The sequence below is a fragment of the Colwellia sp. MB3u-55 genome, from assembly GCF_014076785.1.
Taxonomy (GTDB): Bacteria; Pseudomonadota; Gammaproteobacteria; order Enterobacterales; family Alteromonadaceae; genus Colwellia_A.
On the sequence record NZ_JACGUS010000122.1, the window covers coordinates 115,343 to 173,013 of the forward strand.

The following is a 57,671-nucleotide window of genomic DNA, read 5'->3' on the forward strand; positions in this document are numbered from 1 at the left end:
AGTACAGATCCTGAAACGAGTTCAGGATGACGGTGGTGGGTTCTGGCTTATGGTGTCAGGCTGATGGTGGCTGGGTCTGATTGACGGGCTTCATACGTAGAGTTACGTTGCCCTTTTGTCGTCACGCTGAATTTATTTCAGTATCTGGGGTTTGTTGAATAAGTGCAGATCCTGAAACGAGTTCAGGATGACGGGGGTTGTGTGGCTTATAAATCTTTGCTCAGATCTAGCCAATTCGGGTTCATTTGTTCTATTAAATTTTTCTTCCAGGCCCTTCGCCAGTTTTTAAGTTGCTTTTCTCTTGTTATCGCATCGTACATCGTTTCAAATGACTCAAAATATACTAATTTATTCAGGTTATATTTATTGGTGAAGCCTAATGTCAGTTTAGATTTATGTTGATAGACCCTTTGAACTAACTGACTTGTTACACCTATGTATAGTGTCGTGTTTTTTATATTTGTCATTATATAAATATGAGGCTGTTTCATATTGACGACCCGGTTAGTAAATAAATTTTTTCGCTAATTTAGATATTTCAGGCCAATCATTGTTAATAAGAAATTGTTTTTGTTTTTTAGACCACCTTCTAATTTCATTTTCTATCAATCTTGCTTCTTGTTCAGTTTTAAATTTCTGCTGGTGGACAAGTTTGACTGGGGGCTTTATTTCAGTACCTAAAAGAAGTTGGTTATATTTATCGTATTTCGCTAACACAATGCCAAGTTCATCACAGCAGCCAGTGTGGTAGCTACCATCCACCGACTGTAATATATAAATATAAACTAATGTATTCATACCAACTCCTTTTGTTAACATTATTTTCACATGTCATTAATATTGTAGTTGAGCTTTATTGTTTTGTCAGGTTTCTCATATAAAATTAAAAATACTCTTTTGGTATTTGTGTTTTTTGGGTTCTAAGTTCAGATCCTGAAACGAGTTCAGGATGACGGTGTCGTGTTCAGGATGACGGTGTCGTGTTCAATATGACGGGTTACACAATCAGGATGACGGTAGTGGTGTCTGGCTGACAGTGGTTGTGTCTGGATAACGGAACATACACGCAGAATTACGTAGTTCTTTTGTCGTCATGCTGAATTCATTTCAGTATCTGGGTTTTGTAGAGTAAGTACAGATCCTGAAACGAGTTCAGGATGACGGTGGGGATGTCAGGCTGACGCTGATTTTTAAGGGTTACGGTGGTTCTTAAGAGTAACGGGATTGTTCAGGGTTACTGTGCTCGCTTTACACATTTGTCGTCATGCTGAATTCATTTCAGTATCTGGGCTTTGTTAAGTAAGTACAGATCCTGAAACAAGTTCAGGATGACGGGCTACGCAATTAGGATTACGTTTTACTGGCGTTGTGGCTGAGGGCTTGTTCTTATTGGTCGATCTGGTTTATGTTCGGGAGTTTCATTTAAAATGTAAAGTCCGATGCAATCGGACTTTACTTATGTATTTTTTAAAAAATTATCTATTTTGTTAAAAAATTAATATACCAAGGCATCGCTTTATCTATGCCTTGTTGTATTTTGAATTCAGGTTCAAAACCTAATAAGTTTTTAGCTTTAGAGATATCGGCTTGAGAATGTAAAACATCCCCTGCTCTGAAATCTTGATAAATTGCTGATTTATCATAATTCACACTGTTCGCTTTTAATGCTATTTTTAAACTATCAAATAAAGTGTTTAAGCTTGTTCTGTCGCCTAAAGCAACGTTGTAAACTTGATTTTTACCTGCATCATCAGCGGTGGCGGCTAATATGTTTGCTTGTACTGCGTTTTCAACAAAACAGAAATCTCGGCTAGTTTCGCCATCTCCATTGATATATAAATCTTCATTGTTGATCATAGCGGCTGTCCATTTAGGAATTACAGCTGCATAAGCGCCATCAGGGTCTTGACGTTTACCAAAAACGTTAAAGTATCGTAACCCTGTAGCGTTCAAACCATAGGTTCTGTTGAACACGTCAGCATATAGCTCGTTTACATATTTTGTTACGGCATAAGGTGATAATGGTTTACCTATGTTTTCTTCTACTTTAGGTAATGCTGGGTGATCGCCATAAGTAGAGCTTGATGCAGCGTAAACAAAAGTACTTACTTTTTCTTCTTTAGCGGCTGTTAACATATTAACAAAACCGGTAATATTTGCAGAATTAGTTAATATTGGATCGGCAATTGAACGTGGTACAGAGCCTAATGCCGCTTGGTGAAGGATGTAATCAACGCCTGAAACTGCTTTTTGACAATCATCAAAATTTCGGATATCTCCTTTAATAAAGGTAAATCTTGCCCATTGCTCAGCCGAAACTTCTGACTGTACTTCATCTAGATTGTGCTGGTGTCCGGTAGCAAAATTGTCTAACCCAGTAACCGTTTGATCAAGCTTTAATAATTTTTCAAGGATGTTTGAACCAATGAATCCAGCTACTCCGGTAACAAGCCATTTTTTAGGCGCTGTTTGCAGCTGTAATTTGATTTCGTTATAGCGAGACATAATTTTCCTTTAATTTATATATTGGTTTGTTTTGATATGCTGAGAAGTGATGCTTAACTTGCCTACCTTGTTGTAGGAACTCATTTTTATGGAAAACTGTCTTTCAATATCTATATTTAGTGTATTGGCGTAATACCACCTGATGCTGAATTTATTTCAGTATCGGGTGGTAAATGCCTAATAACAATAATGGTATTTTCTTGAAAAGAGAGTTAACACTACAAACGCATATCAACACTATCTTTAGGAAGTAAATATTTTAGATCGTAAAGTACATGGTTCTTTTTACCTAGTTTACGAATATTTTCCGCACCTAGTTTTTTAAATTCATCATGAGAAACAGCTAGAATTATTGCATCGTAGCTATCCGCTTCTGGAGTTTGTGTAATAGATAAACCATATTCATGCTCGGCGGCTTCAGTTGAGCACCAAGGATCGGTAATATCGACATTTATGTTGTATTCTTTTAGCTCGCTAACGATATCAACAATTTTGGTGTTACGTAAATCTGGACAGTTTTCTTTAAAGGTTAAGCCCATAACTAATACGTTAGCCCCTTCAACTTGAATTCGATTTTTCAGCATTTTCTTAACAAGTTGCGATACGACGTATGCCCCCATACCATCATTTAAACGACGACCAGCTAAGATCATCTCAGGGTGATATCCGACAGATTGTGCTTTATGTGTTAAGTAGTAAGGATCAACACCAATACAGTGTCCGCCAACCAAACCAGGACGGAATGGTAAGAAGTTCCATTTAGTGCCTGCAGCTTCTAAGACTTCTAAGGTATCAATGCCCAGTTTGTTAAAAATGATTGATAACTCATTAATTAATGCGATATTGACATCACGCTGGGTGTTTTCGATAACCTTTGCCGCTTCTGCCACTTTTATTGAGCTTGCTTTATGTGTACCGGCAATGATGATGGAGCGGTATAACTGGTCAACAAATTCGGCAATTTCAGGCGTTGATCCAGAGGTAACTTTTAAAATGTTAATCACCCGATGTTCTTTATCGCCTGGATTAATTCGTTCAGGGGAGTATCCCGCAAAAAAATCTTTATTGAAGGTTAAACCCGAAAATTTCTCGACAACAGGGATACATGACTCTTCTGTAGCACCTGGATAAACGGTTGATTCATAAATAACAATATCGCCTTTATTAATGACTTTACCCAGCATTTCGCTGGCTTTAATTAACGGCGTTAAGTCAGGTTGTTTATGCTCATCAATGGGTGTTGGCACAGTAACAATATATATATTACACGACTTTAAATCTTCGACAGTACATGAGTATGATAATGCTTTAGTCGCAGCAAGCTCTTCGCTACTTACTTCTAGTGTGCTATCGATGCCACTTTGAAGCTCGGCTATTCTTGGCTTATTGATATCAAAGCCTAATGTTGGATATTTTTTTCCAAATTCAACAGCCAGAGGTAAACCAACATAGCCTAATCCAATTATCGCTAATTTAACTTCATTTAAATCTTTAATCATTATCATTCCATTTTTAATTTATTAAACTTATTAAAAAACAAGTATTAAAGTCCACTAATTGCCGCTATGGCAACCGCTGTGTTATACATAATTGTTGTCGCTGTTGTCCACAGGGTTAAATTGTTCATGTACTCTGAATCAAGTGGTACAACAATTGAATCACCCGGTTTTAAAGCTGAGTCAGCACCGCCGCTAAACCAATTACTTTCTTCAAACATTTGGATACTACCGTTTGACGAAATAATATAAATTCTCTCATCATCAGCACGTTTTTTTAAGCCACCGCTTTGCGTTATATAATCTTCAACACTGCTTGTTGAATCAAACATGTGTGAGCTATTTACTTGCACTTGCCCCATAACATTAATTGAACGATTCTGAGTTGGGATGTACAGTACATCGCCGCCCTCTATCGCAATATCATAATCATTTTTGGCAATAACTTGCGGTAAATTAATGACTAAACGCCCTAGCGGTTCTACCTTAGAGAGGTCTGCTAATAACGATTGAATTTCACTATATGAAGTTACCCCGCTGTTACTTGATAAAGACTTAGTTGCCATTTCAATACGTAAGTCGGCACTTACTTTCATTAAGTTTTGTCTTTCAAGTTGTTTTAACTTTGTTCTTGAAAAAACAGAGCCATTGGGATCTGCAAAAGCGGTTAATCCTCCCGCTTTAAGAATAATACTTGATAAGCTGTCTCCACGACGAACTGTATATTTACCCGGAAAAAGGACTTCGCCGCGTAACTCTATAACATTATTTTCACTCCATGATGGGATACGGTGAATGTTAAGGCGATCTTTACTTTTTAGCAGAATATTATCTTCATCGAAATTATTGAGGGCATTCACTAAATGAATATTTTTAGAGATTTTTACAGAGTTAATACCACTCATTTCATTACGTGTTAACTCAGCTCTTGATAAATAAGCTGACTCTTTAACGCCGCCGGCAGCTAAAATCAAATCGATTACCCGAGCCCCTTTCCCTAATGGATAAACCCCTGGAAATTTAACTTCACCATCAATTTCAATTAACTTTACCGCTTCACCAGATCCTGCTTGGTATCGAAGTTTGTTAACAATAGGCACCAGTAGACGTTGGCGAGAAAACAATGCCATTTCTCGAATTGTCACATTTTCGTGCTCTGCACCACTGTTAATATTATTGATAGAGGTATAAATTTTTTCATCTTTGGTCTCAGCCATAACATCATTTTGCTCATGGGTTTCCCAAAACTCTTTTTTCTTACTCGTTTCAATCGCTAAATTTCTTTCTTTCGCTAATAACTCTTCTTGAGTGTAGGCGAGCTCGTCTAATAAGAATTGTTCTTCAGAGAATTTAAAGGCTTTCGAGAAGATGATAATTTTATCATTACTGCTGAGTTGGATATTGCTCTTAGAATTTTTATCAGCAAAAACATTGGCTAAATTAAACTGTAAAATTTCTATATTACGGGCACTATCAATTTCTCTAACGACAATGCCGTAATTTAAATCGGCGTAAGGTAATAGGTGAGCGTCAGCATTGGTAATAACATCGGATAGCAACATATTTTGTTGCAACTGGTATTTACCTGGACGCGCTACAGCGCCTATTAAAGTAATTGAATCGACATATAAGTCTGAGCTTTTTAACACTCTAATAAAATCGCCCGCTTGAACTTTTTCAGCTTTTTGGGCTTTATCAGATAAATCAATACTTAGGATACTGCGTAAATCGCTTTTGTTATAACGCTCTACGATGGTAGATTTTGGGTAAGCCGCAGGTAAAAGTCCGCCAGCCATTTTAATGACATTAGAAAAGTCGTCTGATTGGCTCAATTCATAAATAGCAGGACGTCTTACTTCACCGGCAATTGACACAGACTTGCCTTGAGGGGGAATAAAAACGACATCACCTGATTGCAACAAAATATCACTTGATGAATCACCTTCAATTAATAAGTCATATAAATCGACTTGTTGAATTAGCTTCCCTGAACGTTTTACTTGAATATTTCTTAATGAGCCAATATCACTGACACCACCTGCAGCAAAAATGGCATGGGTAACTGAAGATAATGAACTTAACGTATAGGGGCCGGGTTTATAAGCTTCACCTAAAACAAATATTCGCATAGAGCGTAATTCGGCTAAGCTAACCACCACATTAACACCAATAATTTTTTGTTGAATTTTATTAACAACAAAAGTCTTTAATTCTGAAAATGTTAATCCTGCAACGCTAATGGGGCCAAGATTAGGAAAAACCAACTCACCTTCACGTGTCACTGTTAATTGCATTTCACGGTTTTCTTTACCAAACACCTGTATTGAAACTGAATCTCCCGTACCTAAGATATACCCTTCTGGAATAGCAATATCCATAACCGGAGAGAATGTTGTTGGCGAATTTGCAAATACATCTAAACCAAACCGTGGCAAGGTCTTAAAAATCGCTTCAGCTTTCTCTGTTTCTTCGGCGTCTTTGTCTTTAAGGTTTTTATTGTTCCGGCTATTTATATCGCGTGGCATTACCTGTGTATTAATAGGAGAGCTTTGTGTATTACTTCCTGATAACTGAGCCTCAATAGCATTTAAATCGACGCCCATACTTTTGGCTAATGCTTGTTGTTGAGATTTAGGTAACTTTTTAAATTGTTCAATTTGCTGAGCAGACACTTGCTGGGCATGTAAATTTAAAGAAAGCGCAAAAAGTAAAAAGGTTGCTATCAGATAGCGAGTAATGTTCATCATTGGGGCAATAAATTTCCTATAAATGCGAGGTATAACATTAGCTCAATACTTATAAACCATAAAAATTAATAATGGCCAAATATATCGACTAAATAAGTTCTAAAATTAACCTTTGGAGTTTATCAGTAACAAGCTATTGAATAAAGTAACTTGCTTACCTTTTTATGACGTCAAATAATTAATTTTGGAGAGTCTGTTTATTATTTTTCTTTCTAAAAGTATCAAAAGTAACTAAAACATTACATCTGCTTAATCAAATCTCGATGCCAAACTATTGCCTTTCATGGCAAGCACAGGTATAACACACGCTGACTTTCGCAAATAAATTTGACAATAATTACAGCGCAAAGAACTTATTTCAATATTTTAAAATGTTTTTAGCGAATTAAAATAATAATATTTATCTGTAATTTACACTTATCTTAGAGGAATTTTTTATGAGCAAACCTGATTCAGGTTCTTTTTTTGGCCATCCGGCAGGGTTACAAACGCTGTTTGTTACAGAAATGTGGGAGCGCATGAGTTATTACGGCATGCGTATGCTACTTGTATTATTTATGACCGCTACTTTACAAGAAGGAGGCTTAGGTTTAACCGTCGCTTCTGCAGCGGCTATATATGGTTTATATACCGGTAGTGTCTATTTTATGGGCTTACCTGGCGGTTGGATAGCTGACAGATTAATTGGTGGTCAAAAAGCAGTTTGGTACGGCGCCATCATTATTATGATTGGCCATATTATCTTAGCTATTCCTAATGACACCACCTTTTTTATTGGTTTAATTGTCGTCATTTTAGGTACGGGTTTATTAAAGCCGAATATTGGCGCTATGGTAGGTCAATTATACTCAGATGAAGATGTTCGCCGTGATAGTGGTTATGCCATTTATTATATGGGCATCAATTTAGGTTCAGTTATTGGCTATGCAGTTTGTGGCTACTTAATGGAAAATGTTGGTTGGCATTGGGCGTTTGGCGCTGCAGCCATTGGTATGGCATTAGGTTTAATTCAATACAAAATGACTACCCCTAAGCTTAACGGTATAGGAGAAAAGCCGGTATATCCATTATCAGTTAAAGCACAAAAAACAAGCTGGACAGTTATTGGTGTCGTTTTAGCGGTTATTGCACTGGTAACGGTTGCTGTATTTCAGGGCATGTTAACCATTAAACCTGTCACTGTTGCCCAATATGTTGCTGTAGCATTTTCTCTAATATTTGTTATTTATTACGCAGTTATTTATTTTGGTAGCTCAATAACACCTAATGAGAAGAAAAAGCTTTGGGCGTTATTACTTATTTGTATTGCTTCAGCTTGTTTTTGGTCTGGCTTTGAACAAGCCGGTTCTTCACTCAACTTATTTGCGCGTGATTATACTGACCGTATAGTGGGATCATTTGAAATACCTACGGGTTGGTTCCAAATGACTAACTCGTTCTTTATCGTTTTACTCTCACCTTTTTTTGCTGCTCTATGGATTAACTTAGGTAAAAGAATGGTCAGCCCTTCTTACGGTATAAAATGTGCTTTTGGTTTAATTATTATGGCCAGTGGTTTTATCGTGATGTTTTTTGCTGCACAATACGCTGCTTCAGGAATGAAAGTTGCCCCTTATTGGTTAGTAGCAACTTACTTCCTACATACAGTTGGTGAGCTTTGTTTAAGCCCTGTAGCATTAAGTGCCGTAAGTAAATTATCTCCTAAGCGTTTCGCTGGACAAATGATGGGTGTTTTTGTATTAACCTATTCAATTGGTAATATTATTTCTGGTTTGTTAGCGGGTAACTATGATCCAAATAACGTTGCACAAATTCCTTCACTTTATCTCCAAGTGAGCTTATTCAGTATTGGTATTGGTATCATTATTTTACTGGTTGGTTTCAAATCTAGATTTTGGGAAAATTTGCCTGATGATTCAGAAGTATCTACAACTAACGCAAATGGTTCAACGGCAACAACTAACGCTTAATTAACTGTTAGTCATCGTTAAAGTGATTTTGAAAAGCCAACATTTATTGTTGGCTTTTTTATAGCTAATTTTTACTGTAACTTACTTGTTGTCGTTAGACTTATTTTATAAGGGGTTAAATATCATGAAAACAAGAGATGTTCTTCGCCAAGAAATTCGCTATCAACGCAGTTTATTAAACGCTGACCAGCAAGCAGAACAATCACTTTTATTATCGAAGAGACTCATTAAAGAAAAAGTAGTCAAAGGCGTTAAACACATCGCTATTTATTTAGCCAATGATGGCGAGTTAAATACTCAGCCTTTTATTGATTGGTGCTGGCAAAATAGCATCACCGTATATTTACCGGTAATACATCCTTTTAGTAAGAATAATTTACTCTTTTTAAAATATACTGAGACGTCTATTCTCGTCAAAAATAAATATGGTATTTTAGAACCTAAGCTTAACGTTCAAGATATAATAACGGTCGCTCAGCTTGATATTATTTTTACTCCCTTAGTCGCCTTTGACCCATATGGTAATCGCTTAGGCATGGGTGGTGGCTTTTATGACCGAACACTTTCGGCTTGGCATGATCAATATCAACAAAACAAACACGCTAAACCCTTACCAGTTGGCTTAGCTCACGATTGCCAAAAAGTTAACACTATTCCCTTTGAAAGTTGGGATATTCCACTGCCTAAAATTATCACTCCTACCACCAGCTATAACTTCGATATTTAATCATCTGCTGATATACTTCTACCTAACTTCTCCTCGCTAATTAGGATTCACATGACACAAGATGAAATGAAGAAGGCAGCAGCCTTTAAAGCACTCGAATTTATTAAAAACGATACCATCGTTGGCGTAGGCACCGGGTCTACTGTTAATCACTTTATTGACGCCCTAGCAACAATCAAAGACGACATTGAAGGTGCAGTTTCTAGCTCTGAAGCGTCGACTCAAAGATTGAAAGCCCATGGTATCGAAGTGTTTGAATTAAATAATGTCGGTAGCATTGATGTTTATGTTGATGGCGCCGATGAAATTACTGAATATCTGTCGATGATAAAAGGTGGTGGTGCTGCACTAACCCGAGAGAAAATTGTCGCGGCCGTAGCAAAAACATTTGTCTGTATTGCCGATGAAAGTAAGCAAGTAAAAGTGCTAGGTAAATTTCCACTACCGGTAGAAGTTATTCCGATGGCACGAAGCTATGTGGCTCGTGAATTAGTTAAGTTAGGTGGCGATCCCGTTTATCGTCAGGGTGTAATTACCGATAACGGTTGTGTAATTCTCGATGTACATAACTTAGAGATACTTGATCCCAAAAAACTTGAAAATGATATTAATGCCATTGTAGGTGTTGTTACTAATGGTTTGTTTGCACTACGTGGCGCTGATGTTTTAATTTTAGGCACTCAAGATGGCGCAAAACTGGTAAAATAAATCTTTAGAGTTTATACACTATATGCTAGTTTAGATATCTAGCCATCTAAATGCTTTATATTTTTTAAGGCAATGACCACTATAGTCCCACATGAGATATTAGAAAATGAGCAATAATTCATTAGCAAAAGAAAAAATTAAAATTTTATTACTTGAAGGTGTCCACCCGAGCGCTGTTGAAGAGTTAAAAATGAAAGGCTACAGCAATATTGAATGTATTAGTACATCGCTTGCTGAAGAAGATTTGATCAAAAAAATTGCTAATGTTCACTTTATTGGTATTCGTTCTCGTACTCAGTTAACTGACCATGTACTAAGCCATGCTAAAAAACTCGCGGCTATTGGTTGTTTCTGTATTGGTACTAACCAAGTTGAAATTAAAGCGGCACAAAAACGTGGCATTCCAGTATTTAATGCCCCGTTTTCAAATACACGCTCGGTTGCCGAACTTGTATTAGGTGAAACTTTATTATTATTACGTGGTATTCCTGAAAAAAGTGCTAAAGCTCATCGCGGTGAATGGCATAAATCTGCAGCTGGCTCGGTAGAAGCTCGTGGCAAAACCTTAGGTATTATTGGTTACGGCCATATTGGTACACAGTTAGGTATTTTAGCTGAAACGTTAGGTATGCGTGTTCGCTTTTATGATATCGAAACTAAACTTTCCTTAGGTAATGCGAGCCAAGCACCTAGTTTAAAAGCTTTATTAAAAGAAGCTGATGTAGTTAGTTTGCATGTGCCTGAAACGGTTCAAACGCAAAACATGATGGCAGCAAAAGAATTTGCAATCATGAAAGACGGTGTTATTTTTATCAATGCTTCTCGTGGTACTGTTGTTGATATTGACGCATTAGCTGAAGCGCTTAAAAGTAAAAAAGTCGCTGGCGCAGCAATCGATGTTTTCCCTGTTGAACCCAAAGGTAATGATGAAGAGTTTATTTCACCACTACGTGCATTCGACAACGTTATTTTGACGCCACATATTGGTGGTAGTACTAAAGAAGCCCAATCTAATATCGGCTTAGAAGTTGCCAGTAAAATGGCAAAATACTCTGACAACGGTTCAACACTTTCGGCAGTAAACTTCCCTGAAGTTTCTTTGCCTGGTCATACGGGAACAAGCCGTTTATTACATATACACCGCAATCAACCGGGCGTGTTAACCCAAATTAACCAAGCATTTGCTAAGCACAATATTAATATTGCAGCACAGTACTTACAAACAGACGATCAAATTGGTTATGTAGTTATTGATATTGAAGCACAAGATAGTGTACTAGCATTACGTGAATTAAAACAAATTGACGGCACAATACGCGTACGTATTCTTCATTAGTTTTTCTAAGTATTTAGCGTAAACAATAATAAACGAGACTTAATAAGTCTCGTTTTTTTTATTGCCACATTAACAATCCATCATTTGACCGTGTAAAAAAACCTATTACAGCCTGATAATACTGAAATGAACGAACTTGTAGTCATACTGAATTTAAAAAACTCAGATCTTTTGTAGTTATTTACTTTCGTCATACTGCATTTATTTCAGTATTCATTCCCGTAATGCTGAATTTATTTCAGTATCCATTCTCATCATACTGAATTTATTTTAGTATCCACTCCCATCATGCTGAATATATTTTAGTATCCACTCCCATCATGCTGAATATATTTTAGTATCCACTCCCGTCATGCTGAATTTATTTCAGTATCTGGGCATTGGGTTGTTAAGGACGAGATCCTGAAACAAGTTCAGGATGACGGCGGTTGGGTTCATGCTGACGGGGGGGTGAGTTCATGCTAATGGTAGATTGGGTTCAAACTAAACTTGTTTCAGTATCCATTCTCGTCTTGCTGAATTTATTTCAGTATCTGGGCTTTGGGTTGTTAAGGACGAGATCCTGAAACAAGTTCAGGATGACGACGGTTGCGTTCATGCTGATGGGTGATGCGTTGATGCTGAATTTATCTCAGTATCCACTCCCGTCATGCTGAATTTATTTCAGTATCTGGGCTTTGGGTTGTCAAGGACGAGATCCTGAAACGAGTTCAGGATCTCGGCGGTTGGGTTCATGCTGACGGAAGTTGGGTTCATACTGAACTTGTTTCAGTTTCCACTCCCATCATACTGCATTTATTTCTGTTCCACTCCCGTCATGCTGAATTTATTTCAGTATCTGGGGTTTGGGTTGTTAAGGACGAGATCCTGAAACGAGTTCAGGATGACGGCGGTTGGCTTCATTCTGATGGGTGTTGCTTTAATGCTGAACTTATTTCAGCTTCCATTCCCGTCATGCTGAATTTATTTCAGCTTCCATTCTCGTCATGCTGAATTTATTTCAGTATCTGGGCTTTGGGTTGTTAGGGACGAGATCCTGAAACGAGTTCAGGATGACGGCGGTTGGCTTCATTCTGATAGAGTTTGCGTTCATTCTGGTGGTGTTTGGGTTCACACTAAACTTCTTTCTGTTTCCCCTCCCGTCATGCTGAATTTATTTCAGTATCCATTCTCGTCATGCTGAATTTATTTCAGTATCTGGGCTTTGAGTTGTTAGGGACGAGATCCTGAAACAAGTTCAGGATGACGGAGTTTTGTTCATACTGACGGAGCTTGAATTCATCCTAACGGAGCTTACGTTCATCCTAACGAAGTTTGAGTTCATCCTAACAGCGTTTGATTTCATGCCCATTTACAATATCCTTTAGCTCAATTTAATGATATGACTACACCTTCAGGATTAGCTAGTAGTGAACTCACTTTTTTTAACATTTGAGCATCATTGCCGATAAAATGTTTTACTGCTTTTGTCATCGCTAATTCAACTTCGGCGCCATCATCAGGTGTTAATGGACGATGTACTTCTATCTTTTTGCCATCCTGTTCATAAGACATTTTAATGGGCTGTTCGAATATGCGAATAGGTGTGCCTACGGGAATATTATTATATAACCATTCGATGTCATCATCATACATACGAATACAGCCAGAGCTTGCTCGCATACCGATACCAAAGCGCTTATTGGAGCCATGAATTAGGTATTCACTTGTGCCAATACGTAATGCATATTTACCAAAGGGATTATTGGGTCCTGCGGGGACTTCTCTTACCATCTCTTTACCATGTTCGGCAAAATAACGCGCGCGCATCTCTGCTGTTGGACGCCAACTTGGGTTTTTACGTTTGTCGCCAATAGTACTGGTTAAATGCGGTGTTTCTAGTCCTTCTCTACCAATACCCACAGGGAAAACGTAAACTAATTTCTCTCCTTTCGGGTAGTAGTACAAGCGTAACTCAGCTAGATTAATGACAATACCTTCACGCTTACCAAAAGGTAGAAGCATCTGCTTAGGAATAACAATATTATCATCTAGAGCCAATAAAAAAGGATCAACACCGGGGTTGGCGGCCAGCAATGCAAAAAAGCCTACGTTATAATTTTCAGCTAAAGCTTGAAAGTAATCGCCTTTTACTGCTTTATGGATCGTATCCTCGCCCAATAACCTTGAATTGGCGGCAGGGAGATTATAGACACTCGCCATACTTACACAGGTAATAAAACTACTTAACAATAAACTTAATTTAACAACCCACTTCATTAATTTATAACCCTACGAATTATCTTCAACATTATCTAAAATCTTTTCTATTCGAACCGATAAACAGCTATGACTCATCTAACCAGTAAGGTTTTGTTAATAATGCCATATTTCTAGAACTGTCTAACGCAATGAGTAACCCTTCGACTTTGCTTCCTTGCCATAAAACGAGTTTTTTAGGTTTTTCATCTAACGTTTGTAGTTGCTGGTGAATAATCCACAATGTTTGTAATTCACTGATCCCTTGCTGAATGTCCAACCAAGGTGCCCTGTATTGTTTACGTTCTTCTTCACCAAACAATAAACCAAACCAAGTGCCTGTCAGTAAACTTCGGTTTAACAGTTTTGCTTGTGATAAGTATTGCTCACTGCTCAGCGACTGCGATGGCGTGCTATCAGCAAATAACACCGCCATACTTTTCGTTAAACTTTGCTGCGCAAAAGGTAACAACGAGTCACTAAACTGTGTATCTTCAGTTAATAGCATTTCTAACAAATGAGCCTGCAGGGTATTAAAACGCTGGCCATGCAATAATTCGATAACATTTTCACTCGTTGGAAGACGACGTTTCTCCATTCTTAGTTGTTCTACCAATTGTTCGCTGTAGTTTAACTTGCGTCTATAATTACCCGTTTTATTAGTAAGTTCTTGTAGGTTAACGGCATTATCAACCCACGAGAGTAAGTGCACAAAATAGCTTATGTCATCACGAATTTTTACGGCTTCTTCGGGTAGATAGTCTGCAAATAGCCAAAAACCGTGGCGAATTAACGATAAAGTTTCTGTTATTTTTTCTAACTCGACTAAGCTTGGCGACGTTATATAGTATTCAATATGATCATGTAGGTTAACTAGGCAATAATTGATACCGGTAGAAAAGGCATTAGAAATAGAGTGACTACGGTCAATGGGAAGAATATCTGTAATATTTTTTTTATAATTAACGGGGATGTTTTTCCATAAACCATAGCCACGAGCCGCTTTACTTTGGCTACTTGGCCTAACAAGCAGTACAGAAAATAATAAGTTGGCAAGCAACAGTAAATCTGAAGTTATGCCACTGACAAGTTCTAGTTCGAGTTCACAAATTTTAATACTGCGACCATCGCTACTAATATCGCCTTGATCGAAGGCAACTTCTACCACGGTACCCGACGACAAAGTAACTAACCAAATAATACGGGTGAAGTCCGTTGAAAAAAGGGGGATTAATGATTCTTGTAACTGCTCTACTTTTTGGGTTGACTGCCAAATTTCATTTGGGAACAAGGAAAGTTCAGGGAAGTTATTAACAATATTAACGTTATACTCTGGTCGCTGATGTAAACCTGCAATTACCACCCCAGCTGTTTTTATGGTTTGCTCTAACTTTCCGTCACAACCTCTAATTCTTAGCCCCATATCATGACGGCGAAAATCTAAATGAGTTGTATCGTAATAGCAGTTCGATAATTGCTTTGTTTCACAGCTAAATGACAGCTGTTTTGTGGTGAATAACTGGGTGATTTTTTCTTGAGTATTATCACTTGTAACAAAATACTTAAGCTCAATTTCGGTAACCATATTCTTCCAATAATTTGTTTTATTATGTCAACGTACTGAGTTTACAACAGCAACATATGAAAACAAATAGTGAATGCCAATTCCCATAAGTTTCTTTCATATAATATAGCAATATACAAAAATTTAACTCGCTGCTGATGCCCTAATAAACTTTTAGTAAAAACTATCATAATGAATTAGCTATGTAATATCTTGTTTACAAAATATTGAGAACACTTATTTATTTTATCAATAAAACCTTAATGTTCGTAAACTTAACTTGCTATCAATCCGCCAAACCCCTAGTATTTTGCTATGCATAATTTTATAAAGGTTAATGGTAGTTTCATGAAAATAATAAAAGCTTTATTGGTTGGTTTAGTTCTCAGTTCATCTTCCCCTCTTTTTGCAGAAGACAGCCCAACCAACCTTCCTTCTGGCTATATTTCAGACGATTTATTTATTTATATGCATTCAGGAGCGGGTAATAATTATCGAATTCTAGGCAGTATAAATTCGGGCACTGAAGTGAAAGTAACCGGTAAAAATGAAAATGATTACTCTGAAATCATTGATGATAAAAATAGAAATGTCTGGGTTGAAAGTAAGTACCTATCATTAAAACCCGGTTTACGTTTTGTTATTGCCGAGCTTAATGAAAAATTAGCCAATACCAGCAGCAATACTGACAGTATGTCAGAGGAACTTTCCCAAAGTAGAAATACTATTCAAAACCTTAGCAGTGAAAAAGCCCAACTTAACAACGAAATAAGCCAGCTTAATAAAACGCTGATAACGATACGAGCCAAGTTAAAAGACCAAGATACCAATATCAAAAAAGAATGGTTTTATAATGGCGCTATAGTATTAGTTATTGGCTTACTTTTAGGTTTAATTCTGCCAAGATTAACTTCTCGCCGCAAAGGCTCAATGGATAATTGGAAGTAACCCCTATTATGTTAGAAAAACTCGCGTATAATCACTGCGATTTTTAGATTACATGATGGCTTTTTTTGTGCACAAAACTAAATACTTATTTTTTATCGCTTTATTTATACTATTCTATACAAAACAGGCTAATGCCGATGGTGTTAGCCCTTACTTACCGTTAAAAACTGATGCTCTTATTGAACTTGAAATCGCGCGTTTAGCGACAATTTCTCGAATGCCAATGTTGAGTAAACCCTACCATATTGTCACGGTTGTAGATTATCTAAATAAAATTAAAGATTCTCATCCTGAGCTTTTTTATAGAGTTTCTGCTTACATAAAACGTTATAAAAAGCAGAGTGCGATCACTCATTTATCAACCACGCTTTCAACATCTAACAATAAAAACTTCACCATAGCTAATAATCGTGGTGTTGCCATGGACAGCACGGCCCAAGCAAGTGCTGCTGGATTTTATCAGTTCAATCAATATGCCATCGCAAATTTAGGGGGAACCATCGTCGATGGTAAGAATATTATTCCCCATAACAGCTACTTTTCATTGGGTTATGAATATGCTCAATTTGATATTGGCTACCGCGAACATTGGCTATCTCCCTCACAAGAAAGTGCATCATTACTGTCTACTAACGCTGCCCCAACTTTTTCTATTACCATGAGTAATGTAAAACCTATTACCTCTTGGCATGTTAAATACGAATTTTCATTAGGACAGTTAGAGGAAATGCAGGATATAAAATATAAGGGTTCTACATCATCAGGAAAACCATTATTAATGACTATGCATATGAGTTTTCAACCCTTTAGCTGGTGGACGATAGGAGCTAATAGAACCTTTCAATTTGGTGGTGGCGAAAGAAGCACTGGCCTAAGTGATATTTGGAATGCGATTATTGACCCCGTTAACTCAGATAACTGTGGATCAGGTTTAACAAGTTGTGCCAATTCTGATGAAGAAGTGGGTAATCAAATTGCTTCGTTAACCAATAAATTTGACTTGTCTTATCAAGGTTTCCCTTTTACCTTTTATATGGAATATGCTGGTGAGGATACCAAAGAACACAAGAACACTCAGTTAGGTAACATAAGTCAAACTTACGGGTTATTCTTTCCCTATATTAACAAGGATTTTTCATTGTATGCTGAGCACTCTAAATTTCATACTGCATGGTATGTTCACCATATTTACGATGAAGGTTACCGTAATGATAAAGTTGTAATGGGGCATTGGTGGGGTAATACCAAAGAGTTGAGAGATGGTTCAGCCGGGAATGCTTCGGTAATTCGACTAAACTGGGACTTTGCGCCCCAGTATCATTTACAAACACTATTTCGAACCGCTACTATAGATTCTTCGACGCAAGATAAGTACTCTAGAGCCCAAGAGATAGAATTAAGTTTAAAACAAGTATATAAAAATGGATTTATTAATTATTCGTTAACAGCTGGTAGTGATATTTATGGAGAGTCTTTCTACCGTGCGACTTTAGGTTATAACTGGTAATTTATGAATGTTTTTTTTGATATTCAACACCTGTATTATTTACCACAATATTTACCGGTAAAAGATGTACTTGAAAAAAATTCAGTGTCTTGCCACTTTATTTTATACAATCAAAAACAGCTGCAAGATATATTAATAAATTATGTTGAAAATGAAAAATTAAACTACACCCTTGTAAATAATTCAAATGAAGCAAAAGAATTTTATTCCAATAAAAAACCTGACTGGATAATTTTTGGTAATGCGTTTCATCATCTAGAAAATGTTCATCAATGTTCTAAAACAGCTATGATGAATCACGGGGTTGGTCCAAAGTCATGTTATTATGATTGGTCAGATTGTGACATTCAGCATCGATTTGTCGAAGGGAAACACCGATTGAATCGTTTAAAAGAACGATTTCCCTCTAAAAGCTTTATTGATACGGGTTATGCAAAATTAGACCCTATCATTAATAACGAATCTTCTAGTTTAGACTTAAAACAGTTAGGTTTAGATCCAGAAAAAGAAACGATATTATATGCACCGACCTATTACCCAAGTAGTATTGAATGTTTACCTCATAATTTTCCTGAACTTTTAGAAGAATATAACCTTATAATTAAACCTCATTATTTTTCCTTAATTAAAGAGAAATACAAGAATCATCAAACGATTTTTGAATCTTGGTCTCAGTACAATAACGTATATATCTCTTCTGTAGAGGAAGCCTGTATTATCCCTTTTATGAATACCGCAAGCTTGTTAATCAGCGATACATCTTCTACTTTGTTTGAATTTACTGCGCTTAATAAACCCGCTATTTGGTGTGATTTTTTTAAAGTGCGTTGGAGCTACAGAGGTATATTCAAGTGGCGTTTAAATAATCGTCTTGATGATGATTTGAAATACTTTGCAAAAGTTGCCCAACAAGTAATCAATACTGAGCAATTAGTTCAGCAAGTTAAAATTCAACTCAAGAGCCCTCAATTAAAAGAAATGCAGAGGCTTGAATTAACTGAACTTCTTATTGGTAAAGTTGATGGTAATTGTAGTAAGCGAATTGCGGATTATTTGATAAATCATACTGATTAATAAACATTTACTCTGTAGGTTGTACATGTAAAGCTATATAATATTTTTTTACTAAGTTAGGTTAATAATATGAGTTCTGTAGTTTACGTTTCTGGTACTTTCGACTTGTTTCATCGCAATCATCTGAAAATGATTGAATATGGGGCAGGTTTGGGCGACACACTAATTGTAGGCGTGAGTACTGATGAATTAGTATGCAGCTACAAAAACCCTCCCGCAATACCTTTTGAAGAACGCATAGCAATTGTTAGTGCCTTAAAATACCCTGATGTCGTTATCCCACAAAGATCTTTAGAACATACTGACAGAGTAAAAGATCTTAACATTGATATATTTGTTATCGGTGATGACTGGAAAGGAAAATATGACTACCTCAGAGATCTTGGAGTTAAAGTATTCTATTTCCCCTATGGCTCCGGTGTCAGTAGTTCAAATTTAAAAGCTCAAATTGTTGATCAATATAAAGAATTAATAACAAATGCCGACAAACATATCAATCCAGACGTGAAAGCGTAATGAAATCTATATTAATTACCGGTGGTGCGGGTGACTGGGCACAAAGCTTTTATCAACAGTTCAAAAATGCCTTCAAAATCTCTACACCAAGTAGAACTGAATTAGATATAAGTAATGAGTTGAGCGTCAACGATTATTTTAAGAGCCATTCATTTGATATTGTTATAAACAATGCTGGCACAATCCATCCAAAAAGAATATTAGAGAGCGACACACATCTTTGGATTAATGATATTCAAGTCAATTTAATTGGCACTTACCTTACCGCTAAAGCGGCATTAACCAAAAACCCTGATACAGTTATCATTAATATATCATCAACGGCTGCGTTTAATGCCTACCCTGATTGGTCATCTTATTGTGCTTCAAAAGCAGGTGTTGTTACCCTATCTAAATGTTTAGCTAAAGATGGTTTTAATTCTTATTGTTTGTGTCCTGGAGCAATAATGACAAAATTCAGAGACAAATTCGACTTACCCAACGACAATGTTTTAACATGCGAAGATCTTTCAAAACATGTATTAGATATCATTGATGAAAAATACACATCAGGTGATATTTTGTTTGTCCGTAAAGGTGAGTTCATCTTAAATCCGAGTTAATTTATATCAATGAAAGCATCTAAATACCTTTTCTATATCTCACAAAATTATTCTTTTGAAATTTTGCGACCTTTACAGCAAGAAATACTAAGCCAAGGCAGCCAAGTTGCGTGGTTTGTTGCCGGTAGTGATGTTAATCTGAGTAACTTTGCTGCCGATGAAGTGGTGCTTAACAGTGTTGCTGATGTGATTAGTTTTAACCCTGTCGCTAGCTTTGTGCCGGGTAATATCATCCCACGATTTATTCCCGGTATTAAAGTACAAGTTTTCCATGGTTTAGAGTGGAAGAAGAAAGGTCACTTTGTTATTAGAGACTGCTTTGATCTCTATTGCACTCATGGGGCAGCGACCACCAATCACTTTAATGAATTAGCTAACCAACATAAGTTTTTCGATGTTAAAGAAACAGGCTGGCCAAAATTAGATAATTTATTTAATACCCCCAAAGAGCAATATTTTAGTAATAACCGGCCAACAATCCTCTTTGCGCCCACTTTTTCACCCACGTTGACTTGCGCACCTTTTTTATATGAAGAAATTACCGCTTTAGTGCATGATAAAAAATATAATTGGCTGATTAAGTTTCACCCAAAAATGGATACAAAGTGGTTAGAGCTTTATGCTCAACTCTCTTCAGAAAACCTGAAAATAATAACATCGTCAAATATAAATAGTTTATTGCAGTCGGCTGATATTATGGTGTCGGATACTTCATCAGTTATCGGGGAGTTTGCTTTACTAGGTAAGCCAGTTATCGCGTTCAATAATAGCCAACCGGGTGATTACTTAATTAACTTTACCGATGCCAAAGAATTACCCCACGCATTAACTGTTGCATTATCGCCTTCAGAAGCACTTATATTGGCGATAAATCGTTATGCCCAGGAGTTGCATCCTTATCGCGATGGTAAGTCGTCATCTCGGATATTAGAGGCTGTAGAAGATATTACACTCAATGGCAAACAGGCAATAAAAACACTACCGCGCAATATCATCAGAAACTTAAAGCAACGCAAAATCCTTAATTATTGGAAGTTTTGAACGCCTTATATTCATTAGCGCCATCATTATACTTTTTAAATATTAATAATTAATTGACATTATTTGAGTAAATACGCTATTAATAGATGACTGTTTGCTCTAGCGAGCTAAACTAACTTAATAAGACGACTTTAATGACAACGACCATCACCATAAAAGACATTATTCGCATTAACCTCCTCCTCACATTATCAATGCGCGGATAGGTTTTTTATTGTTGTAAATTAAAGATAAACATTAAAACCCGCGCACATTACCGCGGGTTTTTTTATACCCGCATTTTATGTAAGTAGCCAATACCCTAAGCACAATAAATATTAAGGAATAAACATGGACAGCAAGGTCATTATTTTCGACACCACCTTACGTGACGGAGAGCAGGCACTAAATGCAAGCCTTTCAGTGCATGAAAAGTTACAAATTGCGCTAGCTATTGAACGCTTAGGGGTAGATGTAATGGAAGTTGGCTTCCCTGTTTCTTCGCCAGGCGATTTTAAGTCAGTGCAACAAATTGCCCGCACGATTAAAAATTCCCGAGTTTGTGCTTTAGCTCGAGCTGTTGAAGGTGATATTCAAGCCTGTGCCGATGCGTTAAAAGTCGCTGACCAATTCCGTATTCATACGTTTATTTCAACGTCAGATGTTCATGTTCAACAAAAATTGAAGAAAGATTTTGCCGATGTTGAAGCAATGGCAATCCATGCCATTAAATTTGCCCGAAAATTTACTGATGATGTCGAGTTTTCTTGTGAAGATGCTGGCCGTACCCCTATCGACAATTTATGTCGCATGGTTGAAAACGCCATAAAAGCCGGTGCCACCACCATTAATATTCCTGATACGGTTGGCTATACCTTACCCAATGAATTTGGCGGCATTATTACCCAATTATTTAATCGTGTACCTAATATTGACCAAGCGGTAATTTCGGTGCATTGCCATAACGATTTAGGTTTAGCCGTTGCAAACTCAATGACTGCGGTACAAGCAGGCGCTAGACAAATTGAATGTACCATTAATGGTATTGGTGAACGCGCCGGTAATTGTTCATTAGAAGAAGTCGCGATGATCATGAAAACCCGCCATGACTTCTTAAATGTACACACCAATATTAACCATCAAGAAATTGCTCGTACTTCAAAGTTAGTCAGCGAATTATGTAATATGCCCGTGCAATTAAACAAAGCGATTGTTGGCGGTAACGCTTTTAGTCATTCGTCAGGTATACACCAAGACGGCATGTTAAAAGCCAGTAATACTTATGAGATCATGACCCCAGAAAGTGTCGGCATCAGTAAAACAAAATTAAACTTAACCTCACGCAGTGGTCGTCACGTTATTAAGCACCGCATGGCAAGTTTAGGTTATACCGAAGCTGAGTTTGACTTAGAAGAGTTATACAGTGACTTTTTGGCGTTAGCCGATAAAAAAGGTCAAGTCTTTGATGATGATTTAGAAGCATTGCACTTTAATATTCAACAACAAGGTGAAGAGCAAGAATTTTATCATCTAGAAACATTAAACGTGCAGTGTGGCGGCGGAGAGTTTTCCACGTCAAGTATTAAATTATTAGCTGGCAAAGAAAGCCATATTGTTTCTGAAACGGGTAATGGCCCGGTTGACTCATTATATAGAGCGATTAAAAAAGCGGTTGATATTGACTTTGAGGTCGCTGATTACAAAATATCAAATAAAGGTGAAGGTGAAGACGGTTTAGGTAAAGCTGATTTAGTGGTTACCTGGCAAGATAGAAAATTTCATGGCTACGGCTTAGCGACCGATGTTATCGACGCTTCAGCAAAAGCCTTGATACACGCACTGAATAGTATTCATCGCGCTATTACCATTAATGAAATAAAAAGCGAACTAAAAAACGACGTTCAAGCTTCATTATAGTAAATTCAAACATATAAGATTGACTAAAGGTATAAAAGACATGTCGAACATAGCAATATTAGCCGGTGATGGCATCGGACCAGAAGTAATGGTTGAAGCTAAAAAAGTATTAAGTACCATCGCAACAATATTTGATATAAAAATATCGACACAAGATTACGCTATAGGCGGTGCTGCTATTGATAGCCACGGTCACGCCCTTCCCGATGAAACCATGAAAGGTTGTGAACAAGCCGATGCTATTTTATTTGGCTCGGTTGGCGGTCCAAAATGGGCTAACTTACCTCCTACACAGCAACCTGAACGTTGTGCATTATTAGGATTGCGTAGCCGTTTTGATTTATTTTGTAATATGCGACCGGCGACCTTACAACCGGCTTTATCATCATTATCGACATTGCGCAGTGATATTTCACAGCAAGGCTTCGACGTACTGGTTATTCGCGAGTTAACCGGCGACATCTACTTTGGTGAGCCAAAAGGACGTCGCGGTGAAGGTGAAGAAGAAACTGGCTTTGACTCGATGTTTTATTCTCGTCGAGAAGTTAAGCGTATTGCTCACTTGGCGTTTCAAGCAGCGCAAAAACGTAACAATAAGGTAACGTCTGTTGATAAGGCCAATGTTTTAGCGACCAGTCAATTATGGCGCCAAGTGGTTGAAGAAGTCGCGAGTGAATACCCCGATGTTGCCTTAAAGCATTTATATGTAGATAACGCCGCCATGCAACTTGTTCGCGATCCCAACCAATTTGACGTTTTGTTATGCCCTAATTTATTTGGCGATATTCTTTCGGATATCTGTGCAATGATAACTGGCTCTATGGGGTTATTACCTTCGGCAAGTTTAAATAGCGATGGTTTTGGTATGTATGAACCTGCCGGTGGTAGTGCACCTGACATTGCCGGAAAAGGTATCGCTAACCCTATCGCTCAAATTTTATCAGCAGCATTAATGCTACGTTACAGCTTAAATGAAAGTGCAGCGGCACAAGCGATTGAAGATGCCGTAGCAAGCGCATTAGACAATGGCGTGCTAACAGCTGATTTACTGCCAGCAAACCAAAGACATCAGGCAAAAAACACCACTGAAGTGGGTGATTATATTTGCCAACAAATTATTGCGCGACAAAATAGTGCTAATCAAAAAATAACAGAGGCATAACCGATGAGTCCTAAAAAATCTGCAACCACCTTATATGAAAAATTATGGCAACAGCATGTTGTTGAAGAAAAAGCCGGTGAAACACCTTTGCTTTATGTTGACCGTCATTTGATCCACGAAGTTACCTCACCACAAGCGTTTGCTAACTTAAAGTTTAATAACCGCCCTGTTCGTCATCCTGAGCGTACGATTGCCACGATGGATCACAACATATCAACCCGCTCAATAGAAATTGATGCTGCGGGTGAAGGCGCAGCCAATCAATTAAGAACATTAGAAAAAAACTGTAAAGAGTTTGGTATTGAACTATTTGGTATGGGTCATAAAAATCAAGGTATTGTTCATGTTATTGGGCCAGAACTTGGCTTAACATTACCGGGTACAACAATTGTCTGTGGTGATTCTCATACCGCAACCCATGGCGCATTTGGCGCATTAGCCTTTGGGATTGGTACTTCAGAAGTTGAACACGTTTTTGCCACGCAAACCTTACGCCAAACAAAAGCAAAAACCATGAAGATTGAAGTTAATGGTCAAGTAGGCGCTGGAATTAGCGCAAAAGATATTATTTTAGCGATTATTGGCAAAACAGGTAGTGCGGGGGCGACCGGTTATGTCGTTGAATATTGCGGTAGTGCTATCGAAGCACTGAGCATGGAAGAACGCATGACCGTTTGTAACATGAGCATTGAATTTGGCGCGAAAGCGGGCTTAATCGCTCCTGATAAAACCACCTTCGATTATCTAATAGGTAAAGAATATGCGCCAAAGGGCGACGTATGGCTTGAAGCGATAAATGATTGGAAAACCTTCAAAACTGATGAAGGCGCTGAGTTTGACACGATATTAACCCTTAAAGCCGAAGAGATTAAAGCGCAAATAACCTGGGGAACCACACCAGGACAGGTTACTTCAGTCGATAGCGTAGTGCCTTCGCCCGATGACTTTACCGACCAAGTAGAGAAAGACTCATGTGCGGCCGCCTTAACCTACATGGGTTTAACGGCGGGTACAAAAATTACAGATATTACCATTAACAAAGTCTTTATTGGTTCGTGTACAAATTCACGTATCGAAGATTTACGCGCAGCCGCAAGTGTTGTTGCAAGCTATCAAGCACAGGGAAAATCAGTCTCTGCAAATGTTGATGCCATCGTTGTTCCCGGTTCATATCGCGTAAAAGCGCAAGCAGAAGCGGAAGGTTTAGACAAAATATTTAGTAATGCCGGCTTTGAATGGCGTTTACCCGGTTGTTCAATGTGCTTAGGCATGAACGATGATGTGCTAACAGAAGGTGACCGCTGTGCTTCAACCAGTAATCGTAACTTTGAAGGCCGACAAGGCCGTGGCAGCCGAACGCACTTAGTGAGCCCAGAGCTAGCTGCTGCTTCTGCAATTACCGGTCATTTTGTTGACTTGAATTCACAAGGAATATAATCATGGAAAAATTCACAACACATACGGGGTTAGTTGTTCCTTTAGATGCAGCAAACGTAGATACCGATCAGATAATCCCAAAACAGTTTTTACAAAAAACAGAGCGAGTAGGCTTTGGACAGCATTTATTTCATGACTGGCGCTATCTAGACGTATCAGGGAAAGTAAATAACCCTGAATTCATTTTGAACAAACCTCAGTACCAAGGTGCGAGCATTCTACTAACCCGTGAAAATTTTGGCTGTGGTTCAAGTCGAGAACATGCACCATGGGCATTAGAGGAATACGGTTTCAAAGCCATCATTTCACCAAGTTTTGCGGATATCTTTTATGGTAACTGTATTAACATTGGTTTACTGCCAATAAAGCTCAGTAATGAAGAAATTGACACGTTATTTAAAATGAGCAGCCAAGAAAACCTCGCGTTAACCGTCGACTTAACCAATAACACAATCACTTGTGGCGAATTAAGTTTCACGTTTAGTTTAGATAAGTTTCATCAATATTGTTTAGAACAAGGCATCGACAGTGTTGGCTGGACATTAAACAAGCTAGACACGATAAAAGCTTTTGAAGCAAAAATGCCAAGCTGGCAATAAGTAAAGTATAACCTGCTAGAGCCTCATCTGCTCTTTACCCATAAAAAGTAGATGACGCTTTATTTTTTCCCCCATCAATTGCACTAATGACTAAAATTAATCTAAAGTAATGTCTAGTAATACGTTATTATCAGTTAATGATTATAGCTTTGTAACTAGCCGACCAACAATATGTCCAAAATAACAACAAATGATATCACCAAAATTATTTCTATCGATCAGCTAAAACCTGGCATGTATGTAAAATCATTTACCGATAACAATCATCTTTCTATCAAATCTGAAGGTTATATTTCGTGTCTTGAAAGTATTACTCAATTACGTAAGGCTAATATTATTCAGCTCGTTATTGTGCCTGATAAAGAGAAGCAAACCGTTAATGTTGAAAAAGTTTTTGCTGATATTAAATCCAAGCAACTGATTAAACTAAAAAGTAATTCGCTGGAAAAGTTAGCTATATCATTTGACAGTGAAATGAAAAAAGCCAACGACTTGTATAAAAACGCAAAATTACTGCAAGAAAAAATTCTCTCGCAAATTAGACAAAAAAAATCAATTCACATTTCAGAGGTCGAAGAATCAGCTAACGCTATGGTTGACTCTATTTTTCGAAATCAAGATGCCCTAACCTGCATGTCCCGTTTTCAAACTAAAGACTCCTATCTTATTGAACACTCGCTCAATGTTTCAATTTTAATGGCTGTTTTTGCTAAACATTTAGGCTTTGATAAACGTTTGATTCAAGAAATAGCACTCGGTGCATTTTTGCATGATATTGGTAAGATATTATTACCTCAGGATATTTTAAATAAAAAAGGTACTTTAACCGCTAGAGAGCAAAGTATTATTCGCAGTCACGTTGCACTTGGCTTGAAGATATTAGAAAACAGTCCTAGCATTTCTCATGTCGCGATGACTATGATACAAGAGCATCATGAACGTTTAGATGGTTCTGGTTATCCTCATAACCTTAAGCGAGATGACATATCAAAATATGGTAAAATGCTTGCTATCATCGACAGCTATGACGCCATGACGTGTGATCGCCCATATAAAAAGAGTATTCACCCTATTAATGCTTTTAAGAAACTCATTACAGAGTCCCCCAAATATTATGACGAAGAATTAGTTGAAAGCTTCATTCAGTGTATGGGCGTTTATCCAGTAGGTACCTTAGTCAAACTTAACAGTGGTCAATTAGGGCTAATTAGCCGTTTAAATAAACAAAAACCCTTACACCCTTACGTACGCGTTTTTTATAATATACGCCTCAATCAAGCGATACCGATTAAAGAAGTTAACTTGAGTGAATCAAAATATAAAGATCAAATTGACTGCTGTATTCGACCTGAAGAATTTAACCTTAATTTATTAGGTTTTTTCAAAACCGCCTTTATCGACTAACGTTTAGCGCTTGCCGATAAACATTAGTCAGACAACTTAACACAATGATATTACCAAGAAGAAAGCGCCGGCAAGCTAAACTGCTGGCCTTTAAACGTTAAAATAACTTTCTGACTGTAAATATGATTTAACACTAATTTCTCAGAAATAGTGTCGCCTTCATAGCGATCTCTGCCATTAACGTTTACCCAGCTTTCACCTTCACTGGTATAAATATGTTGTTGAAAATTTAATGAAGGTAACTCACTTTGCACCCAAGCAGGCATATCAGATAATGTCGGTGCATTAACCTCAGGTTCGACAGCTTGGTTTACGCTATTTTTGAATTGAGGGTCTTGCTCGGTATCATCTATTGCGCTTTGAAAAAGCGCCAGCAAATCATCAGAAACACCGTCAACCGATCTCACAGAAAGCTTTTCTTTAACCTTGTTTATCGCTTTATCTTCAGCTAATTGACTCTCTGCTAATTGACTCTCTGCTAATGTAGATAGTTGCTCTGAAGAACTCTTGTCCGACATAAGCACGTTTACTGTGTTATCGGCTGTTACGATAAGCTGCTCAACAACACGTTTTTTGTCACCATCATTTTCTATTTCAAACACTTTAGAGGAGTTGTCTGTTGTTACTTCAACTAAATTTTCGTCTGGTGTTTTTTTATTGTTAGTCGCTAAACTTTCATTAGCCGCAATAATAAGCGCTGGAGCGCTAGTGTCACTTATAAGGTTATTAACCAAAGGCTCAGTAATATTGAGCGCCGACGTTTCGTTAATATCTTCACCAAAAAATTGACCTAGGAAATACGAGCTACTGACAATAACCGCTAACACTGTAAATGCGGCTAGCGCCTTAACCGCTTTGTGTTGCCACCAATAGGTTGCTTGATATTCATCGCCTAATGCTTCTTGTGCAGATAACAAAACAATTTTTTGAGTCACCAAAGCATTATTACTACAATAGGCGTTGGTCAGTGAACGCTCACATAATAAATTAATTACACGCGGTATACCTTGTGAAATGCGATGAATTTCAGCCACTGCGGCACGTTCAAATAACATACGTTCACATTGTGCTACTGACAAGCGGTGTTGAATATAATGCCCTACTTCGCCCTTAGTTAACGGCAGCAAATGATAGCGAGCAGTAATGCGTTGTGCCAATTGTCGCAAGTCTCGACGTTGCAACAATTGTTTTAATTCAGGCTGACCAATTAAAATGACCTGTAGTAATTTTTTAGTATCTGTTTCTAAGTTTGTTAATAAACGTAACTGCTCTAAAACTTCTGGCGCCAAATGTTGCGCTTCATCAATAATTAATAACGTATTTAGGTTAGCTTGGTGATTTTTATTGAGTTTTTCATATATTTTATCGGTGAGTGTTTTTAACGTTGCCCCCGTCTTTCGGTAACGAATCTTTAGCTCGTCACAAATAGTAGCCAGTAGCTCTTGGCTTGATAATGTTGGATTAAGAATAAAAGCCGCTTGCGTATTTTCGGGTAACTGCTCCATTAAGCGCCGACTGATTGTGGTTTTTCCGGTGCCGACTTCACCCGTTAACAGTGCAAAGCCTCCTGTTTCACCCAAGCCATAACTTAAATGAGCCAAGGCCTCTTTATGGCGTTCACTCATAAATAAAAAGCGAGGATTAGGTGCGATTGAAAAAGGGCTTTCTTTTAAACCAAAATAACCTTTATACATAATAGATTTAAGTAATTTTTAAAGTCAATAAACTGTCATAGAAACTACCCTGTAGTCCAGCATAAGTCAAAACTAGCAGGTAAATAATTTATATAAATATGCTAAGCTTTCTGAAAATATGTCAGCTTTAATAAATAAAGAGTAATAATGATCAACAATGACCTTTCAGTACTTAACCGCTATTTAGTCGGCGGTGCCGTTCGCGACAAACTTTTAGGACACAAGGTCTATGATCATGATTATGTCGTTGTTGGCGCAACCATTGAACAGATGCTGACATTAGGCTTTACGCAAGTAGGTAAAGACTTCCCAGTATTTCTGCATCCCAAGACTAAAGAAGAGTATGCCTTAGCAAGAACTGAACGTAAGCAAGGCCATGGTTATACCGGTTTTATTTGCGATGCCAGTAGCGCGGTTACCCTTGAAGAGGATTTACTTCGTCGCGATCTCACTATTAATGCAATGGCGATGCATTTTAACGATAGCGCTGAAAGCACCACTATTATTGACCCTTATAATGGCCAAGTTGATTTAAAAAACCGCATACTGCGACATGTTTCATTAGCTTTTGTTGAAGACCCGCTTCGTGTCTTACGGGTAGCTCGATTTACTGCCCGTTATCATGATTATGGTTTTACCATTGCTGGCGAAACAGTAGACTTGATGACTAAAATCAGTGAAAGCGGAGAATTAGCGACACTGTCAGGTGAACGTATTTGGCAAGAAATGCAGCGGAGTTTGACTGAAAATAACCCCGAAGTATTTTTTCAAGTGTTACGTGAATGTGGTGCGTTAGCGAAAATATGGCCTGAACTTAACTCGCTATGGGGGATCCCTAACCCAGAAAAATGGCACCCAGAAATTTGCTCGGGTATTCATACTATGATGGTACTGCAACAAGCGGTAAAGCTCTCCCCTAAAACATCTGTACGGTTCGCAGCACTTTGTCATGACTTGGGTAAGTCTTTAACCTTAGCAGAAAATTGGCCCAGCCACCGAGGTCATGAAACCTCAGGTTTAGCATTAGTTGACAAAATATGTGAGCAATTAAAAGTGCCTAAAGATCACAAAATTTTAGCGCGTAAAGTCTGTGAATTTCATTTACATTGCCATAAAGCATTCGAATTAAAAGCCCACACGCTAGTTAAGTTATTTAATAGTTTAGATGTATGGCGCAAGCCTGAAGAGTTTACTGATTTCTTGACTGTCTGTACGGCTGATTTTCGCGGTCGATTGTACAATGAGAACAGAGCCTATCCACAAGTAGATTACTTACGTGGTGCTTTTGAAGCCGCCTTAACGGTAACCGCTAAAGAGTTTATCGAACAAGGAATACGAGGTGCAGATATTAAAGAAGCCATAAATAAAAAACGCATTGAGTTTGTTCAGCGCTTTAAATTAGGCCATGAACAGACTAACAATCCTTAACCTTTGGCTGAAAAATAAAAAAACATTCAAGTACAAAGTAAATCTGCCTGGCCCGCACGGTAATTTAACTTCGCGGTGAGCACGTTACTATTCTCGACCAAGTTATGATGCTCGATAGAGTTAACTAACCAATTCAACTCCTCGATATTTTTATACAAAAAAGTCAGCTAAATTAGCTGACTTTTTAAGTAAGACGATTAATGTTCTAACCGCTATTTACAACTCAATTAAAAGCTATAAGTTGCTTTTACGTAGTAGAAGCCACCGTTAAAGCCAAATGGAGATGTTTCATAGTACTTACCACCCCAGTTGTTATTAGGTGTGAAACCATCAGGATGATTACGTGAAGCTTCTTCAAAATCTAACTCTTCAGCTTGTTGATCAAAGATGTTCTGTGCACCCGCTGCGATTGTAAATGAGTCATTAATAAAGTAACTCACTTCAGCATCAAAGGTAATTGCTGCATCAGCATCTTGAGCCGCTAGGTCATAATCTACGTGTACCGCATGGTATTCACCGAAGTAGTTACCACGAACGTACATACTGATATTATCCCAGCTTTGAGAAACAGTGAATGAACCTCTATGCTGTGGTAAACCTTCTTCTAAGCGTTTAACTTTAAAAGCACCTGTAATATCAGAACTACCCGTAACATCGGTTTCATTCCAGTTGTAAGCTAAGCTAAGTTTAGTATCACCTTCAAACAACTGCATGCCGTAGTTTGCAACAATATCAATACCTTGTGTTGTGGTATCAAAATCGTTAGCAAAGAAACTTACTGTACCTACTGAACGAGGGTTAGCTACATTTAATGCTTCTAATTTAGCATAGTCAGCTTCTTCTAATTTTGTACGGTCAGATTGTGTAATACGGTCATCAACTTCAATATTATAATAATCAGCCGTAAAGAAAAAATCTCCATTTTGATAAACAACACCAAATGCATAGCTGTTTGACTGTTCTGGCTCTAATTCTTTACCACCAAATAATTTTGAAAATTCACTTGTTGGCGGTAATAACGCTGAATCGGTTAATTCACCATCTTCTAATGCGGTAGAAACATTACTTACATTAGCTTGACCAACGGTAGGAGCTCTAAAACCAGTACTTATAGAGCCACGTATTGATAACTCATCATTAATAGAATATTGAGCCGTTAATTTATAATTTAACGTATCACCAAATGATGAAAAGTCTTCATAACGTAAAGCTGCGCCAAGTAAAAGGTCGTCAGTCATGTATGCTTCAACATCTACGTATGCAGCAACACTGCGTCTAGAGAATGCACCGGCTTGTGATGGTTGAAAACCAGGAAAACCATGTGAACCTAGGTTAAACCCTTGGTCGATTAATGGGCCAGCAAGGAATGAGTATTGATCACCCGCACCAATTTCAAATGTCTCTTCGCGCCATTCTAAACCACCCGCAACATTCATAGGTGAATCTAGACCAACTTCAACGCCCTTAGATAAATCTAAGTTAAACGTTTTTTCTAATTGTGTGTAATCACCTAAATCAAAATCACGTGGAGATTCAGGACCCATTGAAGAGTTAATGGTATTTACAATACTAAAGCTTGATTTATTACGACCAACAGAACCACTGATATCGAAGAAAACCTCGTCTAGCATTCCGCCATTAATTTCACCTTCAACACCCATAGTTAATGATGTATCAACTACATTACCACCAAAGTTTGGCGTATAACCGCCTGGGTATGTTTCGTTAACCGCAAAACAGTTTTTACCTAAAGCCGTACTATTGTCGGCAATAGACTGATAATCAGCTTGGTCTAAAACATTAGCGCCAATAGCTATAGTAGGACAAGTAATACCGCTATCTACGCCATCTAAATCACCAACAAGTAGTGTTTCACCACCATCATTTGAATAAATGCTTGAACGGTTATGTGGATTTCTCCAGTAGAAGCCACCCTTTACATCTCGTTCAGAATAGTTACCGAACATGTAGAATTTTTTATCATTACCTAAATCAAGGCCAATATTACCAAAAATTGTTGTGTCATCATTAACTTCTGGAGAACCCCAAACCTGAGCTTCTTCTGCGATGAATGAGTTACCTGCCGCTGAAATGGTCGCAGCATTGGCGACTTGAATACTGCGGCTAGTCGCATCAGCATTTTTATATTGAAAACTTAAGTTAACGAAACCATCTTTAGTTAATGGCATACCAACGTTACCTGCGTAAGTTGTTGTAGCACCATCGCCTTCATAATATTCACCGTGCTTAACTGAAAAACTACCGCCTTCTGCAGCATCTTTTAACACAAAGTTCATTACACCAGCGATTGCATCTGAACCGTATTGTGCTGCTGCACCGTCACGAAGCACTTCAACTTGCTTTAACGCTATGCTTGGGATAACAGAAATATCTGGACCTTGTGCACCATCATTAATGCCGCCACCTTGGAATGCAATAACTGAAGCGCGATGACGACGTTTACCATTTAATAACACCAATGTGCTATCTGAAGACAAACCACGTAAGTTTACTGGACGAACTAGTGTCGCCGCATCACTAATTGGGTTAGCGTGTACGTTAAATGAAGGAACACTGCCGACAAGTTGATCAAGCATGTCACTTGAACCCATTTTCTCTAAATCTTCGCCACCAATAATATCAATTGGAACAGGAGAGTCAGCAACAGAACGAGGCGCTGAACGTGAGCCAACAACCGCGATTCTTTCTACATCTTTTACTTTTACTTTTGAGCTGTTTTCTTCTGCATATGCTGGCGCAGTGCCAAGTGCAATACTTACCGCTAACGTTAACGTTGCTGTACGAAATAATTGAGTAGACATGTTACTTCCTTCATAAATTTATGTTTATATTTTTATCTTTTTATCTTTTTTTAGACTAGGTATTAAATAGGTGAAACTACCTAGACTTGCAGGTACTTTATAAAACAGGCTAAAAGTGTTTACAAGAGCGAAATTAATTGAAAATACCGCAAAAATAGTTGTGCTCCATTAAATAACATTTAATTACGAATAAAAGTCTAGTCATTGATAAAGAGATTTTCTCTGTAAAGGCTATACAGGCTAATGACTGCAGGCTTATCAGCCAGAAATTAGTATCCGAATATATTCGTAATCAAATATACCTAAATAGACCTAAAAGAATTTCCTTATTCCAAATTAGCATAAAAATAAATTATAAAATTATTGCACTATTTAGTGAAGTCACAGTCTAACCACTAAAAATTAACACTAAAATCACAGTGTATACAATATACAAGGTAATTCATCGTCTTTATTTAGCATTTCGTCGCTTATTTATGCACACTTATTGAATAATTTTGTATTCACAGAGCTGGTTTCTAAAAAAGGCAATCTAGATCAAAACAAAATTTAATGAGAAGTAGTTAGAGAATAAAATAGATTATTGCTATTGAAATTTAGTGATAAAAAAAGCGCTGATCATAAACAACCAACGCTTTGCGATTAACTTAATGAGCAATTAGCTAATTAAACGGTTAACTCGCTGGTAAAATTTTCGCTGATACGGTACCAAAACCAATGCGCACTGCACCTTCTTTTTGACACCAACCTTTCATTATGACGTTGTCACCATCTTCTAAGAAAGTACGTTTTTCACCATTAGGTAAAGTAATAGGATCGGCACCCGCATTTGAAAGCTCTAACATTGAACCGGCTTCTTCAGGCTTAGGTCCAGATTGTGTGCCACTGCCAAACATATCACCCGCGCGAAGGTTACAACCATTAACAGTATGATGAGCGACCATTTGCGCCACTGTCCAGTATGAGTCTTTAAAGTTAGATTGTGACATTTCAACGGCTTCTTCACTTTTTTCACGCATGTTTTGCGTTTCAAGCAAGGCTTGTAGCTGGATATCAAATGAACCGATCGCACGATTACTCTCTGACTCTAGGTATGGCATTGGTTGAGGATCTGACTCAACACGTGTCCAAGCCGAGCGGTAAGGTGCTAATGCTTCTGTTGTCACAATCCAAGGAGAGACTGTTGAAGCAAAGTTCTTCGACAAAAATGGCCCTAAAGGTTGGTATTCCCATCCTTGAATATCACGCGCAGACCAATCATTAAATAAACATAAGCCAAAGACATGATCTTCAGCGTTATCAATAGAAATAGCGTCGCCTAAGTCATTACCTTTACCAATGAATATGCCCACTTCTAATTCATAATCGAGACGCTTACAAGGGCCAAATGATGGTTCAGTTGCCGTCGGCGCTTTAGTTTGTCCCGAAGGACGCTTAAAATCTCGACCAGAAACATCAATAGAAGATGAACGACCATGGTAACCAATAGGTACCCATTTATAGTTAGGTAATAATGGATTGTCTGGACGGAACTTCAAACCCACTGACGTAGCATGGTGAATTGAGGTGTAGAAATCAGTGTAATCACCAATATTACAAGGTAGTGCATATTCAACGTCAGCTTGAGCGATTAAACAAGCGGCCACTTTTTCTTGTAAAGCTGAGCCTTCTTTTAAGGCATTAGAGAGTGCTAAACGTAAAGCGCTCCATGTCGCTTTACCCATCGCCATATAATCGTTTAACTGTGGCGCATTACAGGATTCTACGCCTGCTTGTGCTAGACCATCAAAAACATTTGCGTTAGCCAAAGCAGCTAAATCAATAACTTGATCACCAATGGCAACACCGCCACGGAATGCTTCTTCGCTATTTGCACGTTTAAAAACCGCAAAAGGTAAGTTCTGAATAGGAAAGTCGGTATCTGCTTTATTCGCAGTAACAAGCCAACTAACTCGGGCTGAATTGTGGGTTTCATTTAACAAATTCATAGTAGACATTGATTGAAGAACTCCTGAAATTTAAGGCTTACCTTAATAAAACGTCAAAATACGTTTTAAAATAAAAATAAGTATAGAAGATAACGATATAAGATGGCTGCATTATACCAGCGAGAACAATAATTGGTATTAATGATAACATTGAGTTATTTTTCTGAGGGTTAAGCTGTCAACAAATAGTTGCACTAACAAGTTTACAGCCAATAATTTTATTAAAAAGCTATCTCGATAATTGTGCTGGTCGTAAAATAACGCTGAAGCGATCACGACCTAATACATCAGATAAATACTCTTCTGCTTTTTGGTTAATGGTCAGACAAAACGGTTTAATACCGAAGCTATTTGCTTAGCAATAGCTTGGTGAGTATCATAAATACCAAAACGGCCTAGCTAATGAACTATGTCATTAGGTTTTCCAGCGAATAAATAGGCTGATATGTATCAAGTAACCCGTTATTTAATCAAGGTTTTAAAAAGAAGTGAACAGAAACTAAAACTCGACGTTCTTTGCTATTGATTAAAAAATTAGGTGCATGCAAGCCAGTGCCGCTAAGCCCGCAAGAATATCGTCGACCATAATACCTAGACCGCCATGTAAATTTTTATCTACATAGGAAATAGGCCAAGGTTTAAAAATATCAAAAATTCTAAATAAAATAAAACCAACAACAATACTTTGCCATGTCAAAGGAACAAGAAACATAGTGATTAAAAAACCAACAATTTCATCCCAGACAATTGCGCCATGATCAGGTACACCTGCATCTTCTGCCGCTTTTCCACAAATATAGATACCGGCAATACTCATGATAATAACAATAGCTAAATAAGTACTAAATGAAGCAGGCGCTAACAGCAGGTACAAAGGAATGGCGGCAAGCGTGCCATAAGTACCTGGTGCTTTAGGTAATAAACCACTACCAAAACCCAAAGCAAGAAAATGGATGGGGTTAGTTATTCGAAAGTTCTCGGTAGATTTACTCATTAGATTTAACTTAAGTTATTTATTAGAAGGGGTATTAGAGAAATGTTGATAGCTCTGAACCTTAATATCTACCGCTTTTTTATTTAATGTCGTGGTAATTTTTCCTGAACCATTCAATTGGCCAATACAGGTGATCTTATTGCCTGTGTTAGCTAAGGCTGTTTCCATGCCTACTCGGTTATCTTCAGTCACACTAAATAATAGCTCGTAATCATCGCCACCTTCTAAAGCTATATCGTACGCTGCGTCTATACCAACTGTATCACTTAATGCGGCAGAAAGCGGTAAAGCATCAAGAAAAATATTAGCACCAACACCCGAAGCATTACAGATATGAGCTAGGTCTGCGACTAAACCATCAGATAAATCTATCGCCGAAGTCGCATATTTACGTAAAGCTTGTCCAGCCAAAATCCTTGCTTTTGGAAAGTCTAAGCGTTTTTGTATTTCTTGCTGATATTTAGCTGCTACTTTCACTTTACCTTGGATATGTTGTAAAGCGAGGTTCGCTGCACCTATCTCACCGGTAACATATAACCATTCTCCAGCTTTAGCACCTGAACGGGAAATATGTTGTCCAAAAGGAATTTGTCCTTGCGCTGTAATGGTTATACTCAATGGTCCTTGCGTCGTATCACCACCAATAAGCTGGACATTATAAAATTCACAAAGGTCAAAAACACCAACGCAAAATTCATTGATCCAATTTTCATCAATTTCAGGAAGCGTAAGAGCTAAAGAAAGCCAACTAGGCTCTGCCCCCATAGCAGCAAGATCAGACAAATTAACAGCTATCGATTTATGACCAATAGCACGTGGCGATGTATTTAAAGGAAAATGAACACCTGCCACTAAGGTATCTGTCGTTACTGCAATGTGTTGGCGTTCACCCGGAGTAACCAGTGCACAATCGTCACCAATACCTAAATAAACGTCTTTGCGCTTCACTACCTGTTCAGTAAAATAACGTCGAATGACTTCAAATTCTTTCATACAACAACCAATCCTTTGCTTTGAGAATATGAGTGCAAATTATTCTTCTGGACGAATCAGTTTAACGGCTTTATCAAGGACGCCATTAACAAACTTATGACTATCGTCAGCAGCAAAAGATTTTGCTAATTCGATGGCTTCATTAATAACAACTCGGTATGGTACATCTTTACAATCTTTCAATTCATAAATGGCGACACGTAAAATAGCTTTTTCTACTGGGTCAACGTCGTTTAAAGGACGGTCAACGTGCGGAGAAATAGCTTCATCGATAGAACCAACTGATTTGGTTACACCGTGGAGTAATTGTTGAAAATATGGAATATCAAAACGTCGTGCACTGTTATCAGTTAAAAAATTAACTTCGATATCAGTTACTGAGTTTTGGCTAAGCTGCCATGAGTAAATAGCTTGAACAGCTAACTCACGAGCTTTCCTTCTAGGAGTTGGTTTCACAAAAATTCCCGCTTATATTTTATCTAAAACATTAACCATTTCTAAAGCACTTAAAGCCGCTTCTGCGCCTTTATTACCTGCTTTAAGTCCGGCACGATCTATTGCTTGCTCAACGGTATCGGTGGTAATAACACCAAAGGCAACAGGAATAGTGTATTCCATTGAAACTTGCGCTAAGCCTTTATTACATTCGCCCGCAACAAAATCAAAATGTGGAGTTCCGCCACGAATAACGGCACCAATAGCAATAATGCCATCGAACTCGCCTTTACTTGCAATGCGCTTAGCGGCAAGGGGTAATTCATATGCGCCAGGAACACGAACAATAGTAATGTCGTTATCTGCAACATTGCCATGGCGTTTAAGTGCATCGACTGCACCTTCTAATAAATTTTCAACTACAAAACTGTTAAAACGTGAAACAACGATGGCAAACTTTTTACCTGCTGCGTCAAAATTAGCTTCAATGATATTCATTTATAATTCACTCACAAAAAATTTGCCGCAATTCTACCAAACCCAGAGACAATTCGGTACTTGTTTGCTTAATTAAGTGTAAAAATACTGTAGAATACTGCTATTACTCACTAAAAATACGATACCTATGGCTTTTATATTTTCCACAAATAAACTTCCTGAACTCGAAAGCTATACGCTTGGGCAAAGACAGCAGATTTTAACACTAGCAGCCGCTAAATTGACCGCACCAGAGAAGTTCGTATTAAATATTTTGAAGTTAATCATGTTGGTGCCACCCTTTATATTTATGGCACAATTAGATGGGCTGCTCTTTATGGTCTCTTTGTTTAGTTTTCTAGCCGTGTATTTTATTTTACTTCGGCCAGTATCATTAATTTTTACCCGTAAATATCTCAGTGTTGCGATCAAGCAGTATAATAAATTAGCTTAATCTTTAATTAACACATCGAAAAATCTGCGGATTACATTAACACTCACTGCCTTTATTTTCAAAATGAGTGAAGCTTGAAGTATTCTAAGCTTCACTCTGCAAAGCAAGTTTATTGATCAACATCTGCCATGTTATCGAGTTCTTCTAAAAATGCATTAATTTCGTCTTCACTGTCTTCATCAATCACGATGGGCGGGTTACCATCGTAAACTTTAAATTCCATATTTTGAAAGTAAGCATTTTTAACAAATTCATACGAATCAATAGATTCATTAATAATTTGCTCTTGGTCAACAAGCGCTGCTCGTTGTTCAAGCCCGAGTACGGCTTGGCGAAGTAAGTTGGGCCAAAAATCAATAATAGCTAACGGCCAGTAGTATTTATCCACATAGTCACCTACTTCTTCACGAACTGAGCTTGGCCCAAGAGCTGGTATAACTATATAAGGTCCATCTCCAACACCATATGAGCCTAAGACTTCACCAAACTCTTCTTCTGCTCTGGTCCATTCAAAGTCACTTGCTGGGTCAAAAAATCCAAATATGCCGATTGTAGAGTTAAGCATAAAACGACCGGTACTTTTACCTGCTTCACTAAACTTTCCTTGCAGCAGGTTATTTATAACCGTTGATGGTTCATTCAGGTTTAAGGCAACATTATGTAACCCAGACCTAAAATCTGTTGGCATATATTCAACATACGCTTGGGCTGTTGGTTTAAGTACATATTTGTCTGCATAATCCCAGGTAAAAGTCCAAAACGGTCGATTAATCGACTCTAATGGATCTTTAGGATCTGAAACACTAGCACTATTTTCAGTAGGTGTTGATGAACAGGCAGAAATAACTAAAGCCAGTAGAATGATCACAATTTTTTTTGTTGGGTTATTGAACAAATAAGAAAATATAGCGGCTACTTTCACTTAGCGTCCTTGATATAGAGTAAAAAAATAATAACGCAGTTTACCACGCAAGAATGCAATGCAACATAAATCTTTAACTATTTATCTGTGGTAAAAGCATAAAATGATTGGTTTTAAGAAGGCGATGTTTTATTTCTGTGGACAGATATTAACATCTCAGCTTCAGCAAGTGGGATATCACATTCTCGAACGACTTCATCTATCTCTGCACCTAACTCAACGAGTTTAAAAGCACGTGAATAGAGTTTATCTTGCGGTTGCTGATTTTGAAATTGGTCGATTAATTGCTTTTGTAGCACACTCTCTTGTTGCAGTGTTTTAATACGATGTTCAAGTTGTTTACTGACTTGCTCGTTTTCTAACTGCAGACTTTCAAGCTTATGATTAAACTCAAGCAATTTTTTATTTACTGTATTGTGTGACGACTGTAGCTCATTTATAAACAACTCTTGCGTTTCAAGTTGTGTTTTTAACACTTTATGGGCTCGATAAAAATAAGTTTTTTGTCGATATATATAACCGATTAGCACTATAAAAAGCACAAAACTGCTAACTGAAATAAAAAGTGGCGAGATAATAAACATAAACGCTTCTTAAACCATTACAAATAAATAAAGCCTGATAAGTCAGGCTTTATTTAAAGAGACCTAATAAACAGCCTAGAACTGTTTAAGTTCATCCCATTCGTCGTCAGAAAGTAACTGATTTAGGTCGACTAAAATCAATAACTCACCTTCTCTGTTTGAAACACCTTGAATGAATCGTGCACTATCGTCATTACCAACATTCGGAGCATCATCTATCTCAGAATTTTTTAAGTAAACAACTTCAGCGACACTATCTACCAAAATCCCAATAACTTGTTTTTCAGCTTCAATGATAACAATACGAGTATTGTCAGAAATATCCGCAGGTTTAAGCCCAAAGCGTTGTCTGGTATCAATAACAGTAACAACGTTCCCTCGCAGATTAATGATACCTAATACATATGTAGGTGCACCTGGCACCGGTGCAATTTCACTATAGCGCAAGACTTCTTGCACTTGCATTACATTAATACCGTAGGTTTCACTATCGAGCTTAAAGGTTACCCATTGCAACACTTCATCGTTGTCTACGTTTTCCTTTGCATTACGTCTATCATCAGCCATACAGCCTGCCTCTTAAATATCTTATTGAAAATCAATCTGTTTGATTATTCTTCTAGTGTATATAGTATAATACTATCTGAAGATCTAGCCATTAATCTTGGTTAATATTTGCGCCTGCGTCAAGTAACTTAATCAAAGAATCAACATCAAGCAGTGCACACATACGTTCTTTGACTAAACCGGCTAACCAAGGTCGCTTGTTCGGTAGGTCTAACCATTTTACATCTTCTTGCTCTAAGGTCACTGTATCGACTAATGTTTCCGCCGATAATCCCCAATGACTATTACCTAGCATGACAATATATTGATAGTTTAACGAATTTATTAACGCTTCGTCACATTTTTCTGGCATTACCCATAAAGCGGTATTCACTACGTTAATTTTCTCATCTCGATGTAACATAACACCGGTAAACCATTTAGGCTTACCCATGAGACTCGTTGTCTTGTCTTCGTTATGTATGCCCCCCAATTCAATCAAGGGTACTGCAATCGTTAAACCCGCAACATTAAAGAACATCGCTTGAAAACTACCCTTTCGATAATTCTTACTCTGATGAACAATTAATGGCTGATCACTTTTTCTTGTCTTAAGCGGTTCATCAAGAGTCAATGGTGTTTTTTCTTTGACTTTTTCCTGAACTTTTTCTTCAACTATTTTAGGTCGTTCATCTTTCACAGAACTTTTTACAGTATAAACAGGTTCATCTACTGGGTCGGCAATACGCTCAGTAATATCAATTTTTTGCAAAAGTTTTTCTAACGGTTGCTGATATTTTGCTTTTACAGCAATAATTGGCAGGTCAGATTCTTGCTGATCTTCAGTCAACAATTCTGATAAATAATTCTGCATTAGTTTCTTACTTGCAGCGAGTGACTTTGCCATTGGACAATTAACCTAATTTTTGCAGTTCTAATAAACTGCTTAGTAGTTTTTTATATGCACTAACACCACGTGTTAACGGTGCGTAATCTGAAGGTACCTGCATTGCATAACTGGCATTTCTAAAATTAGTATCGACAGGTATAACACCAGCCCAAACACTATCATCGTATAACTCTTGTAACTTTCTATAGGTCAGTAATGATGCTTTAGTACGTTTATCAAACATGGTCGGCACTATGGTATATTTAAACGGCTTATCTTGCTCAACTTGCATAATATCCATTGTTTTCATCATGCGGTCTAAGCCTTTCAAGGCTAAGAACTCAGTCTGCACTGGCACAATAATACGTTGCGATGCCGCCAAAGCATTCACCATCAGCACACCTAAAATCGGTGGGCAATCGATTAAGACATAATCATATTCATCGGCTATTTTTATCATCGCTTTTTTCAACACTAAGCCCATACCACCTTTATTACCGAGTGAACGGTCTAAAGTGGCTAAGCCCATAGTTGCCGGGAGTATATCTATATTGTCGTATTTCGTTGGACATAAGCTTTGCATTATTTGTTCTTTGGTTGAAACTTGAACAAATAAATCGTAAACACTTAACTCAAGATCTTCAGATTCGATACCAAAATAATAACTCAAAGAAGCATGGGGATCAGTATCTACCAACAACACTTTATAGCCCTGCTCAGCTAATAACCCACCTAAGGAGATTGTTGTTGTGGTTTTACCAACGCCACCTTTTTGATTTGCTACGGTCCATACTACCAAGTTGCTAACCTACTTATTTCGTTATGCTAATTATTGTTCTGCTCAGAAGAGGGGTTGTCATCTTCTCGTGTTGTAATTCTAATGCCACCGTTATCAAGTCTTATGATACGTATTTCATTATCCTCATCACCATTATCTATCTGCTTTATAGCTTCGACGTCTTTAATGCTGATGGTAGGGGTCGCAAGTAAATTTGACTTTTCTAAACCATACTTTGATATAGCAATAACAACACGACGGTTTTGAGCGCGCCCTTGTGCTGTTTCATTATCTTCTCGTGGGTAATATTGCCCATAACCCTCAATGGCCATTCGAGCAGGGTCAAGGGATAAGTATTCAAGCACTCTTAAAATAGCAGTTGCTCTAGAAACTGATAATTCCCAATTAGAAGAAAATATCTCAGTATTAATTGGTTCGTTATCAGTATAGCCCCTTACACGAATAAAATTACTGGAAGAACCAATTACATCATAAATAACCGCAAGTATTGTTGTCGCGTTGTTGGTTGCTGATGATGAGCCACTGGGGAAAAGCATACCGCTGTTTAATTCTATTTCTAACCAATCGCCATCAATCTGCAGTTGCGCATAACCTGATTCGATTAATTCGAACAAGGCGGTATGTAATTCTTTTTCTAGTGACGTTAGATTAGTGCCTACCTGACTGTCAGAAACATTAGATAGTGTTTTCTCACCGTCAAAAAGTTCAGGGCCAGCCACATCTAAAATACCATTGCCATACAAGCGCTTATTCGTTTTTGAGGTGTTAACATCGAGGATGTCCTCACCATGCCCCCGATTTTTCGGTAATTTATCATTGGCTTGAAAAACTTTACCTATCGATTCTGTCGCAGATTCAAAGGGCTCGTCATTAACCATTGCCATCGCATATAAGACAACAAATAAAGCGAAGAGCAAGGTCATATAATCGGCATATGAAACTAACCATCTGTCGACATTATCATTTTCGACTGAATGTCGGCGTTTCCTTAAGTGGTTCATTGCTCTAACCGAAAGGCCGACAACTTGTTTTCAATGGCATGTGGATTTTCTGCTAATGCAATAGAGATAAGGCCTTCAGCAATCATTTCGCGGTACATCGTTTGCTGGTGTATAATAGCCTTTATTTTATTAGCAACGGGTAGGTAAATTAAATTGGCAAAACCGACACCGTAAATAGTCGCAATAAAAGCTGTTGCAATGCCTTGCCCCAGTAAAGTTGGATCGGTAAGGTTACTCATCGCATGAATGAGGCCAAGTACCGCTCCTAAAATACCTATGGTAGGACTGTAGCCGCCCATAGACTCAAAAACATGAGCAGAGCGCAAATTATGCTCGCGATAAAGATCTAAATCTAATTCTAATGAGACACGCAAATTGTCTACTTCTATACCATCAACTAATAAGTTTAGCGCTTTATTGGTATAAAAATCTTGTTCTTCTTCGGCAATATTTTCCAGTGATAAATATCCAGATTCTCGTGCTTTTTCAGACCAAGAAACTATCGAATCAATGCCTTGGTTGATATCATACTTTGGTGGATAAAATATCCACTTTAATAAAGACAACGCATGAAAAAATTGCACTGAAGATGATTGTAACATTACAGCCCCTAAAGTACCGCCAAAGACAATGATAAAGGCAGGTAACTCAAATAACGCAGCAAGGGAGCCACCGTCAAGAATAAAACCTAAATATATGGCAGTAATTGCGACAAAAAGCCCAGCAACGGTTAACTTATCCATGGTCAACTTCCTTGATAATACTTTGGCTGATATCTTCTAATGCTAAAGATAAAACAGAAATACCGGCAACGGTAACGGCTTGCGGCATACCATAAACCACACAAGAAGCTTCATCTTGTGCCCATATTGTCGCTCCTTTACCTTTTAGCATGCGAGCACCTTCTCGACCATCAGAGCCCATACCGGTCAGTACAACACCCAATACTGAGCCACCAAATACTTTAGCTGCTGAGCCAAAACTCACATCAACACTTGGTTTAAAAGCAATCTTTTCAGACTTATCTTCTATAATTTTTAATTTTGCTAATTTTGGCGTGCCGTCAATAATCATTTGCCTGCCACCAGGCGCTAGGTAAGCGCAACCAGGTTTTAAAATATCCCCATCTTCTGCTTCCTTGACATTAATATTGCACAAGGTATTTAAACGATTGGCAAAAGCAAAAGTAAAAGCAGCGGGCATATGCTGTATTAAAATAATGGGTAACGGAAAGTTTTGCGGCAATTGCGTTAATATTTTTTGTAAGGCAATTGGCCCCCCCGTTGATGTACCTATAGCGAGTAGTTGATAACTTTTACCTGAGCTTCTTTTAACAACCTGACTGCGAATACTTTCGCTTTGATGCGGTTCAGTTTTAGTTGTACGCAGCGGAGTTCTCGATTGAATTTCGAATTGATTTACAGGTTTAGTAGCCGTTGAAGAGAGGCTAATTCTTGACGCGTGTGCTTTTACTGCCAGTTTTCTTTTCAATAAACCGTTAGTCTTAGCTAATTGAACCACTCGTTGACGCAGCACACTACCCGCATCATCAGTTGTTTTGGCTATTTCACTAAATTTTTTCGGGAGAAAATCAAGTGCTCCAGCTTCTAAGGCCTCGAGGGTCGCATTAGCACCTTGATGAGTGAGCGATGAAAACATTAAGATTGATGTTGGTGCTTTTGCCATTATTTGTTTCACAGCTTCAATACCATTAAGTAATGGCATTTCTATATCCATGGTGATCACATCAGGCTTTAAAGACACAGCCTTTTCAACAGCATCTTTACCATTTACAGCAACATCAATAACAGTAAGGTTCGGATCTTTATTTAAAATATCGGTAACTCGACGTCTAAAGAAACTCGAGTCATCAACAACCAACACCTTATAGGGCATTTATTATCTCATTTGTTATTATGAATGAAAAAGCCCTAATAAAATTTAGTAGGGCTTTATTATGCGTTAAGAGCGTAATCTTTTATTAACAACAGATTTTTTTGCGTAAAACTTCAGCATGTTAGGTACATCAATAATTAACGCGATACCACCATCGCTGGTAATTGTTGCGCCAGCCATACCTGGTGTGCCGTGTAATAAACGGTCGAGTGGTTTTATCACCACCTCTTCTTGACCAATTAAACTGTCGACCACAAAGCCAACTTGCTGATTGCCCAATTGAACGATGACCACATGACCTTTTTCTCTTGGCTTTTCAACAAAATCACGAACTAACCACTTATCTAAGTAAAAGAGTGGTATCGCCTTTTTACGAACAATAATGGTTAGTTGTCCATCAACAACGTTGGTCGTGGTTAAATCAAGATGAAATATTTCATTGACACCAGCAAGTGGCAAGGCAAATGTTTGTTTACCAACAATAACCATTAATGTCGGTAAAATAGCTAACGTTAACGGTACTTTAATCTCTAAGATTGTACCTACGCCCATTTCAGAATCTATACTTACCGTTCCGTTTAACTGGGTAATTTTAGTCTTGACTACATCCATGCCAACACCACGGCCTGAAACTTCTGAAATCTCAGTCTTGGTAGAGAACCCTGGAGCAAAAATCAAACTAAAAGCTTCTTTATCTGTCATTCTAGCAGCTGAATCAACATCTAGAACTCCACGAGTAATCGCAATTTCTTTGAGCTTTTCTGCATTCATGCCAGCACCATCATCTTTGATGGTTAATAATATATGATCACCCTCTTGAGAAGCAGAAAGCACCACGACACCTTCTCTTGGTTTACCTAATGCTTCGCGCTTATCGGGCATTTCTATACCGTGATCTACAGAGTTTCGCACCAAATGCACTAATGGATCAGCGAGTGCCTCAACAAGGTTTTTATCCAGATCGGTTTCTTCACCTTTAAGGACTAATTTAATTTCTTTATCTAAACTGCGCGCTAAATCTCGAACAACTCGAGGAAATCGTCCAAAGACTTTTTTGATTGGCTGCATACGGGTTTTCATTACCGCACCTTGCAAATCAGTCGTTACCGCATCAAGATTAGAAACAGCTTTTGTTAAATCTTCATCCTCTTTAGTTAAGCCTAAACTTGATAAGCGATTTCTCACTAAAACAAGCTCACCCACCATATTCATAATTTGATCAAGACGTTTAGTGTCAACTCTAACAGTCGTTTCACCCTGCATTGCTTTAGCAGGTGCTTTTTCTGGTACTGGCGCTTTAGCGACAGGTTTAGCTGCAGGCGCTACAATTGCTGTCTTCGCGGCTGGTGTTTGAGCAACAGGAGTTGGTGTTGGTGCGCTAGGTGCTGGAGTAACCGATAATTTTGGCGCTTGACCTTGACCATGTAATTCGTCTAATAAGGCTTCAAAGTCATCGTCACTTATTTCATCTGATGAACCGCTATTTGATGAAGATGGCTTACTTGAATTATTAGCAGCGACTTCGGGCGAAAAAGCCCCTTGACCGTGAAGTTCATCAAGCAAGGATTCAAATTCGTCATCTGAAATATCATTGCTGTCTGAAGACGTTGCTGTTGCTGCATGTGCTGGCGTTGAAGCTGAGCCACCACCATGGAGTTCGTCAAGAAGCCGTTCAAATTCATCTTCTGACATTTCGTCGCTAGAAGAAAAGCTTTCGCTTTCATGAGTAGCGACTGCTTCAACAGCTACTGGCGCAGGCACTTGATCTTTGCCTTCGGGTTGGCTTAAACGATGCAGTTCTGCAAGTAATTGAGCATCTGCTTTATCAAGTTTTTCGCCGTTTTGAACTTGTACAAACATTTCATTTACAACATCAAGCGCTTGTAAAATAACATCCATTAAGCTGGCACTAACACTACGTTGGTTGGTACGTAACAGATCGAAAATATTTTCCGCGCCATGACATACGTCAACTAAATTATGTAATGCTAAAAAACCAGCCCCACCTTTAACGGTGTGAAATCCTCTAAAAATAGCATTTAATAATTCGGCATTATCAGGGTCGTTTTCAAGTTCTACGAGTTGTTCCGAAAGCGTTTCAAGTATTTCTCCAGCTTCTATTAAAAAATCCTGAAGAATCTCTTCATCTTGCTCAAATGACATCCAGCAACTCCTATTAAAATCCTAAACTTGATAAAAGGTCATCAACATCATCTTGGTCAGCGACAACATCATCACGTTGTGCTGCATTAACGATCGGGCCTTCAACTAAGTTATCACCTACTTTAGGTTTACTTCGTTCTGCATTACTATCTGTCGTAATACCAAAAGCGGTTAGCATACCAATTAAGCTATCCTCTACTTCACGAACTAGATCAATAACTTTACGAATAACTTGTCCGGTTAAATCTTGAAAATCTTGCGCCATCAAAACATCAGTCATTAAATCATGCATACGCACTGATTCTCTATCTGTCGTTTTTAATAATAAATCTATATCAACACATAAACTTTTAAATTCGGTTAATTCCAATTTGTTATGCATTAATTTTTGCCATAACGGATTAACAGCCTTTATTTGCTTTTGTATTGTATCCACAACGGGAAAAATAGATTCTACAGCATCCATGGTTTTATTAGCAGCTTCTTCCGTTCGCGTTATAACGTAATTTAGACGTTCTTGAGCATCGGGGATATCTGCTGTCGCTAAATCATTTAACCTAGAATCTAATTGAAAATTATTTAATGAGTCATGTAGTTGACGAGTCAGCTTGCCTATTTCAACAAACAATTCAGAATTAATTGGATTTTGAATTTCAGCAATTAATTCATCTGCCTTGTCTTGTTGACCACTTTCTAAATATTCGACCAATAGCTTTGCTTCTTCCAAAGAAACATGCACATTTGTATTCGCACTCATGCAAAAACCTCACGTTTAGATTAATTAATTATCTATCTAATTAATGAATTAACCTAAGCGTTGAAATATTTTATCTAGCTTGGCGTTTAACGTCGCTGCGGTAAATGGTTTTACAATATAGCCATTAACACCCGCTTGAGCCGCCATCACAATTTGTTCTTTTTTGGCTTCAGCAGTGATCAGCAAAACTGGGATATGTGATAATTTTGCATCGGCACGGATGGCTTTGAGCAAATCAATACCTTGCATACCTGGCATATTCCAATCAGTTACAACAAAGTCAAAAGAGCCTTCTTTTAACATCGGTAAAGCAGTGCTACCGTCATCTGCTTCTGAAATGTTAGTGAAACCTAAATCTCGTAACAAGTTTTTGACGATACGTCTCATCGTTGAAAAATCATCAACAACAAGAACTTTCATATTTTTATCCAAGGCACCCTCCGGTGAGAACATTTTAAAATTGTAATTATATGTATATTCTACTCAACTTTGCCAAGATTGCATACGTCCTTTTAACCTATGCATCGCTTGACTGTGAATTTGGCTAACACGCGACTCACTTACATCAAGCACTTGACCAATCTCTCGAAGATTTAATTCTTCGTCGTAATATAGTGACAGTACTAGAGCTTCGCGTTCGGGTAAAGTGGAAATGCATGCTGTTAACGATTTTTTAAAAACTATTTTTTCAAAATTATCATAGGGATCGTTATTATTCACATCTTCCATATTCGATATAGCATCTGCCCCCGTACTTAAGTCTTCAATACCAATTATTTTACCAGTACTGACCTCACTTAGAATATGATGGTAGTCATTTAACGAAATATCAAGTTTTTCAGCAACTTCAATATCAGTTACATCACGACCTAAACTTGCTTCAAGCAATTTTATCGCTTCACTGACCATGCGGCTATTTTTATGAACAGAGCGGGGAGTCCAGTCACCACGGCGTATTTCATCAAGCATAGCACCACGGATACGGATACCAGCAAAGGTCTCAAAACTTGCACCTTTGCCGTGATCAAAATTATTAGACGCTTCAAGCAGGCCTATCATGCCTGACTGGATAAGGTCATCAACCTGCACGCTCGCAGGTAACCTTGCTAATAGATGATAAGCGATTCTTTTAACTAAAACTGTATGCTGCGAAATTATAGCAGATTTATCAGTTTGAATACTGTAAGCATTTGATTTTACCACTATCGCTCACTCGCTAAATTATAGGAAAGATAAAGAACTTTCAACAAACTACTCATATCTGATTACTATTGTTATTGATGTTCTAACAATTGTTCAATAAAAAACTCTAAATGACCTGATGCTTCTTTAGGCACTGGCCATTTAATTAAATTACCTGCTAAAGATTTAAAAGCAACCGCTGCAGGCGATTGTGGATAAGCTTCAACAATTGCTTTTTGTTTTCTAACGGAATTTCTTATATTTTCGTCAAATGGAATCACCGCAACGAGTTCAAGTGCAACATCTAAAAATCGATCGGTAACTTTAGAAAGCTTACCAAAGAGTTGCTGTCCTTCTCTTGGTGTTCTCACCATGTTGGCAACAACTTTAAATTTAAATACGCCATGATCTCGACTTAATAATTTCATTAAGGCGTAGCAATCAGTAATAGAGGTAGGTTCATCACAGACCACTAACATTACATCTTGTGAGGCACGGCAAAAGCTTAGTACCATATCGGAAATACCGGCTGCAGTGTCAACAATAAGTACATCAAATTTTGTGTTCATATCACTAAAAGCGCGAATTAAACCCGCATGTTCAGCTGGCGTTAAATCGACCATAGATTGTGAACCTGACGTAGCAGGAATGATATTAATGCCAGCGGGACCTTCAATAATTATATCGTCTAATTCACATTCCCCAGAAAGCACATGTGATAAGTTACGTTTTACCCGCAAACCTAGCATAACATCGACATTAGCCAAGCCTAAATCGGCATCTAAAACTAAAACTCGTTGTCCTAATTGTCCAAGTGCAATAGCGGTATTAAGCGAAACGTTAGTTTTACCTACTCCGCCTTTACCACCAGATACAGCAATAACTTTTACCGGAGCTGAATTTTGCATTTTTCTTAAGCCACTTGCTTGATCATTCATTTATCGTCTTTCTCTACTTTCTTACGAATAGCCATCAATTTAATTTAGTATAACCCTATAATCATTTATTCTGCATATTTTTATAGTCTTAAAATCACATATTTAGAACATGTTATGGAAATACAGCTGTATTAGCACTCATCGGTGCTGTTCGCCAATTTATTGGATTATTAATTTGATTTTTCGCGCTCATTTTATCTGCTAGCGTAACGAGTTTTTCAGCATTTGCAACTTTAATATCTTCAGGAACTCTTTGTCCATCCGTTAAGTAGCCTATCGCTAAACCGTTTTGAATCGAAGTGGAAATTATTTCCCCTATGCTAAGGCTTTCATCAAGTTTAGTATAAATACAGCCTGCTAAAGGTACTTTTTTAAAGCGATCAACATTTTCTTGCATAACTCGTTGCTGAGTATTAGCCGCTAACACTAAATAATTGCGAATTCTGACCCTTGCATTAGAAACTAAAGTGGTTAGGTGTTTAGCTAAACGCATATCACGTTGCCCCATACCTGCAGTATCAATAAGTATTAGTTTCTTTTTGGAGAACTGTTGCAACAATGTATCTAAGGTTTTAGCATCACTGGCAAGCTTTACATCACAACCAATAATTCGCCCGTAAGTAGCTAATTGTTCAAATCCAGCAATACGGTAATTATCTGTTGAGATCATCACCACTTGGTCTGCGCCATGAATCTGAGCAAACCGCGCTGCGAGTTTAGCGACGGTAGTTGTTTTACCTACGCCGGTAGGTCCCACTAATGAAACCACACCACCACGATGAATAATGTCATTATTAGTGGTATTAATTTGTTGGCTGATAAATTTCTTCGCTAATAACCAAGTATCTTGGTCATTTTTTTGTGCTGGTATATAGCCTGCAATTTGATCTGAAACTTGTTCGCTCATACCCAAAGACATTAGTCGATTAACCAACATCGCGCGAGTGGGATCTTTTTGCGCCATATCCTGCCACATTAACCCCGAAATTTGGTGTTCTAATAATTCACGAATAGAAGACATTTCGTGTTTCATCTTCTCTAAGTCGGCGTTATTTACATTTTGTGGCGGTAACCCATCGGTTACTAAAGACTGTGCTTGGTTCATTACCGGCTGTTGATAGGAGTCGCTTGATTGTTCATCACCTTGTTCTTGGCTATTTTGCTCCAAACGGTCGGTGAAGCTTTTAAATTGCTGCTCAATATTACTTGACGGTGTTGGCGTTGAAACTGGCACTGAGTTACTAGGGTTATTTAGCTTAGCGGCTGCCTGGACAATTTTATCATGCTGAACTTGATTAATACCTTGACCAATATTTGCAGGTGCTTGCTGAACTTGACGGCTTAATAAAGCCGCTAAACTGTCTGAGGGTAAGCGGCTATCTTCTGCTGTAGAGTTGTGCGAAACACTAGGACTGGTCAAGGGATTATTTTGTCTAATATTGACTACATCATTGTCTATCGAACGGTCAAAACTTTTTGTTGCTTGCGCTGTAGAGTTGTTTTCACGAGAATTTTGCATTACAGGTTGTGTTGCTTTAATTTCTACGTTGTTGTCAACCGCAGCCATTAATTCAACGCCTTCAGGTACACGTTTATTTGACATAATCACAGCGTCAGCACCTAGCTCGTCTTTGATTTGTGTCAGCGCACTTCTCATATCTTTTGCTACAAAACGTTTAATTTTCAAAACTAACCCCTTATCAACTGCAATTGCTATTAATGATTGATTCATTTAACCGCAAATATTTTCTGCTGTTCATTACTGACATTGTAATTATTGACCTATGGCGCTGACTATCTTTATCTGCTTATCATCTGGAATTTCTTGGTACGAAATTACCCGCAAACCTGGAATAGTATATTTAACAAATTTAGCCAGTACCGCTCGTAAAATCCCTGAGGTTAACAATATTGGCGTATCACCCGCCATTTCTTGTTGTTGAGCACCATCAGCTAGTGATTTTTGTAATCGTTCTGCTAAACCTGGTTCAATGCCAGCACCATCATCGCCAGCCATTTGCATGGACTGGTGCAACATCTGTTCCAACTCTGGCGCCAAAGTTATGACAGGTACCTCAGACACTGGGCCCACTAACTCTTGAACAATGAATTTACGCAAGGTAATACGAACAGCTGCGGTTAAAATTTCAGGATCTTGGGACTTAGGGCCATACTCTACTAACGTTTGAATAATACTGCGCATATCACGAACGGCAACACCTTCATTCATCAGGTTTTGTAGTACTTTAACCAAAGTACCCAGTGATAAAACATCTGGGATGAACCCTTCAATTAATTTAGGGTAATTTTTGCCTAGCATATCAAGAAGGTTTTGTACTTCTTCATGACCAAGTAACTGTGCTGCGTTATTCGTCAGTATTTGACTTAAATGAGTGGCAAGGACAGTCGATGAGTCAACCACGGTATAGCCTAAAGACTGTGCATGTTCGCGTTGTGCTGGTTTTATCCATACCGCTTCTAATCCAAAAGCAGGATCGATTGTTGCCACGCCGTCAAGTTTGCCAAACACTTGCCCTGGATTTATCGCTAATTCATGATCGTGTCTAATTTCAGCTTCACCGATAGTGACGCCCATTAATGATATTTGATAAACATTAGGGTCTAAATCAAGATTATCGCGAATATGTACCGCTGGCACTAGAAAGCCAAACTCTTGAGAAAGTTTTTTACGAACACCTTTAATACGGTTAAGGAGTTCCCCACCTTGAGATTTATCTACTAGAGGTATTAGGCGATAACCAATTTCTAAGCCAATAATGTCAACATGATTAACATCGTCCCAACCTAAGTCTTTTACTTCTGCTTCTTGTTGCTGAGTTTCAACCTGCTCAGCATCTGACTTATCCGCTAATTGTTTTTCTTTGGCAATTTTGTACTTTCCACTTAAAAAGGCGGTTCCAGCGATCATGAAAGCAAAGAATAAAAACGCAAAGTGTGGCATGCCCGGAATAACCCCCATGACAAACATAACGGCGGCAGCAATATACAAAGAACGTTCTTGACCTAATTGGCTGCTGACTTGCTCGCCCATGTCCTGAGAGGTATTTTGTCGCGTAACAACAATCGCCGTACCTACCGATAAAAGTAGACCTGGAATTTGCGCAACTAGGCCATCACCAATCGTTAATAAGGTGTATATTTCAACCGCTCTGTCAAAGCTTAAATCATGCTGTACCATACCGATAACGAGTCCACCGATAATATTAATCAATAAAATTAATATGCCGGCAACTGCATCACCTTTAACAAACTTACTGGCACCATCCATAGAGCCATAGAAATCAGCTTCACTGGTGACTTCGATACGTCTTTCTCTTGCTTGGTCAGCAGTAATAAAGCCAGCATTCAAATCAGCATCGATTGCCATTTGCTTACCAGGCATAGCATCGAGGGTAAAGCGCGCGGTTACTTCAGCAATACGCCCTGCACCTTTAGTAACAACCACAAAGTTAATAATAATTAAGATAACAAAAACCACTAAACCAACCGCATAGTTACCACCAATAACCACCGATCCAAAGGCTTCAATAACTTTACCCGCAGCATCAGGCCCTTCATGGCCTTCAAGTAGCACTACTCGTGTACTCGCGACATTTAGCGCTAAGCGTAAAATAGTAGCAATTAACAGTACGGCAGGAAAAGAGCCAAATTCAAGAGGTTTTAAGGTATAAACGGTGATCAGTAATACCACCAAAGATAAGGCAATATTAAAAGAAAAAAGTATATCGAGTAAAAATGCCGGCATAGGTAAAATAACCATACCGAGCGCCGCCATAATTAATATTGGCGTACCTAAACCAGAAAATAGGTTTATTTTACTTTTTTTGAACGCTTTAAATGAAGCAATTAACTGCATATTACTCTTATGATATTTTTTTGACGCATACCATTAAATAGCAATAAGTAGACCAACGTCGATTAAAAATATTTAGAGTGATGAATAAATCTACAAAAAACATTTAACTTAATAATTATAAAGAGTATTAATATTTGAATTCATCGGGGATAGGAAGATTTTTTGCAATCGGTTTCGGCCTTTTGGCTTTACCTTTTTTATGTTCGTTAAGTTGAAAAATAAAAGCTAACACTTGAGCAACCGCAGCGAAGAGCTCTTCTGGGATTTCTTGATTGGCGTCTGCACTGTAATATAAAGACCGTGCTAATGCCGGAGAAGCAATAATTTCCACATTATTTTCTTTAGCGATAGTACGAATATGCATCGCCATTTCATCAATACCTTTTGCCACTAACATTGGCGCACCACCGGCGGTGACATCATATTTCAACGCAACCGCATAATGGGTCGGGTTGGTAATAACCACATCAGAGTCTGGCACTTCTTGCATCATTTTACGCTGTGACATTTCATATTGAGTTCGACGAATACGACTTTTAATTTCAGGACTACCCTCAGAATTTTTCATTTCATCTTTAATTTCTTGCTTAGTCATTTTTAACTGACGGTTGTGATCCCAAGTTTGATAGGGCGCATCAATCGCAGCAATAATACCTACCGATAAGGCTAATGCTAAAAACATCCACTGCAATAAAGTTACCGAGTGCTCTAAACTGAGTGGGATCAGCTCCAAACTAAGACCTAATATCTCTGGAAACAAACTACTTAACAACAGATACGCGACAATAAAAACCACAAAAAATTTCATTAACGACTTGAATAATTCGACTAAAGCTTTTATGCCAAACATACGTTTTAAACCGGCTAAAGGTGACAATTTACTAGCTTTTGGCGCCATAGCCTCAGCAGAAAAACTCATCCCTCCCAACATAGTATTGCCAATAAAAGCGGCGACAATAATAATAGAGAATATCCACAACATTGGTGCTACTAAGGAGCCTACCGAGCCCCTAAGCACATTGTATAACGCATGAATGTCCATGACTTCTTCGCGGCTCAAGCTAAATGACCGTTTCATAATTCCGGCTAAGCTTTCAGTTAACATACCGCCAACCAGCATTATCGCAACAGCACTCCCTACCAACACAAACATAGTGCCTAAATCTTTTGAACGTGCTATTTGACCTTTTTTTCTCGCATCAGCAATTTTCTTAGCCGTAGGTTCTTCTGTTTTTTCACCGCTACCTGCATCAGCCATTAGTTTGCCTTACAATTAATGAGGTAACAGCTAAAATCGAGTGCCCGTTGCCATTGCAATTCATAATGCGTAAAAAAGTTACCCATCGTTAACCACATAATCAACAAACCAGCACACATAGTTACCGGAAAACCTATCGCAAAAATATTTAATTGCGGGGCTGCTCGCGTCATAACTCCAAAAGAAAAGTTAATCAATAACATAGCCGTTAGTGGCGCTAATGCTAACGATAACGCAGTAACAAACATCCACTCGCCCCATTCAACCACTTCTTTAAATTTATCGGCCGTAAACTTGTACTCCCCGATGGGCAAGGTTTCAAAACTGGCAACAATAAATTGTATATAGGCTAAATGTCCGTCCATCGCCCAAAACATCAGGGTAGATAAAATCAAGAAAAATTGGCCAACAGCAGGAACGTTCATGCCACTAACCGGGTCAACGAGTGATGCAAAACCTAAGCCCGTTTGCATAGCAATAATTTGACCCGCTAAGGTAAAGGTATTAAGGACCATAACGGTAACTAGGCCAAGTGCAACACCAATAACCATTTGTTCGAACATAAGCAGCGCCGTTTCAAAAGAAATCAGGCTGCCAACTTGTGTTGGCGGGATTGCCGGCATAACGGCGACCGTTAATGTTACGCACAGAAAAATTTTAACTTTACCCGGAATGATTTTAGAACCAAAACCAATCATTGCCATAATAAGTGCAGAAATGCGCGCGAAAGGTAAAATAAAGTCAGCAATATATTGCATCACAACTGACTCGGTGAATTCCACTAGCTCACCACACTGGGTATACTTGCAATCAGTCGGATAGTAAAATCCATGAGTTTTTGTACTAACCAATGCCCTCCAAAGATAAGGGCTAAAAGGGTAACGATTAGTCGAGGTAAAAAGCTTAATGTTTGTTCATTAATCGATGTTGCCGCTTGAAATACAGCAACGATTAAGCCGACACACAAACCCGGAATAATAATCGCAGACACCAAAACAATCACTAAAAATAGTGCATCACTGAGTATGTCGACAAAAACTTCTGGATTCATTAAATACTCCCCATGCCATAACTCGTTGCGATAGTGCCTATCACCAAGTTCCAACCATCTACCAGCACAAATAACATTAGCTTAAAGGGCAAAGAAACGATCATCGGCGATAGCATCATCATACCCATTGCCATTAAAATACTAGCAACGACTAAATCAATAATCAAAAAAGGAATAAAGAGCATAAAACCTATTTGAAAAGCCGTTTTTAACTCGCTAATAATAAAGGCAGGAATAATCACTGTCATCGGTAAATCAGTGGGTTGATCAACTTCAACAATACCCGCCATATTGGCTAAGGTTTGTAGATCTTTAATTCTGGTTTGTTCAAGCATAAACGCTCTTAAAGGAATTTTTGCACTATCTATTGCTTGTACTAATGTCATTTGATCGGCTAAATAAGGTTCAATCGCTCGTTGATTTATTTCATTATAGACAGGTGTCATAATGAACATGGTCATAAAAAGCGTTAAACCTATAACCACTTGATTAGACGGTGTTTGTTGTAATCCTATCGCTTGTCTTAAAATGGCCATGATCACGACAATACGAGTAAAAGAGGTCATCATGATAATCGCAGCAGGAATAAAGCCTAATGCGGTCATAAACATTAATATTTGCAGGGTTACCGTATATTCTTGTGAACCGTCAGGGTTAGTGGTCAGCTTCAATGCCGACATACCTAAATCGTCAGCGGCTAATACTGTTTGACTGGCAAAAAAAGCAACAAGGAGGAAAAATAAAAAAATAAAACCTTTTACAGAAAATAAACGGGTCAGTAAATTTTCGAGTGGATTTCTTTTTGCCATAGCGTTAGCAGAACATTGCGCCGTTTTAGCACCATCGTTTAATATCGAGTCTTTCATGAGTATTTTTCACTATTGGCTTTATTAGCAGAATTACGGCTAAAGCGTGCTAATGTTTGGCTAAGTTCTATCGGCACACCACTTTTAACTTCAATAGGTTCGGCTAGCGTATCAAGTATATTAATTTGTTGACCGGTAACACCGAGTAACAATTGTTTTTTACCGACTTGCACCACCACT

General features: G+C 38.1%; 51 protein-coding genes (1 of these 51 cut by a window edge). 17 read left to right on the forward strand and 34 right to left on the reverse strand.

Annotated features, from left to right (window positions below; translation table 11 throughout):
* Positions 1-206: 206 nt before the first annotated feature.
* From H4J66_RS16705 to H4J66_RS16725, 5 genes are all read right to left on the reverse strand, one after another.
* On the reverse strand, positions 207-491 hold the full coding sequence (locus H4J66_RS16705; RefSeq protein ID WP_182176095.1) for a GIY-YIG nuclease family protein: 285 nt from the start codon (positions 489-491) through the stop codon (positions 207-209).
* Positions 492-504: 13 nt separating this feature from the next.
* Entirely contained in the window at positions 505-798 is a 294-nt protein-coding gene (locus H4J66_RS16710; protein WP_182176096.1) for a hypothetical protein, read from the reverse strand.
* A 681-nt stretch (positions 799-1,479) separates the two neighbouring features.
* Positions 1,480-2,505, reverse strand: a complete 1,026-nt coding sequence (locus tag H4J66_RS16715; protein WP_182176097.1) for an NAD-dependent epimerase/dehydratase family protein — start codon at positions 2,503-2,505, stop codon at positions 1,480-1,482.
* A gap of 218 nt (positions 2,506-2,723) precedes the next feature.
* The gene (tviB, locus tag H4J66_RS16720) at positions 2,724-4,004 is read right to left on the reverse strand and encodes a Vi polysaccharide biosynthesis UDP-N-acetylglucosamine C-6 dehydrogenase TviB (protein ID WP_220463338.1); all 1,281 of its coding nucleotides are present in this window, start codon (positions 4,002-4,004) and stop codon (positions 2,724-2,726) included.
* A gap of 44 nt (positions 4,005-4,048) precedes the next feature.
* Complete coding sequence (locus H4J66_RS16725) at positions 4,049-6,748, reverse strand: SLBB domain-containing protein (protein ID WP_182176098.1); 2,700 nt, start codon at positions 6,746-6,748, stop codon at positions 4,049-4,051.
* Positions 6,749-7,185: 437 nt separating this feature from the next.
* Here H4J66_RS16725 and H4J66_RS16730 point away from each other — a divergent pair, with 437 nt between their 5' ends.
* From H4J66_RS16730 to serA, 4 genes are all read left to right on the forward strand, one after another.
* Entirely contained in the window at positions 7,186-8,718 is a 1,533-nt protein-coding gene (locus H4J66_RS16730) for a peptide MFS transporter (RefSeq protein ID WP_182176099.1), read from the forward strand.
* 124 nt (positions 8,719-8,842) lie between these two features.
* Entirely contained in the window at positions 8,843-9,445 is a 603-nt protein-coding gene (locus H4J66_RS16735) for a 5-formyltetrahydrofolate cyclo-ligase (RefSeq protein WP_182176100.1), read from the forward strand.
* A 51-nt stretch (positions 9,446-9,496) separates the two neighbouring features.
* Positions 9,497-10,153, forward strand: coding sequence for a ribose-5-phosphate isomerase RpiA (rpiA, locus tag H4J66_RS16740; protein ID WP_182176101.1), 657 nt, complete (start codon positions 9,497-9,499; stop codon positions 10,151-10,153).
* Positions 10,154-10,259: 106 nt separating this feature from the next.
* Complete coding sequence (gene serA / locus H4J66_RS16745; protein WP_182176102.1) at positions 10,260-11,489, forward strand: phosphoglycerate dehydrogenase; 1,230 nt, start codon at positions 10,260-10,262, stop codon at positions 11,487-11,489.
* A gap of 1,368 nt (positions 11,490-12,857) precedes the next feature.
* Here serA and H4J66_RS16750 read toward each other — a convergent pair.
* Both H4J66_RS16750 and H4J66_RS16755 read right to left on the reverse strand, forming a co-directional pair.
* Entirely contained in the window at positions 12,858-13,748 is an 891-nt protein-coding gene (locus H4J66_RS16750; protein WP_182176103.1) for a L,D-transpeptidase family protein, read from the reverse strand.
* A gap of 67 nt (positions 13,749-13,815) precedes the next feature.
* Positions 13,816-15,312 (reverse strand): CYTH domain-containing protein, encoded by a 1,497-nt coding sequence (locus tag H4J66_RS16755; RefSeq protein ID WP_182176104.1) that lies wholly within the window; start codon positions 15,310-15,312, stop codon positions 13,816-13,818.
* A gap of 327 nt (positions 15,313-15,639) precedes the next feature.
* On the opposite strand from H4J66_RS16755, the gene H4J66_RS16760 reads away from it, so the two are divergent.
* The 11 genes from H4J66_RS16760 (at position 15,640) to H4J66_RS16810 (ending at position 27,477) form a co-directional block, all read left to right on the forward strand.
* Positions 15,640-16,239, forward strand: coding sequence for a TIGR04211 family SH3 domain-containing protein (locus H4J66_RS16760; protein ID WP_070374591.1), 600 nt, complete (start codon positions 15,640-15,642; stop codon positions 16,237-16,239).
* Positions 16,240-16,306: 67 nt separating this feature from the next.
* Entirely contained in the window at positions 16,307-17,746 is a 1,440-nt protein-coding gene (locus H4J66_RS16765; protein ID WP_182176105.1) for a capsule assembly Wzi family protein, read from the forward strand.
* 3 nt (positions 17,747-17,749) lie between these two features.
* Positions 17,750-18,820: a CDP-glycerol glycerophosphotransferase family protein gene (locus H4J66_RS16770; protein WP_182176106.1), complete on the forward strand. Its 1,071-nt coding sequence runs from the start codon at positions 17,750-17,752 to the stop codon at positions 18,818-18,820.
* Positions 18,821-18,889: 69 nt separating this feature from the next.
* Positions 18,890-19,336, forward strand: coding sequence for an adenylyltransferase/cytidyltransferase family protein (locus H4J66_RS16775; RefSeq protein ID WP_182176107.1), 447 nt, complete (start codon positions 18,890-18,892; stop codon positions 19,334-19,336).
* On the forward strand, positions 19,336-19,938 hold the full coding sequence (locus H4J66_RS16780) for an SDR family oxidoreductase (RefSeq protein ID WP_182176108.1): 603 nt from the start codon (positions 19,336-19,338) through the stop codon (positions 19,936-19,938). The genes H4J66_RS16775 and H4J66_RS16780 overlap by 1 nt, the downstream gene beginning before the upstream one ends.
* 9 nt (positions 19,939-19,947) lie before the next feature.
* On the forward strand, positions 19,948-20,979 hold the full coding sequence (locus H4J66_RS16785; RefSeq protein WP_182176109.1) for a CDP-glycerol glycerophosphotransferase family protein: 1,032 nt from the start codon (positions 19,948-19,950) through the stop codon (positions 20,977-20,979).
* 330 nt (positions 20,980-21,309) lie between these two features.
* Entirely contained in the window at positions 21,310-22,875 is a 1,566-nt protein-coding gene (leuA, locus tag H4J66_RS16790; protein ID WP_070374596.1) for a 2-isopropylmalate synthase, read from the forward strand.
* Positions 22,876-22,915: 40 nt separating this feature from the next.
* Positions 22,916-24,037: a 3-isopropylmalate dehydrogenase gene (gene leuB, locus H4J66_RS16795; protein WP_182176110.1), complete on the forward strand. Its 1,122-nt coding sequence runs from the start codon at positions 22,916-22,918 to the stop codon at positions 24,035-24,037.
* Between the two features lie 3 nt (positions 24,038-24,040).
* Positions 24,041-25,474, forward strand: a complete 1,434-nt coding sequence (gene leuC / locus H4J66_RS16800) for a 3-isopropylmalate dehydratase large subunit (protein ID WP_182176111.1) — start codon at positions 24,041-24,043, stop codon at positions 25,472-25,474.
* 2 nt (positions 25,475-25,476) lie between these two features.
* Positions 25,477-26,073: a 3-isopropylmalate dehydratase small subunit gene (gene leuD, locus H4J66_RS16805; protein WP_182176112.1), complete on the forward strand. Its 597-nt coding sequence runs from the start codon at positions 25,477-25,479 to the stop codon at positions 26,071-26,073.
* Positions 26,074-26,244: 171 nt separating this feature from the next.
* On the forward strand, positions 26,245-27,477 hold the full coding sequence (locus tag H4J66_RS16810; RefSeq protein WP_182176113.1) for an HD-GYP domain-containing protein: 1,233 nt from the start codon (positions 26,245-26,247) through the stop codon (positions 27,475-27,477).
* A gap of 50 nt (positions 27,478-27,527) precedes the next feature.
* On the opposite strand, the gene H4J66_RS16815 is transcribed toward H4J66_RS16810, so the two are convergent.
* Entirely contained in the window at positions 27,528-29,171 is a 1,644-nt protein-coding gene (locus H4J66_RS16815; RefSeq protein WP_182176114.1) for an AAA family ATPase, read from the reverse strand.
* 147 nt (positions 29,172-29,318) lie between these two features.
* On the opposite strand from H4J66_RS16815, the gene H4J66_RS16820 reads away from it, so the two are divergent.
* Complete coding sequence (locus tag H4J66_RS16820) at positions 29,319-30,599, forward strand: multifunctional CCA addition/repair protein (protein ID WP_182176115.1); 1,281 nt, start codon at positions 29,319-29,321, stop codon at positions 30,597-30,599.
* Positions 30,600-30,826: 227 nt separating this feature from the next.
* On the opposite strand, the gene H4J66_RS16825 is transcribed toward H4J66_RS16820, so the two are convergent.
* The 6 genes from H4J66_RS16825 to ribE form a co-directional block, all read right to left on the reverse strand.
* On the reverse strand, positions 30,827-33,421 hold the full coding sequence (locus H4J66_RS16825; protein ID WP_182176116.1) for a TonB-dependent siderophore receptor: 2,595 nt from the start codon (positions 33,419-33,421) through the stop codon (positions 30,827-30,829).
* Between the two features lie 674 nt (positions 33,422-34,095).
* The gene (fahA, locus tag H4J66_RS16830) at positions 34,096-35,409 is read right to left on the reverse strand and encodes a fumarylacetoacetase (RefSeq protein WP_182176517.1); all 1,314 of its coding nucleotides are present in this window, start codon (positions 35,407-35,409) and stop codon (positions 34,096-34,098) included.
* 526 nt (positions 35,410-35,935) lie between these two features.
* A complete protein-coding gene (locus H4J66_RS16835) occupies positions 35,936-36,403 on the reverse strand; it encodes a phosphatidylglycerophosphatase A (protein WP_182176117.1) in 468 nt (155 codons plus the stop codon).
* Positions 36,404-36,418: 15 nt separating this feature from the next.
* Positions 36,419-37,396 carry a thiamine-phosphate kinase gene (gene thiL / locus H4J66_RS16840; RefSeq protein WP_182176118.1) on the reverse strand — a complete coding sequence of 326 codons (978 nt, stop codon included), beginning with the start codon at positions 37,394-37,396 and terminating at the stop codon, positions 36,419-36,421.
* Positions 37,397-37,435: 39 nt separating this feature from the next.
* Positions 37,436-37,852, reverse strand: a complete 417-nt coding sequence (gene nusB / locus H4J66_RS16845) for a transcription antitermination factor NusB (RefSeq protein WP_070374606.1) — start codon at positions 37,850-37,852, stop codon at positions 37,436-37,438.
* 12 nt (positions 37,853-37,864) lie between these two features.
* Positions 37,865-38,329 carry a 6,7-dimethyl-8-ribityllumazine synthase gene (gene ribE / locus H4J66_RS16850; RefSeq protein WP_070374607.1) on the reverse strand — a complete coding sequence of 155 codons (465 nt, stop codon included), beginning with the start codon at positions 38,327-38,329 and terminating at the stop codon, positions 37,865-37,867.
* A gap of 127 nt (positions 38,330-38,456) precedes the next feature.
* On the opposite strand from ribE, the gene H4J66_RS16855 reads away from it, so the two are divergent.
* A complete protein-coding gene (locus H4J66_RS16855) occupies positions 38,457-38,762 on the forward strand; it encodes a DUF6170 family protein (protein ID WP_182176119.1) in 306 nt (101 codons plus the stop codon).
* A 109-nt stretch (positions 38,763-38,871) separates the two neighbouring features.
* Here H4J66_RS16855 and H4J66_RS16860 read toward each other — a convergent pair whose 3' ends face one another.
* The 20 genes from H4J66_RS16860 to fliO all read right to left on the reverse strand — a co-directional run.
* Entirely contained in the window at positions 38,872-39,684 is an 813-nt protein-coding gene (locus H4J66_RS16860) for a VacJ family lipoprotein (RefSeq protein ID WP_310650675.1), read from the reverse strand.
* A gap of 113 nt (positions 39,685-39,797) precedes the next feature.
* Complete coding sequence (locus tag H4J66_RS16865) at positions 39,798-40,268, reverse strand: DUF2802 domain-containing protein (RefSeq protein WP_182176120.1); 471 nt, start codon at positions 40,266-40,268, stop codon at positions 39,798-39,800.
* A gap of 75 nt (positions 40,269-40,343) precedes the next feature.
* Entirely contained in the window at positions 40,344-40,835 is a 492-nt protein-coding gene (locus H4J66_RS16870) for a chemotaxis protein CheW (RefSeq protein ID WP_182176121.1), read from the reverse strand.
* A 91-nt stretch (positions 40,836-40,926) separates the two neighbouring features.
* Complete coding sequence (locus H4J66_RS16875; protein ID WP_259368447.1) at positions 40,927-41,721, reverse strand: chemotaxis protein CheW; 795 nt, start codon at positions 41,719-41,721, stop codon at positions 40,927-40,929.
* Positions 41,722-41,728: 7 nt separating this feature from the next.
* Positions 41,729-42,502, reverse strand: coding sequence for a ParA family protein (locus H4J66_RS16880; protein WP_182176122.1), 774 nt, complete (start codon positions 42,500-42,502; stop codon positions 41,729-41,731).
* A 26-nt stretch (positions 42,503-42,528) separates the two neighbouring features.
* Complete coding sequence (locus H4J66_RS16885; RefSeq protein ID WP_182176123.1) at positions 42,529-43,503, reverse strand: flagellar motor protein MotB; 975 nt, start codon at positions 43,501-43,503, stop codon at positions 42,529-42,531.
* Complete coding sequence (locus H4J66_RS16890; protein ID WP_182176124.1) at positions 43,500-44,246, reverse strand: flagellar motor protein; 747 nt, start codon at positions 44,244-44,246, stop codon at positions 43,500-43,502. Before H4J66_RS16890 ends, H4J66_RS16885 begins: the two co-directional genes overlap by 4 nt.
* On the reverse strand, positions 44,239-45,399 hold the full coding sequence (locus tag H4J66_RS16895; protein WP_182176125.1) for a chemotaxis response regulator protein-glutamate methylesterase: 1,161 nt from the start codon (positions 45,397-45,399) through the stop codon (positions 44,239-44,241). Before H4J66_RS16895 ends, H4J66_RS16890 begins: the two co-directional genes overlap by 8 nt.
* Positions 45,400-45,465: 66 nt before the next feature.
* Complete coding sequence (locus H4J66_RS16900; RefSeq protein ID WP_182176126.1) at positions 45,466-47,562, reverse strand: chemotaxis protein CheA; 2,097 nt, start codon at positions 47,560-47,562, stop codon at positions 45,466-45,468.
* 13 nt (positions 47,563-47,575) lie between these two features.
* Positions 47,576-48,319, reverse strand: a complete 744-nt coding sequence (locus tag H4J66_RS16905; RefSeq protein WP_182176127.1) for a protein phosphatase CheZ — start codon at positions 48,317-48,319, stop codon at positions 47,576-47,578.
* A 48-nt stretch (positions 48,320-48,367) separates the two neighbouring features.
* Positions 48,368-48,751 (reverse strand): chemotaxis response regulator CheY, encoded by a 384-nt coding sequence (gene cheY, locus H4J66_RS16910; protein WP_182176128.1) that lies wholly within the window; start codon positions 48,749-48,751, stop codon positions 48,368-48,370.
* 51 nt (positions 48,752-48,802) lie between these two features.
* Positions 48,803-49,522 carry an RNA polymerase sigma factor FliA gene (locus H4J66_RS16915; protein ID WP_404842768.1) on the reverse strand — a complete coding sequence of 240 codons (720 nt, stop codon included), beginning with the start codon at positions 49,520-49,522 and terminating at the stop codon, positions 48,803-48,805.
* Between the two features lie 71 nt (positions 49,523-49,593).
* Positions 49,594-50,439: a MinD/ParA family protein gene (locus tag H4J66_RS16920; RefSeq protein WP_182176129.1), complete on the reverse strand. Its 846-nt coding sequence runs from the start codon at positions 50,437-50,439 to the stop codon at positions 49,594-49,596.
* Between the two features lie 112 nt (positions 50,440-50,551).
* On the reverse strand, positions 50,552-52,126 hold the full coding sequence (gene flhF, locus H4J66_RS16925; RefSeq protein WP_182176130.1) for a flagellar biosynthesis protein FlhF: 1,575 nt from the start codon (positions 52,124-52,126) through the stop codon (positions 50,552-50,554).
* 87 nt (positions 52,127-52,213) lie between these two features.
* Positions 52,214-54,316, reverse strand: a complete 2,103-nt coding sequence (flhA, locus tag H4J66_RS16930) for a flagellar biosynthesis protein FlhA (protein WP_182176131.1) — start codon at positions 54,314-54,316, stop codon at positions 52,214-52,216.
* Between the two features lie 127 nt (positions 54,317-54,443).
* Complete coding sequence (gene flhB / locus H4J66_RS16935) at positions 54,444-55,574, reverse strand: flagellar biosynthesis protein FlhB (RefSeq protein WP_182176132.1); 1,131 nt, start codon at positions 55,572-55,574, stop codon at positions 54,444-54,446.
* Positions 55,574-56,356, reverse strand: a complete 783-nt coding sequence (fliR, locus tag H4J66_RS16940; protein WP_070374622.1) for a flagellar biosynthetic protein FliR — start codon at positions 56,354-56,356, stop codon at positions 55,574-55,576. Before fliR ends, flhB begins: the two co-directional genes overlap by 1 nt.
* Complete coding sequence (gene fliQ, locus H4J66_RS16945; protein WP_070374623.1) at positions 56,356-56,625, reverse strand: flagellar biosynthesis protein FliQ; 270 nt, start codon at positions 56,623-56,625, stop codon at positions 56,356-56,358. The genes fliR and fliQ overlap by 1 nt, the downstream gene beginning before the upstream one ends.
* Complete coding sequence (gene fliP / locus H4J66_RS16950; RefSeq protein ID WP_259369183.1) at positions 56,625-57,305, reverse strand: flagellar type III secretion system pore protein FliP; 681 nt, start codon at positions 57,303-57,305, stop codon at positions 56,625-56,627. Before fliP ends, fliQ begins: the two co-directional genes overlap by 1 nt.
* 182 nt (positions 57,306-57,487) lie before the next feature.
* Positions 57,488-57,671: the final stretch of a flagellar biosynthetic protein FliO gene (fliO, locus tag H4J66_RS16955; RefSeq protein ID WP_182176133.1), read on the reverse strand. It continues 311 nt past the right edge of the window; the window shows 184 of its 495 coding nt (coding positions 312-495); the start codon falls outside the window, past its right edge; the stop codon is at positions 57,488-57,490.

Excerpts from the sequence above, each read along its gene's own strand:
- ribE (WP_070374607.1), bottom strand. The coding sequence starts at position 38,329 with ATGAATATCATTGAAGCTAATTTTGACGCAGCAGGTAAAAAGTTTGCC.
- H4J66_RS16885 (WP_182176123.1), bottom strand. The coding sequence starts at position 43,503 with ATGAACCACTTAAGGAAACGCCGACATTCAGTCGAAAATGATAATGTC.
- H4J66_RS16890 (WP_182176124.1), bottom strand. The coding sequence starts at position 44,246 with ATGGATAAGTTAACCGTTGCTGGGCTTTTTGTCGCAATTACTGCCATA.
- H4J66_RS16715 (WP_182176097.1), bottom strand. The coding sequence starts at position 2,505 with ATGTCTCGCTATAACGAAATCAAATTACAGCTGCAAACAGCGCCTAAA.
- H4J66_RS16770 (WP_182176106.1), top strand. The coding sequence starts at position 17,750 with ATGAATGTTTTTTTTGATATTCAACACCTGTATTATTTACCACAATAT.
- H4J66_RS16760 (WP_070374591.1), top strand. The coding sequence starts at position 15,640 with ATGAAAATAATAAAAGCTTTATTGGTTGGTTTAGTTCTCAGTTCATCT.
- leuB (WP_182176110.1), top strand. The coding sequence starts at position 22,916 with ATGTCGAACATAGCAATATTAGCCGGTGATGGCATCGGACCAGAAGTA.
- H4J66_RS16725 (WP_182176098.1), bottom strand. The coding sequence starts at position 6,748 with ATGATGAACATTACTCGCTATCTGATAGCAACCTTTTTACTTTTTGCG.
- H4J66_RS16875 (WP_259368447.1), bottom strand. The coding sequence starts at position 41,721 with ATGGCAAAGTCACTCGCTGCAAGTAAGAAACTAATGCAGAATTATTTA.
- H4J66_RS16920 (WP_182176129.1), bottom strand. The coding sequence starts at position 50,439 with ATGAATGATCAAGCAAGTGGCTTAAGAAAAATGCAAAATTCAGCTCCG.
- leuD (WP_182176112.1), top strand. The coding sequence starts at position 25,477 with ATGGAAAAATTCACAACACATACGGGGTTAGTTGTTCCTTTAGATGCA.
- rpiA (WP_182176101.1), top strand. The coding sequence starts at position 9,497 with ATGACACAAGATGAAATGAAGAAGGCAGCAGCCTTTAAAGCACTCGAA.
- H4J66_RS16870 (WP_182176121.1), bottom strand. The coding sequence starts at position 40,835 with ATGGCTGATGATAGACGTAATGCAAAGGAAAACGTAGACAACGATGAA.
- H4J66_RS16855 (WP_182176119.1), top strand. The coding sequence starts at position 38,457 with ATGGCTTTTATATTTTCCACAAATAAACTTCCTGAACTCGAAAGCTAT.
- H4J66_RS16865 (WP_182176120.1), bottom strand. The coding sequence starts at position 40,268 with ATGTTTATTATCTCGCCACTTTTTATTTCAGTTAGCAGTTTTGTGCTT.
- flhB (WP_182176132.1), bottom strand. The coding sequence starts at position 55,574 with ATGGCTGATGCAGGTAGCGGTGAAAAAACAGAAGAACCTACGGCTAAG.
- leuA (WP_070374596.1), top strand. The coding sequence starts at position 21,310 with ATGGACAGCAAGGTCATTATTTTCGACACCACCTTACGTGACGGAGAG.
- H4J66_RS16755 (WP_182176104.1), bottom strand. The coding sequence starts at position 15,312 with ATGGTTACCGAAATTGAGCTTAAGTATTTTGTTACAAGTGATAATACT.
- flhA (WP_182176131.1), bottom strand. The coding sequence starts at position 54,316 with ATGCAGTTAATTGCTTCATTTAAAGCGTTCAAAAAAAGTAAAATAAAC.
- H4J66_RS16815 (WP_182176114.1), bottom strand. The coding sequence starts at position 29,171 with ATGTATAAAGGTTATTTTGGTTTAAAAGAAAGCCCTTTTTCAATCGCA.
- H4J66_RS16900 (WP_182176126.1), bottom strand. The coding sequence starts at position 47,562 with ATGTCATTTGAGCAAGATGAAGAGATTCTTCAGGATTTTTTAATAGAA.
- thiL (WP_182176118.1), bottom strand. The coding sequence starts at position 37,396 with ATGAAAGAATTTGAAGTCATTCGACGTTATTTTACTGAACAGGTAGTG.
- leuC (WP_182176111.1), top strand. The coding sequence starts at position 24,041 with ATGAGTCCTAAAAAATCTGCAACCACCTTATATGAAAAATTATGGCAA.
- H4J66_RS16825 (WP_182176116.1), bottom strand. The coding sequence starts at position 33,421 with ATGTCTACTCAATTATTTCGTACAGCAACGTTAACGTTAGCGGTAAGT.
- H4J66_RS16780 (WP_182176108.1), top strand. The coding sequence starts at position 19,336 with ATGAAATCTATATTAATTACCGGTGGTGCGGGTGACTGGGCACAAAGC.
- H4J66_RS16810 (WP_182176113.1), top strand. The coding sequence starts at position 26,245 with ATGTCCAAAATAACAACAAATGATATCACCAAAATTATTTCTATCGAT.
- H4J66_RS16730 (WP_182176099.1), top strand. The coding sequence starts at position 7,186 with ATGAGCAAACCTGATTCAGGTTCTTTTTTTGGCCATCCGGCAGGGTTA.
- H4J66_RS16735 (WP_182176100.1), top strand. The coding sequence starts at position 8,843 with ATGAAAACAAGAGATGTTCTTCGCCAAGAAATTCGCTATCAACGCAGT.
- fliQ (WP_070374623.1), bottom strand. The coding sequence starts at position 56,625 with ATGAATCCAGAAGTTTTTGTCGACATACTCAGTGATGCACTATTTTTA.
- fahA (WP_182176517.1), bottom strand. The coding sequence starts at position 35,409 with ATGAATTTGTTAAATGAAACCCACAATTCAGCCCGAGTTAGTTGGCTT.
- H4J66_RS16710 (WP_182176096.1), bottom strand. The coding sequence starts at position 798 with ATGAATACATTAGTTTATATTTATATATTACAGTCGGTGGATGGTAGC.
- H4J66_RS16905 (WP_182176127.1), bottom strand. The coding sequence starts at position 48,319 with ATGAGTGCGAATACAAATGTGCATGTTTCTTTGGAAGAAGCAAAGCTA.
- H4J66_RS16750 (WP_182176103.1), bottom strand. The coding sequence starts at position 13,748 with ATGAAGTGGGTTGTTAAATTAAGTTTATTGTTAAGTAGTTTTATTACC.
- H4J66_RS16705 (WP_182176095.1), bottom strand. The coding sequence starts at position 491 with ATGAAACAGCCTCATATTTATATAATGACAAATATAAAAAACACGACA.
- H4J66_RS16775 (WP_182176107.1), top strand. The coding sequence starts at position 18,890 with ATGAGTTCTGTAGTTTACGTTTCTGGTACTTTCGACTTGTTTCATCGC.
- fliP (WP_259369183.1), bottom strand. The coding sequence starts at position 57,305 with ATGTCGGCATTGAAGCTGACCACTAACCCTGACGGTTCACAAGAATAT.
- H4J66_RS16820 (WP_182176115.1), top strand. The coding sequence starts at position 29,319 with ATGATCAACAATGACCTTTCAGTACTTAACCGCTATTTAGTCGGCGGT.
- H4J66_RS16785 (WP_182176109.1), top strand. The coding sequence starts at position 19,948 with ATGAAAGCATCTAAATACCTTTTCTATATCTCACAAAATTATTCTTTT.
- H4J66_RS16895 (WP_182176125.1), bottom strand. The coding sequence starts at position 45,399 with ATGCCCTATAAGGTGTTGGTTGTTGATGACTCGAGTTTCTTTAGACGT.
- tviB (WP_220463338.1), bottom strand. The coding sequence starts at position 4,004 with ATGATTAAAGATTTAAATGAAGTTAAATTAGCGATAATTGGATTAGGC.
- serA (WP_182176102.1), top strand. The coding sequence starts at position 10,260 with ATGAGCAATAATTCATTAGCAAAAGAAAAAATTAAAATTTTATTACTT.
- H4J66_RS16835 (WP_182176117.1), bottom strand. The coding sequence starts at position 36,403 with ATGAGTAAATCTACCGAGAACTTTCGAATAACTAACCCCATCCATTTT.